This window comes from Maricaulis sp. (assembly GCF_034670125.1).
Classification (GTDB): domain Bacteria; phylum Pseudomonadota; class Alphaproteobacteria; order Caulobacterales; family Maricaulaceae; genus Maricaulis.
This window is the reverse complement of the sequence record NZ_JAXMOC010000002.1, coordinates 1-57,671: the sequence shown is the minus strand read 5'-3', so window position 1 is coordinate 57,671 and position 57,671 is coordinate 1. Positions and strand designations below refer to the sequence as shown.

Below are 57,671 nucleotides of genomic sequence, written 5' to 3'. Positions count from 1 at the left end.
TTTTCCGGGTCCGGAGGCCAAGGCACGCTGGGCCATGATGCTGGAGGGCATGGGCGAAGGCGACGCGGCCAGCGCGCAATGGCGCGAAATCGTGACTGCCGCCAAACACGCACCGAAACATGTCAGACGCACCCATCGCCGCTGGCTCGACATGGCCCGCGCCAAGGCCTGAGCGGCAACCGCCTGCAATCCATCCCGCAATCGCGGCAACTGCCACTTGAAGCCCTGCGGGTGTGCCATTAAACCGGTCGGTGGAGAGGTGGCCGAGTGGTCGAAGGCGCTCCCCTGCTAAGGGAGTGTGCGCCAAAAGCGTACCGTGGGTTCGAATCCCATCCTCTCCGCCACACTCCATCCTTTTGAAATGGCAGCTCTTTTCGTGACGCCGAGCGTGGTGGGCGGTTGTGCGCCCCAATGACCCGACGTGCCGTCCGGGTCAACAGACGCGCTGGCCGGACACCGGCCTTCCGGCAGCCGTGCACTATCAGTATGGCGCCATCGCCCACACGGTGGGCGGATCAACGACCAACTACACGCTGAGCTATGACGTTTCTGGATTGAATAGTGCCTGGCACCATTTGTTTCGCCGCCCCAGGCTGGGCACGGAGTAAATGGTACGTGTCCCCGGTTTTTCGGGCGGCCACTCAAGGAAGCGACAGAATGAACGGGAAAAATGTGTCTGTCCCAGTTTCTCTGTTTATTCTATCTATTCTACGGTCTGTGTTAGAATTCGCCCAAATACCCAAAAAATGAAAAAGCCCATCACCATCGCCAATAAAATGCCAACCCAGAACAGGTAGTCCCCAGAGAACCACACGGCAAGAAGTGTTATTGCGGCAAAAATGACGCTTGCCCACATAAAGAAGTCTCTAATTGTATCTATGATCACTCTTAATGCAGAGGTCAAAGTACTCTCCATTTTTTAATTCGAACAAACGGATTCGATTGCACATCCAGAAGTAACTTTAATTTGGTTCTCAGATCCCCAGTTGCGAGAAATCGGGACAGACACATTTTCCGCGCCCCATTTTCTCGTTTAGGTTGCGCTTTAGATCCGCATCCGAATAACTGCAGCCATGCCCCGTGCCGCACGCTTCGTTCTTCCTGGCTATCCCCATCATGTCACCCAGAGGGGAAACCGGCGGCAGCAGACTTTCTTCAACGACGAGGACTATGCGCTCTATCTCGACCTGCTGCAAAGCGCTTGCATGCAGTTCGATGTGGCCTGCTGGGCTTATTGTTTGATGCCCAACCATGTCCATCTGATCCTGGAGCCGCATGATCAAACCGGCCTTGGCGCAGCACTCAAGCGCACGCACCAATCCTATACGCGGCACGTCAATGCTCGCGAGGGCTGGAGCGGCTGTTTATGGCAGGGACGGTTTGGTTCGAGCGCCATGGACGAGTCCCATGCACTGATCGCCGTACGCTATGTCGAGCTGAATCCGGTGAAGGCAAAGCTATGTCAGCAGGCCCGGGACTGGCCTTGGTCGAGTGCCCGCGCCCACCTCACCGGCGAGCCCGAGCCGCTCTTGTCGGCGGTGCCCTTCCTGGAGCGCATTCCCGACTGGAATGCCTATCTGCACCAAGGCCTGGACCCGGCCATCGAAGCCCGGATCGGATACTTTACCGGGACCGGCTATCCGATGGGAGCGGATGATTGGATCTCAGCACTGGAAACCAGATCAGGCCGTGACCTGCGGCCCAAACCACGCGGCCGGCCACTCAAGGAAGCGACAGAATGAACGGGAAAAATGTGTCTGTCCCAATTTCTTTGTCCCAATTTCTTCTCCATCATTTTCATCTGACAGTGCCCCTATTTACTCATCCCGCATCAACGAATCTGTAAATGGCCATAAGTTTAACTTAGTACCAATGAAGGCGTAAACTAGGAAAACGAGAAAAGTTCCTATTGCGTATATGACGTATACCGGTCCAAAATTTTGAAACCATAACATCACTGGAATGTTAAATATAGCCCAAAAAACAATTGGCGTTCCTATGTAGTCTTTAAATGCAATTTTCCGATTGTTCCGATTTCTTCTATTCATCATCTGAACTCATCTGCTCATAAATGCTCAGCACGGCCCCAGTTAACCCTAAATCTAGTGGCTCAAGTGCGGAAAGTGCACCGCTAGCAATATCTCCCCCGGTCGTTGACGCACCGTTCTCGATCGTAGCGGAGCTCATCCCAAATCCGGCCGCCAGCGGCGCTTTGGCGGCTGCATCCAAGTAGAAAGACCCTGAAGCGGGTATGACCCCAAGGGTGACACCAGCCACAAACCCGACCGCGCCAACCCGCGCCGAAGCACTATAATCGTGCTGCCCGGAAACAAACCAAGTCTGTTGATCGTGCAGAAAGAACGAGCTGACACCAGTTTGCAAGCCAGAATGCAACGCACGAGAAGCGATCGTATGTCTTGTTAGAGCCTCAATTCCCTTTAGAGTAAACTTACTCACCGTTCCATATCCAGAGAAAAACAGAAACGTTTCAACCGTAGTCACAACCGCTCGTTCCGCTAAGACGGCTGTGGGGTCGACAGTCGCGGGATTATTTAGATCGCCGCCTCGTCGGCCTATACCACCACGCCGTGACCGGCGAGCCCGCTCTTGCCCTTCAGGCGTGGTCCATTCAATGGTTATCGGGTCGGGCCGAGTACTTCCGCGGCCCCGCGATCCGAACGGCCGACTTTGCTCTCCACTCGGATCCGTCGCATTCAACGGATTATTCCCCACATACGCATACAGATTCATCTGATCCGCATAACCAATCGGGTCAGTCTGCAAAAACCGCCCGATCTCCGGCCAGTAATAGCGGGCGCGATAGTAGTAGAGCCCGCTTTCCGGGTCGTAGCGGCGGCCGGTATAGCGGAAGGGGTTGCCGGAGGTGTTGAGCGGCGCCTCGACACCATAGGGCGTGTAGACATAGCGGTCACTCAGGGCACCGCTGGCATCGGCCAGGGCGATGACCGAGCCGAGTCGGTTGGCGTGGTAGTAATGCCGCGCCGTGGCGGCCCCAGTCGACGGATTGACGGTGATCATCGCCTCGCGCTGATCGATGCCCGGACCGGGGATGTAGCGTTGGAGATACTGGCCAGCATCATTGAGCTCGCCGGTTTCCATGCCACCGGCATGACTGAAACGGGTCCAGCTGGCACCATTGTTCAATGACACGCCGGTGCGCCGTCCGATCACGTCATAGCGATACTGGATGGTCTGACCGGATTGAACCAGGCCGGTGAGCCGGTTGCGGGTGTCGTGCAGGGCATTAATTGGGACAGACACAATTATCAGGTAGGCAGGGACAAATTAAATGTGTCTGTCCCAATTGTTTCGGACGGGTCTCGGAAGACCGAGACCCACGGTATCTCAGGCGGCGAGTTGGCGCCATTCGGCCAAAGCGGCGGATCGGTTTTGCTTGAATGCCTCTCTGCGGGTTAGGTGACGTTCATGGCTGAAGTGGTTGTGGACGGATGACTGGGCCGAGACGAATTTCTGGAGCGTCTCGAAGCTGCGAAACTTGCCCATCGCTCGCTCCCTTCGCCGGAAGGGCAGATGAGAGTTTTCGGCGCGGTTGTTGAGCCAGCGCCCGGTCTCCTGGCGGCCGGCATTGCCGATCACCTTCATCGCGGCTTTGTAGGACCCGAGCCGATCGGTCACGACGACATCCGGATTGCCATAGCGCTTCATGGCCCTGCGCAAAAACCGTAGTGCAGCATGGCGATCACGGCGCCTAGTGACATAGGCCTCCAACACCTCGCCCTCGTGATCAACGGCTCGCCAGAGGTAGTGAAGCTCGCCATTGATTTTGACGAAAACCTCATCGAGATGCCACGCCCAGTTCGAAAATCTCTGACTGGCCAGCCGCTGCTTGCGGATTTGTGCCGAGAACATCGGGCCGAACCGATTCCACCAAAAGCGCACCGTCTCATGCGTGATGTCGATGACGCGCTCGTGCAGCAGATCTTCGACGTTGCGCAGAGATAGCGGGAAGCGGACATACATCATCACCGCCACGCGGATGATCTCGGGTGAAGTTTTGAAATATCGGAACAGATTGCGCATGGGAAAACGCTACGAAATCACGCCACCCCGCTCAAGCCGCGTTTAATCTGACAATGCCCGACATACGCATAGCGGGATTTTGGCGCAGGAGTGTACACGGCCTGCGAAACAGGCCGGCGGTTAGGTCGTCATAGCTATCGAGCAGGGGCGTAAATGCTTGGATCGTTCCTGACGGCAACCATCGCAACGCCTATAAATTCCTTCCACTGCGGACCAAGAGTAGTAACACGGCCAAATCTATCAAGCCGATCACGCCCCAGAAGTACTCCGCCCCAGACTGATCATCCGGACGAAAGAACACTTGATTTAGCACGAGCGCCACGCACGCCAAAAAGAGGAGCAACAGGATGAACAACCAGTTTTGTCGGTTTTGATGGCTCATTCTTCCTCACGACCTCCAACTATTTCCGTGTTCGTATGGAAACCTCCCATTTGGAATCCCCAGCCCCAATCTACGCCAAGCGAGGTTCCAGGAGCCCCGAACCCTCCTTGGTCGGGGATCCCCATGGAACCACCCGGCAACACCGCGTCGATCTCCATCATCAAGGCACCTCCCGTTTGCTGTTCGATGGTTCCGAGACCGATTTCCAACCCGGTAAAATCCAAATCGGCGCCGACGGCGCTGAGTTCTTCCGTTGGATCGAACGGATTGCCATTTCTCGAACTCTCATTGAGAAACTCCCTCCCCGTGATGAATACGAATGGAGCGGTCTTAGACAGAGTGATTTCTGTTGCATCGCCTATTGATTCACTTATCCCGACATTCCCTGATGCAGCGGAAGAACTCGAACTCATCGTAACCGTAAAAGTGAAACCGAGATCATCTTCACCCGGTCGCCACATGGCCTCTTTAAGCTGTTCGCCAGCCGCCTCTCCCGCGGCTCTGCCGTGCATGTCTTGGACAGTTCTTATTTGCTCAGGGTTTAGCCCATCTCGCTGGAGCGAAGCGGTACACGTTTCACATTGCCGCATCCCCGTCGGATCAGTCGCGTTGAGCGGATTATTCGCCACACACGCATACAGATTCATCTGATCCGCATACCCAATCGGATCGGTCTCCAGGAAGCGCCCGATCTCCGGCCAGTAATAGCGGGCCCGATAGTAGTAGAGCTCGCTTTCCGGGTCGTAGCGGCGGCCGGTATAGCGGAAGGGGTTGCCGGATGTGTTGAGCGGCGCCTCGACTCCATAGGGCGTGTAGACATAGCGGTCACTCAGGGCACCACTGGCATCGGCCAGGGCGATGACCGAGCCGAGCCGGTTGGCGTGGTAGTAATGGCGCGCCGTGGCGACCCCGGTCGACGGATTGACCGTGATCATCGCCTCGCGCTGATCGATGCCCGGACCGGGGATGTAGCGCTGGAGATACTGGCCGGCATCATTGAGCTCGCCGGTTTCCATGCCACCGGCATGACTGTAACGGGTCCAGCTGGCGCCATTGTTCAACGACACGCCGGTGCGCCGGCCGATCACGTCATAGCGATACTGGATGGTCTGACCGGATTGAACCAGGCCGGTGAGCCGATTGCGGGTGTCGTGCAGGAAGGAGCGCGTGCCGTCGCCGGACAGATTGTCCGAGAAATCATAGCTCAGCGTGTAGTTGGTCGTCGTGCTGCCTTCGACATGCACCACCGCGCCATACTGGTTTTGCACATTGGTCGGCTCTCCCGCCCGCACCGAATCGGTGCTGGAGAAGTCACGGCTTTGCGTCTGCCCGCCTGCTGACCACAGCCAGCCGGGCGCATTGGCATGCTCGGCTTCCAGATATCCGGCGCCGTCATAGGCATAGGTGAAGGTGACCGACTGGTCGGAGAAGAGGTGATGCATCTGCACGACCTCGCCATCCGCCTCATAGGTATAGGCGATTCCCGAGGCGGCATTGCCGCCAGGCCCGGCCTGGGCACCGTGCGGGTCCTGCCCGCCGACATGACGCTCGATCAACCGGCCCATGCGGTCATAGACATACTCGCTCAGCGTCCGCTCGGACGTGCCATTGCCGTCATCGTCTTCCTCGACGCGGATCAGCTGACCGGCATCGTTATAGACATAACGGGCGGTGAAATTGTCATGCCAGATGATGGCCGTGCGGCGACCTGCCCGAACAAATGGCGACACACACCTTTGTTTTGACGTTGAAAAACCGCGACAGGCACCAAGGCGCCGCAAATCGTCTGCGTCACCGGCGACAATCCCAACATAACTCGCTCGCTCGAGACCGCCCTCTGCGACAGCCTGTCTCAGCCATTTTGACGCAGCGAAATGGCGCCCTGCCCGCCTAAGTTCTTTGCCATGGTCGGACGCATCCTCCCTGTTACGCGTCCGACAGCTGATAGGAGCAACAACATGAAAAAACTCATTCTCTCGGCGGCGCTTGGCGCCATGGTGATGGCCCCGGCGGCCTTCGCCGAGGAGCATGTGATCGAGATGCGCAATATGGGTTCCGATCGCCAGTCCATGGTGTTCGAGCCGGCCTATCTCGAAGTCGAGCCCGGCGACACCGTCACCTTTGTCAACGCCATGGGCGTGCATAACGCCCAGACGATTGACGGCATGCTGCCCGAAGGGGTTGAGGGCTTTGTCGGCGACATGAATAGCGATGTCTCCTTCACCGCTTCCGAGGAAGGCCTGTACGGCATCAAATGCATGCCGCACTACGGCATGGGCATGGTCGCCCTGATCAAGGTGGGCGATGGCGAAGCGCCAAATCTGGAAGCGGCCGCCTCCGTGCGTCATCCGGGCCGGGCGCGCATGCGCATGGCCGATCTGCTGGAGCAGGCCGAGGCCGACCAGGACCTCGGCTCATAAACCCTAGGGGGCTTCACCCCCGAGCAGTTTCAGGCCCGGCCGGGCGGTCTTTCGGGGCCGCCCGGTCGCTTCTTTTGACTTGGGGGCAGCGCTTGAAACAGATGGGAACAGCGCCGCAATCGCGGCTGGCATCAATCGTGCCCGTCACCCTTGATGCCCGGTTCGGGTCTGCCTGACTGCACAGCCAGTGTGAAGCCTATTTCCTGTCCGCAATACCGGCCCGCCCTGCCCGCCGCTTCTTGCGTTGCCAGCGTTTGAGATAGGGCTCCAGGAACAGCCACATCCCGGTGGCCCAGAGCACCAGCAGGACCACGCCGACCGGCAGGAAGACGAAAGTCTTGATCCAGTCGGCGAAGAATGAGCCGTCATGGATCTGTTCGAACAGGTCGGAGCGGCGATATTCCAGCGACAAAACGTCCAGGGTGACCAGGTCGATCTGCGCTTCCCAGCGATTGGGGGCGATGAATTTGGCGATGCCGCGGTCCGAGCGGACATCGATCCGGTCGAACTGGTCCCAGCTCGTGATCTCCAGCTCCTCAATGGCCGCCGCGGCCGCGTAAAGCTCTGCCAGGGAGGTGTTGGGCACCTGCGCCGAGGCCATCTCGCTTCGCTGCGTGGCCGGCTGGATCCACGCGATGTCCTTCTTGAGCATCAAGAACAGTCCGGCGACGATCATGATGCCGAGCGGGAGCATGACAATGGGCGAGGCCCAATGATGGATGTCGCGGAGAAGCTTGCCTATTTTCATGCGTCGCATCCTTGCCATGGGTGGGCGCCGGTCAAGTCATGATGCCGGCGGACCAGAAAACACCTGCGGCGCGTCCGGGAATCGCTTCTCTTTTGGCCCGGGGTTGCTAAGGTCGGGAAAATTCAATTCCCGGGGGAAATTTCATGCGTAGCCTCATCTGTGCCGTCCTGCTCCTTGCGCTGCCACAAACCGCTTGCGCGCAATCGGAGACCGAGACTGATACGGGTCCGCTGACCTCCGAAAACTTCGCCGGCTTCGAGTTCCGCAGTATCGGGCCCGCCTTCATGTCGGGGCGCATCGGCGACATTGAAATCATGCCCGACGATCCGTCGACCTGGATCGTCGGCGTTGGTTCGGGAGGTGTCTGGCGTACCGAAAATGCCGGCACGACCTGGGCGCCACTGTTCGACGATGAGGGCGTCTATTCCATCGGAACAGTCACGGTCGACCCGTCCAATCCCCACACCATCTGGGTCGGCACAGGCGAGAATCACGGCGGCCGGCACCTCGGATACGGAAACGGCGTCTATCGCTCCCGCGACGGCGGCGACAGCTGGGACCATCTGGGGCTTGAGACCTCCGAGCACATCTCGGAGATCCTGGTCCATCCGGGCGATCCCGATACGGTCTGGGTCGCCTCGCAGGGACCGCTTTGGTCGTCAGGCGGCGAGCGCGGGCTCTTCAAGTCAACCGATGGTGGCGAGACCTGGACGCTGGTGCTGTCGGCAGGCGAATGGACCGGTGTGACCGATATCGTCATGGATCCCCGCAATCCCGATCGCCTGGTCGCGGCGACCTGGCAGCGCCACCGGACGGTGGCAGCCTATATGGGCGCCGGGCCGGAGAGCGGGCTGCACGTGTCCGACGATGGCGGCGACACCTGGCGCGAAGTTACGGCCGGTCTGCCGGACGGCAATATGGGCAAGATCGGCCTGGCCATCTCGCCGCAAAATCCTGACGTGCTCTATGCGGCGATCGAACAGGACCGCCGGACGGGCGGGGTCTACCGGTCGAGCAATCGCGGCGAGAGCTGGACGCGCATGTCCGACACGGTCTCCGGCGGTACGGGCCCTCACTATTATCAGGAGCTCTATGCCCACCCGCATCATTTCGATCGCATCATCCTGGTCTCCAACACCACCCAGATCTCCGAGGATGGCGGCGCGACCTTTCGCGGGCTGAACAATGAAACCAAGCATGTGGACGATCACGCGATCGCCTTTCATCCGACCGATCCGGACTATCTGCTGGTTGGCTCGGACGGCGGTCTTTACGAGAGCTGGGACGGCGACGCGACCTGGCGCTTCATCTCCAACCTGCCGATCACGCAGTTCTACGACATTGCCCTGGACGACGCCGAGCCCTTCTACAATGTCTATGGCGGCACCCAGGACAACAATACCCAGATGGGACCGTCGCGGACGGACAGCCGGCACGGCATCCGCAATTCCGATTGGGTCGTGACCCTGTTCGGCGATGGTCATGAGCCCGATGTCGAGCCGGGCAATCCGGACATTGCCTATTCCAGCTGGCAGCAGGGCAACCTGGTCCGCTTCGACCGGACGACGGGTGAGCTGGTCTATGTGCGCGCCCAGCCCCAGCCGGGCGAGCCGGCCGAGCGCTTCAACTGGGATGCGCCCCTGGTGGTGTCCTCGCATCAGCCGACCCGCCTCTATCACGCCTCGCAACGAGTCTGGCGCTCGAATGACCGTGGCGATACCTGGACGCCCATTTCCGCTGACCTGACCCGTGACCAGGACCGCATGTTGTTGCCGATCATGGGGCGGCAATGGTCCTGGGATGCCGGCTGGGATATCTATGCGATGTCGGTCTACAACACGATCAGCGCGCTGGCGGAGTCGCCCGTCGACGAGAATGTGATATACGCCGGCACCGATGACGGCCTGGTCCAGATCACCGTCGATGGCGGTGAGACCTGGCGGCAGACCGAAGCCGGCAACCTGCCGGGCGTTCCCGACCTTGCCTATATCAATGATTTCGAGCCGTCCCGGTTTGACGCCAATCGGGTCTACATGGCGCTCGACAATCACAAATACGGTGATTTCACCCCCTATCTCCTGCGTTCGGACAATCAGGGCCGCAGCTGGCGCATGATCACCGAAGGGCTGCCGGAGAACGGCCATGTCTGGCGCATCGTTCAGGATCACGAGAATCCGGACCTGCTGTTCATCGGTACGGAGTTCGGTGTCTATTTCACTATCGATGGCGGCGACAGCTGGACCCAGCTGACCGCCGGCATGCCACCCATCCCGGCGCGCGACCTACTGATCCACGAGCGCGAGGACGATCTTGTTGTCGGCACGTTCGGACGCTCGATCTATGTCCTCGACGACATTGCGCCCCTGCGCGACATCACGGTCGACACGCTCGAGACCGACACGCGGCTTTTCCCGGTGCGTCGGGCCTGGTGGTACCAGGAACAGCACGAGCTTGGTTTCGGCTTCAGGGCGTCTCAGGGCGACGGCTATTTCCAGGCCGAGAACCCGGCCTTCGGAGCGCTCATCACCTATTATGTCGGCGAAGGCCTGCAAACGTCCGAGGAGGCCCGTCAGGCCGCTGAGGTCGAGTTGGTGGACGCGGGAGAGGATACGCCCTTCCCTGGTTTCGATGTGATCGAATCGGAACGGCGCGAAGCACCGCCCCGCTTCTGGCTGGTCATTCGCGACAGCGCCGGCGACGTGGTTCGCCGACTGCCCGGCCCCGTTTCCGCGGGCTTCCACCGGGTTTCCTGGGATCTCACCTACCCAAGCGCCGACGCGGTGACCTCCCCTGACACGGACGACTCCGACACATCGGGTTATCTCGTCGCGCCGGGCCGCTACTCTGTCGAGCTGGTGCGGCAGAGCAATGGCGAGACCGTCGTCGTGGGCGAGGCCCAGACGATCGAGGTTGAGCGGCTCACCGAAGGCGCCTTGCCCGGCTCTCCGGATGACGAAGTGGTCGCCTTCTGGGAGCGGCTGTCATCGATGCAGCGCCAGCTTTCTGCCGCATCGGCGTCAATCGAGTTGACCCATGCCCGCATGGAGCGACTGCAGTCGGCGCTCTATCGGACGCGGACCGCACCGGGTCCGCTCGACTCCCGATACGAATCCCTGCGGCAGGAGCTGTTCGCCATTGAAGAAGCTCTGGGCGGCAATCAGACCATGGCAGGCCGCCACGGTGCGGAACCGTCGACCGTGGAGTCCCGACTGTCCTTCGCGCAACTGGGAACCGGTAATTCGACCTACGGGCCGTCGCCGGCCCATGAGGCGCAATTGCGGATGGCAGAAGAGGAAATGAGCGGCCTTCTTGACCGTCTGGCCGCCCTGACCGAGGAGGCCATACCCGCGTTCGAGTCCGACCTCGCTGAAGCCAATGCTCCCTGGACGCCGGGCGTACCGCTGCCACCCAGGTAGGGCACGGGACACATGAGGCGCAATCAGCGGCTGGAACAAGTCGTGACTGGAAATAGTGGGGGGACAGGAAACACGTGGTGACACAGTAACGAAAACAAGTGGTGACAGGCACTGTGCATCACCCCACTCAGATATGAACGCCCGGACAGTCGTGCGGGGCCACCGGCACACAGCGTCCGTTTATCAAATCTGCCATGTTCCGGTTATCTGAACGCCCTGTCGTCGTCTATCGTCAGCCTCGCCGGTCGGCCGCCCTTCCCGATTGCGGGTCTGGTCAGGAGAAGGAAGCGTGATGTCCGATATGATCGCGAGTGATACAAGCCGTGCCGAGGCCCTCATCGCCGAGCTCAGCGCACCGCCGGTCCGGATGGGCGAGATCAAGAAACGCGCCAAGACGATCAAGACCGATCATGAGCTGGCGCAGCAACTCTGGGCCTCCGGCGTCTTTCCCGCCCGCATGCTGGCGGTGCTGATCCTGGACAGGAAGCGCCTCGACCAGGCCGCCATCGATGCGCTGATCTCCGACATGTCCGACCATGTCGAAAAGGAGCGCTCCCATCTCTCCGAATGGCTGCTGGCCAATCAATTGCTCAAGGACAAACGCCTCGTCGCCCTCATCGACACGTGGGAACACCATGCGTCACCAGTCCAGCGCCGCCTCTTCTGGTACCGCCAGGCCCGCCTGCGCTGGACCGGCCAGACGCCGCCGGACAATACCGCCTATCTGATGGATGCGCTGGAAGCGCGCCTGATTGACGAAGATCCCAAAGTGCAATGGACGATGAGTTTTCGCGCCGGCTGGATCGGCGTTCACGATCCGCAATACCGGGACCGCTGCATCGCCCTCGGCAAAAAAGCCGGCCTCTACAAGGACGAAATCGTGCCCAGCAACTGCACCCCGAACTATCTGCCGGACTTCATCCGGGTCGAGGCCGCGAAGCTGAAGCGGTAGGCCATTGATCGTGCTTGAATGAGTGGTGGAAGCCACCATTGTCGCGTCCGCAAAAAATTCTTGAGCAATGACTGTCTGACCTTGCTGGCAATCGTCAGGTTTGCGGGCCGTGTCCGGGTGTTGGAGACAAGCGCGGCCATCGCCGGGACCGACACAGCTCAGGACATGCCGGGATCCAATCGCAGGCAGAGGCTTCGGGACGAGCTGTGTCTGCCTCGCTTCTTTCGGGAACATGCCATCATGATGGCCTGATGTTCCTGTTGTTGTTGAAAATGTTATCGGGATCCCAGCGTGACTTAATACGGCTTAGTCTTGCATAGTTCGCGCCATAGGTTGCCTGCACGGATGCCTGATCTTCCAAATCGAGATAGTTCACATAGGTTGGGCTGCGTGATTGCGCGGCGAGCGCCGCCCTTGCCTGATCAACCCAGGCGATCCGCTCGGCCGATTGCGCGGCATATCTCCAGGACGCCGAGCAGTAGGCACATATACTGCCCCGGTACCGAGGCATGGCTGTCTCCATGTCGGTGACCTCGAGCGCGGCCCCCTTGATGAAATGGCCGAGGCCAATTGATGCACCTGGAGGGGCAGACCTCATCGCGTCCACAAGGCTATTGGCGGCGGCTTGATTGATCTCGAGCAGATTGCAGCCCCGCCAATGGTTAAAGCTGTCAGCCTCACCGGACCCGGGCACAGCCTCGTCCCGGGGAGCCGGGAATGCGGCGAGCATCTGTGCGGACGGGTTGCCCACGGAGCGGTAATCGCGGACGCCAATATCGTCCGCGACAGGGTTTCCGGTGGCCCGGAAGGGCGCCAATGCCGCCTCGGCCTCGTCTTCCGGGCCACTGAAGCAAGTCATCGCGACCAGGACGGGGCCGCGTGCGGTGTTGATACTGGCCAGTTCGACCATCAACTCTCGCGGCGCCTGTGCCATCAAGCTTGGATAGGCCAGCAGGAAGTCGGTCGCGGTATCGATCGAATAGACCAGATAACCACCGACGACTCGGCCTAGCTCGGCTGTCCGGAATGTCATCCCGGCAACAATACCAAAATTCCCACCCCCACCATTCAACCCCCAAAACAGGTCCGGATTGTTCTCCCGCGAGGTCTCGATGATGTCCCCGTTCGCCGAAACCAGCGTCGCCGACTCCATATTGTCACTCGCTGTGCCATGCTTGCCGAGGAGCCAGCCCAGACCTCCACCAAGCGTCAATCCGCCAACACCGACCATGGGGTCGCAGCCCAGCGGCACGGCGAGACCATGAGATGCCAGGTCCGAATTGACGAGCCCGGCGGTCGCACCGGCGCCGATCATGGCTCTGCTTTTCGCAAGGTTCATCGTGACGTCGTTGAGGACCGACAGGTCGATGACCACACCTCGGTCACAGCTCGATCGGCCCAGGATATCGCACCCGCCGCTCCGGGCCGCGAGCGGCAATCCCTGGGTCCGGGCAAACTCGATACCGCGAGCGATATCGGCAAGGCTTTCACAATAGATGATGATCGCCGGGCGGAAATCTGTGAGGGGATTAAAGCTCGCCGTCCTGCGGGCGACTTCGAAAGAGGGGTCGCTCGGCAGGACAATTTGCCCGTCGAGTTGTGCGCGCAGCGCGACAATGACGTCCTGCGTCAGCCCGTACCTGTTGGCAGCCTCGGAAAGGCCGAACCGTTCCCAAGTTAAGGAGGCTGCCGCCGCGCCGCCAGCGATCAGCATTCGACGTGTCGGCTGTACCCAACGGTTACGTTTCATCACCCACCACCCGGTTTGCTACAAGATACAAAAATGCCCTCGAGCCAGTTTGCAAGCCGCACCTGGCGATTTGCCCCGCCCCAATGAGCGGGTGCGTTACAGCTATGGCCTTGCGCCGGCCCCGGTCATGCCGGAAGTGTCAACCGGAGGATGGATGTGACGAGCGGGAAAACTTGGTTATGGATCTGGCTTGCACCGATCCTTGCTCTTTTGCGGGAAGGTGCTGAAACATGCCTCAGACCATGAGCGATTCACCAACAGCAACGATTGAAGTCAGAGCCAGATGGAAAGCAGCGACGCTTTTCTTCGGGCTCTCCCTCGCATTCTGGATTGTGAGCGCCCTTTCACGCGGCACTGAGAATACCCGGGCCGGGATTGAGACGGCTTGGCATGCCCCCTGGGTATTGGAGGGGTCCAGTCTGCTGGTAAGTGCGGCGTTGTTCTTCTTCGTCTGGCATTTGGAATCACGGTGGCCGATTGCTCCAGGCCCGGTTTTGAAGAAGGTCGCAATCCACATCCTGGGGTCCATCGCATTCTCAGCGCTGCATATTTTCCTCATGGTGATGATCCGCGAGGGCTACTGGATCATCGTTTTCGATACGGAATACAACTACCTGCGCAACCCGCTTGAGGATGTTCTCTATGATTATCGAAAGGATGTGGTCACCTACGCGACCATTCTGATGATCATATACCTGTCCAAAAACCTGGAAATCGCACATGCCGAACAGGCGGAGGCCAGGACCACGGCTTCCGTCAAACACCGGCTGGTTCTGAAATGCGGGGGAAAAACCGTCCTCCTGGCGGCGCACGATGTCGAAGCCGTGCAGGCCGATGGCAATTATGTCTTTGTGCACACAGGCAGCAAGAGCCACCACGCGCGATTGTCACTCAGTGATGCCTTGAACCTCCTCAAGAGAGCAGGACGCGATGTTCGTCGGGTTCACAAATCCTGGCTGCTCGATTTTTCAAAGGTCGAGGAGTTCAAAAGAACCCAAAAGGGTGATGTCGACTATCGGTTGATATCCGGGCGGGAAATCCGGGGCAGCCGCAGATATCACCGCGACGACGACGCTGAAATATCGAGCCATCCCTGAAACCGGACGCCATGCCGTCGAAGCCGCGCGTCGACACGCCAAGAACCGCCCCGATGACAACAATTCCAAGGGGCCGATTCAGACTTGGCATTTGCAGCCGGATGGTTTCTGTCGGATGGTCCGCCCTCACCGCTCCGGAGCCCTGCCATGACCGCCATCAATCCTGACGCCCCGATCCTGGTGACTGGCGGGACCGGCTATCTGGCCGGGGTTATCATTGCCCAATTGCTTGCGGCGGGTCATGTCGTGCACGCCACGGTCCGCGATCCAAACAGGCAGGATCGGCTGGCAGCGCTGGAGGCGCTGGCGGAGGCCTCGCCCGGCTCGATCCGCTACTTTCGCGCCGACCTGCAAGATCCGGACGCCTTCGCCCCGGCAATGGCGGGATGCCAGCTGGTAATCCACACGGCGTCGCCCTTCATCGCCCATGTTGCCGACCCACAGCGCGACCTGGTCGACCCGGCGGTCGAGGGCACCCGCAATGTCCTGACCGCCGCGAACACAACAGCGAGCGTGAAACGCGTGGTGCTGACCTCCAGCTGCGCGGCGATCTACGGTGACAATGCGGATATCGCGTCGATGCCCGGTGGAAAGCTGACCGAAGCCGTCTGGAATACCAGTTCAACGCTTCGCCACCAGGCCTATTCCCTGTCCAAGACACTGGCCGAGAACGTTGCCTGGGACCTTGCCGGCGATCAATCACGCTGGGACCTGGTGACCATCAATCCATCTCTCATTCTCGGCCCCGGCATCGACCCGATGACCGCCGGTGAGAGCTATGCGCTGCTGACACAGATCGGCGATGGCACCATGGCGTCGGGCATCCCCGACTTTCGCATCGGCACGGTCGATGTGCGGGACGTGGCGGCCGCCCACATCACCGCAGGCTTCACCCCGCAAGCCGCCGGGCGGCACATCCTGTCCGGGCACAATACGGGCTTCGTCGAAATGAGCGCGATCCTGCGCGACCATTTTGGCGACAGCTATCGCTTCGGCCGAACCATCCTGCCAAAATTCCTGGTCTGGCTGGCCGGACCGATGATCAATCCGGCGCTCACCCGCAAGATGGTCAGCCGAAATGTCGGCATCGCCTTCATCGCCGACAACGCCAAAAGCCGCAGCGCGCTGGGCGTGGACTACCGCCCGCTGGCAACGACCTTGACCGAGCATTTCCGGCAATTGATCGAGGCCGGGCGAATCAAACCGAGGCGTTAGCCGGTCAGGTCAGGTCAGGTCAGGTCAGGTCAGATCAGGTCAGGGTGCCAGGAAGGCGCCTCGGACGTCCGGCCGCCCCCAATATTGCAATGTGTCGGCGTCATGACCCAGGACAGGCCGTGAATAGCCGCCGCAATCAATCGTCCTCAAGATGTCGTTGATGACCGTCAATCGCGCCACGCGCTTGTTGTCAGCGCGGACCACCCGCCATGGCAGGGGCTGGCAGGTCTCCATCAGCATGCGGTTGCGGGCCCGGGAATAGTCGTCCCATTTTTCGACCGCGACGGCATCGATCGGGCTGATCTTCCACGTCTTCAACGGGTTCTGGCGGCGATCTTCCAGGCGCCTCGCCTGTTCGCCTTTCGAGATGTCGAGATAGTATTTGAGCAGGATCAGGCCGTCATCGGTCAGGATCTTCTCGAACGCCCCGACATCCGCAAGAAAGCTCTCATACTGCGCGTCGGAGCAGAACCCCATCACCGGCTCGACCCCGGCCCGATTGTACCAGGACCGGTTGAACAGCGCGGTTTCGCCCTGGGCCGGCAGATAGGAGGTCCAGCGCTGGAAATACCAGGACGAGCGGTCGCGCTCACTGGGCTTGCCAAGGGCGACCACCCGGGTTTCGCGCGGGCTCTGGTGCTCCGCGATACGCTTGATGACGCCATCCTTGCCGGAGCTGTCGCGTCCTTCAAAGAGAACCAGCAGGCGCAGTTCCTTGGCGATGACGTGACGCTGCAGGTCGACCAGGTTGATCTGGGCGTCGAGCAATCGCTGGCGGTAGAGTTTCTTGTCCATCGTCTCCAGTCCCCTGACCTGGCCTGTCCCGTCGCTTGATTTCCGGGCTCGTCTCTGACCTGCCAGCTTGGGCCAGCCGCACCACAAAAGGTAGGGTCAACGACATTTCCACAAGACCATGCCACTACGATCAGCGGGTGCCAGCCCGACGGTAGCTGAGGCGGAGCGTCGCAGGCCGTTTCGTCGCATCGCCGAGCCCGAGGCATCGCCCTACGGTGAGGAAGGAACAAGGAGGCTTCCATGAATCACAAACATCGCAAGATCTTGCACAGCCTGTTCGCCCACCCTGAACCCGCGAATCTGGCCCCGGCCGATGTCGAGCACGTCTTGTCTGACCTGGGAGCGGAGCTGCACGAGCGCAGTGGTGCCAAATTCTCCGCGACTCTCAACGGGCACACGGCGAGTTTCCACCATGCCCAGCACAGCCTGCCCAAGGACGAAGTCCGCGCTGTTCGCAAGTTCCTCGAAACAGCGGGTATTGACGCGGGGCGAGACTATCCACTCTGATCAAGTCCCGACCGCGCTTTGCCTCACGCCTCCGCCAGCAGAGCCTCGCTGACGTCCCACAGGCGCTCGGCCGACTCGTCGCTGCAGGCGTGTGGGTCGACACCGACATAACGGGTCATCGGACTGGACGTGTCTGTCGGGGCGGCGATGTCGCAATTCTCGCAATAAACGCCTGGCATCCCGGCCAGACCGGGAGCTGTCGCTGCCCAAAGCGTGGTGGAACAGCCCTGCTCAGGCGTCTTGAATCCCTGGCGCGCCAGTTCGGATGGCTCGCCATCTTCGCCGAGCCAGCCCAGCGCGATCATTTCCTCCGTGGGCAGGTGGCGTTGCAGTGGTGTGAAAATGCCTCCCGGATGGACCGCAAAGGCTGCGCCATCGCTCGCCTTGAGGCGACGTGACAGGGCGTTGGCAAACAGCGCATTGGCCGTCTTGGCCTGACCATAGGCCTGCCACTTGTCATAGGGTGTATCGCGGTAGTGGATGTCGTCCCAGCGGATGTCCGACAATTTGTGGGCGGTGGAGGAAAGCGCGATCACGCGCGCCCCACCGGACTTCTGAAGCAGGGGCATCAGCGCCCGGGTCAGCGCGAAATGGCCCATGTGGTTGATACCGAATTGCGACTCCCAACCCGGCCCGACCCGGGTCTCGGGACATGCCATTATGCCGGCATTATTGATCAACATGTCCAGCCGTTCGAGCGCGTTGGTCAGGTTTTCGGCAAACCCGCGCACCGAGGCCAGGTCGGCCAGGTCCAAGGGCGCGGACGTGACGTCACCCGCGACGCCGGCCAGCGCTTGCGCAGCCCTTTCCGGCGAACGAACCGGCACAATGACCGAGGCGCCCCTGGCAGCGAGGCTCCGCACCGTTTCGAGGCCGATACCACTATAGCCGCCGGTCACGATGGCCGTCTTGCCGGCCAGATCGATGCCCGCGAGGACATCCGCTCCCTCGCTCTTCGCATGAAAGCCGGAGCCGGTGGGACTTTGATCGGAAACAGCCATGTCGGCCTCCTGGGTACGGGTCGCCTGGTGCGGATCGGGTCGCCGGTATCCGCTGCAGCAGTGACTACGGTGTCCCCGTTCGACCGGGCTGACAACCGGACGCCAGATGCCCTCGAGGCCGGTCCGGTCCAAACGCCTGCCCGTCCCGGGCCGATTCTGACTTGCCAAGATTGGGCACACCGCCCTAGCCTGAAAAAATACGAACACCGTTCACCTGATCGCAGGAAGGCCCGGCCCCATGCAACTTGTCAGCGATGTCATTCTGGAAGACAGCCCGCAGACCGAGCCCCGTTTTGGTGCCGCCTATCCCGCCTTTGACGACTTCAAACTGTGGGATCCGGCCGCCTGGACATCAGGCCATCCGCATGAATTCTTCCAGCGGATGCGCGAACAGGCCCCGGTGATGTGGCAGGCCGCCGACACGTCAAAGGCCGGGTATTGGTCGGTGACACGCTATGACGACATCAAGACCGTCGAGCTGGCACCGGAGATTTATTCCTCCGAACGCGGCAGCATCAACATGTTTGTAATGCCGCGGAAGGAATGGAAGCCCAAGAAGCTCATTCCTGCCGCCTTCAACTCGATCATCAATCTGGATCAACCCCATCACATGCAGATGCGGATCCAGCAGAAGGACTTCTTCATTCCGCGCTTCGTGGCTGAACTTCAAGAGCGCGTGGATGCAAAGATCGACGACCTGCTCGACGAGATGGAGCGTCGCGGTCCGGTGGTGGATTTCGTGAAACTGTTCTCGCAGGAACTGCCACTGTTCACCCTGTGCGAGATGCTCGGCGTGGACGAGGCGGATCGCCCGAAAATCATCAAGTGGATGCATTACCTGGAATTGGCCAACCAGTATTTCGTCAACCCGTGGTCGCTGCTCTCGCGCCGCCCCTGGTTCCCGATCAAATTCTACCAGCACGTCAACGAGATGTTCGCCTATGGTGAGCGGATCATGGCCGAGCGCCGGGCCAATCCGCGCCGCGATCTGATGACCGCGATCGCCAATACCGAAATGGCCGGAAAACCCCTGCCCCAGGAATATCTCGACGGGTCCTGGCTGCTCATCATTTTCGCCGGAAATGATACGTCGCGGAACTCTCTGTCCGGCACCATTCGCCTGATGACCCAGTTCGAGGACCAGCGCGACATGATCCTGTCGGACCGGTCATTGATACCGGCCATGACCCATGAAGCCCTGCGCATGATTTCGCCGGTGCAGCACATGCGCCGCACGGCGATGGAGGACACCGAGCTGAATGGCCAACGCATCGCCCGGGACGAAAAGGTCGTGATGTGGTACCCGGCCGCCAATCGCGACCCCTCGGTCTTCCCGGACCCGGACCGGTTCGACATGACCCGGGACAATGGCGACAAACACCTGGCCTTCGGTCATGGCGCCCACAAATGCCTGGGCAGCCGGATCGCGCAGATGCAATTGCACTCGGCCTACCGGAAAATTTTCGATCGCTTCCCGAAGATCGCCTGGACCGGCCGCCAGACCATCGCGCCGAACACGCTTGTCCATGCCATCTCCTCGTTGGAGGTCAATCTGTATGGTCGCGATGGCGAACGGCCAAACATGGTACCGGTCAGGCGCTCCAGCTAGCGCCCTGTGGCCGCATAAAATCGCCGCGCGGGTCGGCCAGGACGGGCCAGGCCGGGCCACTGATTGAGGAGGTTGGCATGCGAAATTTCGTGCTGGTCATCGCGGGCCTGGTGCTCGCGGTCAGTTTCGCGGCCTATGGTCCGGGCTCACTTGACGCCACGCGGTTGGACGTCACGCCCGCCGATCCGCGCCTTGAAGCCCTTTTTGAACCTGCCGCAAGTGTGGCCCGGACGGAGCGGCCCGACTTTCACGGTGCCGAGGATCTCGAGCCCGGTCCGGATGGTCGGCTTTATGCCTCGCTGGCGGATGGCCGTATCATGGCGCGGGACACGGGCGGCGAGTGGACCGAGATCGCCGACACGGGTGGACGCCCCCTGGGTCTCAGTTTCGGGCCGGATGGAAGCTTGTTTGTCGCTGACGCACTGCGGGGGTTGATGCGCCTGACGGCCGACGGCTGGGAGACGTGGATCGCCTCGGCGCAGGATGGCGGCGAGCTGGTCTTTGCCGACGACCTCACCGTGCTGGCCGATGGCCGCATCATCCTCACCGACGCGTCCGGGCGTCACGGCTATGGTGACCACCTCACATCATTCCTTGAAGGCGATCAGACCGGACGAATCCTGATGGTCACCGCCCCGGGCGAGATGAGCCAGCTGGTTGGCGGGCTGGGATTCATCAACGGGGTCGATCACGACCCGATGACCGGGCTGGTGTATGTCAATGAAACCTGGACCGGGCGAGTCTGGCAGCTGAACCCAGACACCAGCGATCTGGACCTGTTGATCGACGGTCTGCCCGGCTATCCCGACAATCTGGAATTCGACACCGGGACCGGTCTGATCTGGGTCGCCATGCCGTCTCCGCGGGCCACCGACCTGGAGGCCTTGCACGGCCGCCCGCTGGTCAAACGCCTCGCCTGGCGCTGGCTGCAGCTGGCCGGCCTCCCGCCCCTGCCCGACACACCCGCCATGGCGATCGGCATTGATACCGACGGTCACGCGGTCATCGGCCTGCGCGGGCCGGTCGACGGGGCGGAGGGGATCACGACCGCTACGCTCTGGCAGGGCGAACTGTGGACATCCGGCCTGGCGCGTGACGGCATCACCGTCTTCGCCGCACCAGAGATCGCCGGAAATAATGCCGCGCCCAGGCCCGCGAACTAGTCGACGATGCCCCAGACGACCGCCGTTCCGGCGCCGCCTTTCTGGGTCTTCACCTCGCGCCGCATGCGCGGATCGAAGCTGATATGATTGATGCGGCGCGAAGCCTCGTAGATCAGCTGGTCAAAAGCCAGATCTGACGCGTCGAGCGCCTTCGCCACATCGATCGGCTCCATCCCCTTGACCGTAAAGTCGGCGGCATAGCCCAGCGCATGGGCCGAATTGCTGACCCCGCCGACCGCCTTGTTGACGGCCGGATTGCGATATCCGGAGGTGATGGTGATAGCCCGGTCTCCCAGGATGCGACGCACCTGTTCCATGCCGCAGGCAAGTCCGTGCAGGGCCCGCAAGTGGGCTTCGTCCGGCGTGTTAGGGTCGCCGAGCTTGTCGGCCGTGTCAGAACGCGTGAACTCAGCCAGCTTGAAATTTCGGCTCAACATGGGGTCTCCAGTCCGGTCGGGTTGCGCACACAGTGTAGCTCATTGCCCTGCGCGCAGAAGCTGTATTTTTCCGCACCGCGCAACGACACACTCGACCGGGGCCGAATGGACGGTATGCGCGCGCGTCTGCAATCCGTGCTCGTGCCGGATGGCCCCACACATTAGCGTCATGGGCGCAGCGATCAGGGACGCGTCACAATGAGCCGAGATGAGATCGGGCCGGCCCCGCAACGTTTCCGGCATGAGCTCGCGGACGGGCACCTGTCCGGCCTTGCGTGGCCCGGGCCACGCAAACCAAGACTGGTCTTCATCCACGCCAATGGATTTTGTGCCAGTGCCTATCGCGCTGTGCTGTCGCGACTGGCGACCAATTTCGACATCCTCGCCCCTGACCTGCGCGGTCACGGCACATCCCGCTTGCCGGTCCACCCCGACCGGCATCACAGCTGGGACATCTACGCGCGCGATGTCTGCGCCTGGCTGACAGCCCTGGATCATCCTGCCGATGCCCTTGCGGGCCATTCCATGGGGGCGATTGTGGCGCTGTTGAGCGCGGCGCGACAGGACCGTCCGACACCGCTGGCACTGATCGAACCGGTGGTCATGCCGTCACCGCTCTATCTCATGGCCCGCAGCCCGCTTCGCGGCCTCATCCGTGGCCGGATCGGTATCGCCAATGCGGCCCGCAGGCGATTCAACGGCTGGCCCGAACGCGCTCTGGCCGCCAAGCGATATGCGCGTCACAAAACCTTCCGGAACTGGGCCGACGGCGTACTCGATGATTACCTTGAAGACGGGCTGATGCCAGATGGCGACGGCGGTGTGTGCCTCGCCTGTGATCCGCTGTGGGAAGCCGCAAACTATGAGGCCCAAGGTCATGATATCGGAAGGGCGCTCGGCCGGGTGTCAGCACCTGTCCACGTCCTGAAGGCCGAACACGCATCCACCATTATCAATCGCCGCGCGTTGACCGGTCGCGGTATCGGCATAGACCTGCTCGCCGGCTCGGGCCATCTCGCACCGATGGAAGCACCCGGCCCGGTCGCCGACTGGCTCGCCGCGCGGCTGGCCCGGACCGATGCCGATTGATGCCGGTATCGCTCCACGCGGATACCGGACACCCAGGGAGACAAACATGACGGACAACACCCGATTTGCAGACCGCGTTTCGGTGACGGTCAGAGACCGGGTCGCGCACGTTGAACTCGACCGGGCCGCCAAGCTCAATGCCATCGATCCCGCCATGTTTGACGGGCTGCTGGAGGCAGCGGATCACCTTGCCGGACGCAAGGACGTTCGCGCTGTCGTTCTGAGCGGTCGTGGACGGATGTTCTGCGCCGGGCTCGATTTCGGGAGCTTCGCCGCCATGGCCGGCGACACGGCCGCACTTGAGCCGCTGGAAAAACGAACCCACGGCCTGGCCAACAAACCGCAACAGGCCTGCCTGCAATGGCGCGACCTGGCGGTACCGGTGATTGCCGCGATCCAGGGCGGTGCGCTGGGCGGCGGTCTCCAAATCGCCCTTGGCGCGGACATTCGTCTGGTGACCCCGGACGCCCGTTTGTCGATCGCCGAAATCCGTTGGGGGCTTGTACCGGACATGGGAGGATGTGTGGTCCTGCCGGGCCTGATGCGGGACGACCAGATCCGGGAGCTGACCTATAGCGGCCGCGATGTCAGCGGATCGGAGGCAGTCGCCCTTGGACTGGCGACCCGGATCACCGATGACCCGGTTGCCGAGGCGCTTGCGATGGCGACCGCAATCGCCGGCAAAAGCCCGCCCGCCATACGGGGCGCAAAGCGATTGCTCAATCTGGCTGCCAGTGCTGATCCGGCGACAGTCCTCTTGGCAGAATCCCGTGAGCAATCCGCTCTCATGGGCGGGACTGACCAGGTCGAGGCGGTCAGGGCGCAAATGGAGAAACGCGACCCTGTATTCGACTGACCACCCCGGCCTCAGTCTTCCGCCCACTGCCTCAACAGATTGGCTTTGGTCTTGAGAACAAGGTCAAGCTCACGCGTCTTTCCATCGCGTTCGAACAGGCGGGTGGAAACCTGGTCAAGGTCAAACAGAATCTCGCGCTGGTCTGCTCGTCGGACCAAGCTGCGGACCCACCCGACAACCGCCATACGTTCACCCTGCGTGACCGGCGCGACTTGATGGATCGCCGACGTCGCATAGACAACAGCGTCGCCGGCGGCGAGCTTGATTCCGATCTCACCCTCCGGCCCGTCCATGACCAGTTCACCGCCGTCATAGCTACCCGGGTCGCTGAGAAAGAGCGTGAAGGACAGATCGGCCCGGCGCCCGCCCATGAGGGCATCATCGATGTGCGGGCCGTAGGCCATCCCGGCCCGGTAGCGCGACACCAGAATGCGGGACAGGGTCTTGGGCCGGGCAAAGCTTACGAAGCCGGCGTGCGCCATCAGGGCCTTGCGAACCTCGTTCCGGACCGTATCGACGCGCGCGCCCGTCTCCAGCTGCTCATTGGATTTCACGGCCCGCGCCACCCGGCCGGCTGTCGCACCGCCATCAACGAATTCACCCTGCCCGATCAGCGCTCGCAATTGCTGGACCTGTTCGGGCGGGCAGACGTCTTGCAGATGAATGAGCATGGGTTATCCTGCGACTGATTGTCATGTGCTCGAAAAGCCGATACCCGTTTATGCCATTGAACCGGCTGAATGCCATCCGTGAAGGGACGCAGAATGGGTATCACAAGGCGCACACGCATCTGGACCTCGGTCGGCACAGCAGCCCTGCTGGGTGGCCTGTCGGGATGCAGCGAACCGATGGCGACGCCCACCGGGGCCGAAACACAGCAGGAAACACCGAGCACCTTCGCCGCCGCACCTGCTTTCACCGAAGGTGAAGGCGAAGGGTCCGGCTCGGGCGGTGAGTTTGGTATTGATCCGGCCGAGGCCGGGCGTGACCCGGTCGTCTACCTGATCGCCCTGGAGGTGATGCGCGCGCACTACCTGGCCGGCATCGACGCCTTCGAGGCAGGGGACCGCACGGCTGGTGCCGAGATGTTTGCGCACCCGATTTCCGAGATTTACATCGACTTCGAGCCCGTCCTCGAGGCACGCGGGGCTCCCTTGTTCGGCGACACCATGACCGACGCCTCGGTAGCTCCCTACAATGGCGAAAGCGATGCGGCGATCGCAGCGCATGTCGCCGATGTGGTGGCAGCGATCGATGCCGCGTCCGCCCATGCGCCGGACGGCGAGATCTCGCCGGCGGGACTTCATGCGCGTGTCCTCACCGACCTCATCGAACGGGCAGCCCTGCAATACGAAGTGCTGGCGACCAACCCGTCCGCGCACGAACCCTATCTCGACGGATACGGATTCCACCGGGCGGCCCACCGCTATGCCGGCAATCACCTCGAACAGGTCGCCGACGACAATCCCGACCTGGCGCTCCAGCTGGGCCAGGCGATCACGGCCCTGGGCCGCGCCTTTCCGACCGCGACACGGCCCGAGCACCTGGCCGGCGACAGTTCCAGCTTGTTGACCATGGCCGCAGCACTGCGGCAGAGCGCCGACGCGCTGAACTGACGCCTGCGTGACGGCCGACACAGACAGGCCCGTCACCGATTGACAAGCTTGAGGTTTGCACCGTCTCATGGTGGTGTGAAGCGACCTTTTTGGGGGTGCCCTCGATACGACCAGCGCCCGCCGCGCCGGTGTCGGACCGGACGGAATAAGTTTAGGCGGCGGGTATGGTCCGAATCGACGAACGGTTCCGGTCGGGAGCCAGGATGGATCGGAGCTGGCGTCCAGCGGCACTAAAGGAGCGATGACGATGGGCTATTTCGACATCAACAACTTCATGCCGCACGGCATGTGTTTCCTGTGGCGTCCGGAACTGGTCGGCATGCATGTCATTGCAGACCTTGCCATCGCTCTCGCCTATTTCTCGATACCGGTCACCATCTTGATCTTCCTGCGCCGGATCGACCGGCCGCTGCCCTTCCGCTGGGCGTTTGTCATGTTTGGCATCTTCATTTTGTTCTGCGGCATCAATCACGTCATGAACATCGTCGTGCTCTGGTATCCGCTCTACTATGTGGAGGCTGTGCTCAAACTGTTCACAGCGGCGGCTTCGGTCGCGACGGCCGTGCTGATGTTGCCGCTTGTACCGGTCCTGCTGGAACGGTTTACCCGCCTTGCCGCCGCGGAAGGACAAGACTGAGCTTGCCTCACAGCCCCCTCCCAGGCCCGCCCGACCGCGTTCAGCAAGCTGAATACGAGACGCTGACCGGTTTGCTGCATGCCTACAGATCGCCCGTGGTGATCATCCTGTTTGGCATCCTGGTGTCGCTCGTCCTGTTTTTCGCGACCCTGGTCGGGCAGTCACGGGACAAGGCTCGCGATTTTCGGGGATATGCGCTCGCCCGCATCGTTGAGCTGGACGGAGCCATTGCGAGGTTGGATGTCGAGCTGAACCAGCTCGTCCAGGCCGCCCATATTGGCCTGGCGCCGACTGCCGCGCTCGACATCTTCCGCTCCGATGAAACCCGACGCGAGACCGAGGTCATCCGGGATATGGGCATCGTTGAGGCCGGACGACTTACCGCATCGCTGAATTCCGGGATCGGAATGCTGGCGCTTCCCGACATCAACACCATGCTGGCCAGGCGGCAGACCGGCACCGACACAATTGTCCTGCCGCTTCTTGACGATTCCGGGCGCCATACCCGGTTCGCGTTGGTGCGGCGCCTCGACGGCCATACCGATGCCTGGGCCTATGTCGTGTCGGAATTTGACGTCATGCTGGCCAGCCCGGTGGGCCCGGTCGATCCGCTCTGGGTGGTCGTGCGGATTGCCGACCGCGCGCCGGCTTCTGTCTTGGCGGACGCGAGCGAGTTCAGGCGAATCTCGCCTGGCGATGTCGACATGGGCTCGGCGCTTCAAAGTGCGCCCTTCATGGTACGTTGGGCGGCGGCCGATCCGTTTTCGGACATCGCGGCCACGCTCCTGCCCCGCCGGAGCTTCTTGATGCGGACCGGCCCGCTGCCCTGGGTGGTCCTCGCCTCGGCCTTGTTCGCCACCATCACAATCGGGGCAATTTCGTTGAAAGATGCCCGACGGGCCGACGAAGTGCGCCGCGAGGTCGCGCGCAAGACGGAAGCCCTCCGCCGTTCCAATGCCATCATCGCCGCGAAGAATGCCGAGCTGGACCGCTTTGCCTCGCATGCCTCGCACGACCTGCAGGCTCCCCTGCGCGCCATGAAGGGGATTTCCTCCCTGCTGGTCGAGCGCAAGCTCGATCTGGACGAGCGGTCGCGCGACATGCTGGAACGCATCAATCGCGGTGCCGACCGCGCCCAAAGACTGGTCCAGGATCTGCTGTCCTACACACGCGCCGACCGCCAGGAAGCCCGGATCGAGCTCATCGACCCGGATGCGCTGGTTTCCGAAATCGAGGAATTGCTGGCCGCGGTGATCACCGAGTCGGAGGCCAAGCTGGAATGGTCGCTCGACACCCCGATCCATGCCGATCCCTTCCTGCTCGGACGGATGCTGCAGAACCTGATTTCCAACGCCATCAAGTATCGTCGCGACGAGCCTCCCCGGGTCCGGATCGACGCCCGGCTGATCGCCAATCATGTCCGCCTGCGTGTCACCGACAACGGGATCGGTATTGAGGCGGAACATTTCCAACGGATCTTCCAGGTGTTCGAGCGCCTTCACGGTCGCGACACCTATGAGGGAACGGGTATTGGATTGGCCCTGTGCCAGCGGGCAGTCGAGCTGCACGGCGGCGACATCAGCGTCACGTCGACACCGGGCGAAGGCTCGTGTTTCACCGTTCGATTGCCGTCCAGTCTCGCCAACCGGGCCGTCAGCGCGCAAGGCGGAGACGAAATGGACCAGGCCGTTTCCAACGACCGGTGATCCTTCCAATGGCGCCGGTATACTGCAGCCGCGCGACCTGACAGCCGACCGCAATGGCTGCTATAGCCGTGACCTTTGATCGCCGACGGATATCCATGCCCCGCTTTCTGGTTGCCGCCCTCTACAAATTCGCCCCGCTCACAGCCGATGCCGACCTCCAGGCCGAGCTCAAGGCAAGCTGCGATCACCACGGTGTATCGGGCACCATTTTGCTGGCCCCGGAAGGGATCAACGGAACCATCGCCGGGCCCCGGGCCGGCGTTCATGCGATCCTGGCGAGGCTGCGCGCCCTGCCTGGTTTTGCCTCGCTCGAGCACAAGGAAAGCCATGCCGAGGCGCAACCCTTTCTGCGCATGAAGGTCCGACTGAAGCGGGAGATCGTCACCATGGGTGTAACCGGCATTGATCCGGTCGGTGATGTGGGAACCTATGTCGAACCCGAGGACTGGAACGACCTGATCACGGCGCCGGACGTGGTCACCATCGACACGCGCAATGATTATGAAGTCCGCATCGGACAGTTCGAGGGCGCGATCAATCCGAACACTGTGTCCTTCCGGGAGTTTCCCGACTGGTTCCGGCAATTCCGCGAAACCCGGCCCAATGCCCGGATCGCCATGTATTGTACCGGCGGCATCCGCTGCGAAAAGGCGACGGCATTTGCGCGCATGGAAGGTGTCGACGACGTCTTCCACCTCAAGGGTGGCATCCTGAAGTATCTCGAGAATGTTCCTGAGACCGAGAGCCGCTGGCGAGGCGAGTGTTTTGTCTTTGATCGACGGGTCGCTGTGAAACACGGGCTCGAGCCGGGCTCCCACACCTTGTGCCACGCCTGCCGCGAACCCCTGGGTCCGGAAGACCTGAAATCGCCGGATCATGTTGTCGGTGTCTCCTGCCCGCATTGCGTGGAGATCCGCACTCCCGAGCAACGGGTCCGATACGCGGAGCGTCATCGGCAGGAAGAAATCGCCCGGGCGCGGGGCGAATACCATTTGGGCCAGCCGGGGGCGCCCCGGGAGACTGACGGGTGAACACGGTACGGCCCATCCTTTACTCGTTCCGGCGCTGCCCTTATGCGATGCGCGCCCGCCTTGCCCTGGATGTCAGCGGCATCCAGCTCGAGCACCGGGAAATCCTGCTGCGCGACAAGCCCCAAGCCATGCTGGACGCCTCGCCCAAGGGCACGGTTCCGGTATTGGTCCTGGACGATGGCCGGGTTATCGACGAAAGCCTCGACGTCATGAGGTGGGCCCTGGACGCCCATGATCCCGAGACCTGGCTGGCAGGGCTGGACGCGTCGCTCGACCTCATCGCCACCTGCGATGGCGAGTTCAAGCCCCATCTCGACCGCTACAAGTATGCTACGCGATATGACGATGCCGACCCGTTGGAACACCGGGCCGCCGCCAGCGTGTTCCTGACCCGGCTGGACGCCCGACTGACCCGGCATAGAGGCCTCACCGAGGCAACAGACCGGCTCGCGGATTTCGCGATCTACCCGTTCGTCCGCCAATTTGCCAACACCGACCGGGACTGGTTCGACCGCCAGGACTGGCCGGCCCTGAAGGCGTGGCTCGCACGGCACCTGGAATCAGCCCGCTTCGTCCGGGTGATGGAAAAGCACCCGCTCTGGTGCGGTTCAGGAGAATGCCCGTCCGAGCGCGATCGCCCTTGGTGATGCGATAAATCCACACAGGCGGAGCATTTATTGCTGCGCCGCAGCATTCAACTGTCCCGACACTGAAATATCGGGTATCGGAGCGGTCATCCTTGCTGCACCGGAGCGGTCGACCCGCCCATCACCCCGGCGCGGCCACTTTTGATTGGCTCGAAAGACACCCTCATGATCAAGACTCTCTCCACCCGCAAGCGTTTCCAGCTCGCAGGCGCCAGCGCGATTGCGCTGTCGGCTGCCGGCCTTGTCCCGACAACCGCGATGGCCCAGAATCAGGCGCCAACCAGCGCCACAGTCGAAACCATCATCGTGACAACGACCCGCCGGGAAGAGAATATCCAGGACATTGCCAACTCGGTGACCGCCGCGTCCGGCGAAGCCCTCGCGCCCTTCACCGAAGGCGGTGCCGACATTCTCAGCCTTGGCGCCCGGATCCCGTCGGTCTATGCCGAAAGCTCAAACGGACGTGTCGCGCCGCGTTTCTACATCCGCGGCCTCGGCAATACCGATTTCGACCTTGCGGCCTCCCAGCCCGTGTCCGTGATCATGGACAATGTGGTGATGGAAAATGTCATCCTGAAATCCTTCCCGCTGTTTGACGTCGCCCAGGTCGAGATTGCCCGCGGCCCGCAAGGCACCCTGTTCGGTCGCAACACGACCGCCGGCACGATCAAGTTCGACAGCGTCCGTCCGACCCAGGAAACCGATGGCTATGTCAGCGTCACGGCCGGTTCCTACGGCACCATGAACCTGGAAGCCGCCATGGGCGGCGCCGTCATCGAAGACGTGCTCAGCGCCCGTTTGTCGCTGCTGTCGCAGCACCGCGATGACTGGATCGACAATGGCTTTACCGGCGAGGACGACGCGCTCGGTGGGCACGACGAGATGGCCGGCCGCGCCCAGCTGTTCTTTACCCCGAATGACAGCTTTGACGCCCTGCTGAATGTGCATGCCCGTTCGCTCACCGGCACGTCTGCCGTGTTCCGCGCCAACATCCTGACGCCGGGCAGCAATGCCCTCAACGGCAATTTCGTGCGCGACGAAGTCTACTACGACAGCACGTTCAACAACCCGCAGGCCTATGACAACTGGGGCACGTCGGCGACGATGAATGTCTACACCGACTCCGGCCTCACCCTGACCTCGATCACCGCCTACGAATCCGCGGAGGGTTACAGCCTGGGCGATATCGACGGCGGCAACCTGGTCACCGGTCCGGGCTTCATCCCCTTCCCGTCCGAGACCCAGGACGGCATCGACTCGCTCGAGCAATACACCCAGGAGTTCCGCCTGGCTTCGGACGACCGGCAGGCCACGACCTGGCAGATCGGCGCCTATTTCTTCGAGAGCGAATTTGACATCACGACGGTTGGACCGAATGGCGGTTTCCCGCCGTCGACGACAGTCCGGCATGGCAACTCGCTGTGGTCGGCGTTCGGCCAGGTCAGCCATCAGCTGTCCGATGACCTGGAACTGTCCGGTGGTATTCGCTTCACCCATGATGCCAAGGACCTTGTCGGTGTCGTGACGTCGATTCCGGTCGCGCCGGTGTCGGCGTCGGACGAGCAACTGAGCTGGGACCTGTCAGCCTATTACGACCTGGACGACCGCCAGGCCGTGTTTGCCCGTCTCGCGCGCGGTTTCCGGGGGCCGTCGATCCAGGCGCGTGATGTCGCCTTCTTCAGCCAGCCGTCGGTCGCCGACAGCGAGACGTCGACCTCCTTCGAAGTCGGCTACAAGTCCGAGCCCCTGGATGGTCGCGCCCGGTTCAATGCCACCGCCTTCTACTATCAGGTGGACGACCTGCAGCTGTCCGCCGTTGGCGGTGCCGGCAATCTCGTCCAGTTGATCAATGCAGACCGAGGCGTCGGCTATGGTTTCGAGATCGACAGCGAAATCTTCGTCACCGACAATCTCTTCGTCACCGCCGGCTTCTCCTGGAACGAAACCGAATTGCAGGACAATGACCTGGAAGTCGGCGTCTGCGCCCAATGTACGGTGCTGGATCCGGATGCCGACATCGACGGTTTCCACGAAGTTGACGGCAATCCATTCCCCCAGGCTCCCGACTACATCCTGTCCTTCACGGCCCGCTATTCCATCCCGGCCGGCAATGGCGGTGAGTGGTTCGCCTTCACAGACTGGTACTATCAGGGCCGCACCAACCTCTTCCTCTACGAGTCGGAAGAGTTCTACTCGGACGGCAATTTCGAAGGCGGCCTGCGCGTGGGTTATGCCGGAGAGCTGGCGGGTGGCCAGGACTATGAAATCGCCCTGTTCGCCCGTAACATCACGGACGAGGAAAACCTCGTCGGCGGCATCGACTTCAACAACAATACCGGCTTCGTCAACGAGCCGCGCATTGTGGGCGCCTCTTTCCGTGCCAGCCTGAACTAGGCCAACGCGACAAAAGTTAACATTTGAAAAGCCCCGGGCATTGGTCCGGGGCTTTTTTTATTCACTGCATTTGCCGGCGCGTTCGGGCATCAAGGTGGCAACTGATCCCCCCGAAAGACTGAGGGCGCCCCGACGGGGCGCCCTCTTTTTCTTGCACGGCATACCGCCTGCCCGCGATCCTCCGCGCCCTTGGACCATCTCCTCCCGAGCAACTGACCTTGCCATCCAGATCGCTCAATGGGACGACTGGCGGTTCGGGCACAATGACATCCGCGCGCGCCAGGACAGTGCCTCCCCGAGGCAGACGCAAGGTCGGAAAGAGCGAAGTATGAGCACACGCATATTCCATCTGGTCCTCGAGCTTCGCGAGCGGCTCTGGGCCAAACCTTTGCTGTATTGCTTCCTGGCTGTCATCGCCTCCTTTGTCGCGCGAGGCGCGGATGCCGGGCCTGTCGGCGCGCTGATGCCGGAAATTTCACCGGATACGATCCAGACCCTTCTCACGATCATATCCTCGTCAATGCTGGCGGTTGCGACCTTCGCCGTGGCCTCGATGCTGTCCAGCTATGCATCCGCCAGCACCAGCGCGACACCCCGCGCGTTCAAGCTGATCCTGGCCGACGATGTGTCCCAGACCGCCCTGTCCAGTTTCATCGGCGCCTTCATCTTCAGCATTATCTCGATCGTGGCCCTGAAGACCGGGTTTTATGAGCGCGGCGGCCTGTTCGCCCTGTTCATCCTGACGCTGTCGATATTCGCCTGGGTGGTGCTGACCTTTGTTCGTTGGGTCGACAATATTGCGCGACTTGGGCGGCTGGGGACGACAATCGATACCGTTGAAGACGCGGCGCTCGAGAGTCTCCGCGACCGACGGGCGTGCCCTTGCCTCGGCGGCATCGAAAAGACAGACAACAACGCGCTGGACGGAGACAAGGTCCATGACGACCGGATCGGCTATGTCCAGCACGTCGACATGCATGCCTTGCAGCGGCTTGCCGAACAAAATGACCTGCGGATGATGCTCGATTCTCCGCCCGGCTGCTTTCTTGCACCCGGACGGACTCTCGTCACGCTTGATCAGTCGGACCCGGTCGACGAGGAAATCCGCGCCTGCATCGCCAAGGCATTCGTGATCGCAGACAACCGGACCTTCAAGGACGACCCGCGCTTCGGCCTGATCGTGCTGTCGGAAATCGCTGCGCGGGCGCTGTCGCCTTCGGTCAATGACCCCGGCACCGCGATCGTGATCATCGGCCGTTTTGTTCGCCTGTTCGCAGCCTGGTCCGAACCGCTGGACGATGACGCGAAACCTGAAATCCAGCACGACCGGATCATCGTCGCCCCGCTCGATCTTGCCGAGATGTTCGATGATGCCTTCACCGCCATCGCCCGCGACGGGGCGGGCATGGTCGAGGTGGGGATCCGGTTGCAAAAATGCTTTGTGGCGCTCGCGTCACGCCCGGCGCCCGGCTTTCGTGACCAGGCCCGGCGACACTCCGCGCTGGCCTTGCAGCGCGCCCGGACATGCCTGGATCTGGCCGACGACATCGACAGCCTCGAGCGTATCCGCAAAACACTGCCGCCAGCGGCCCCCTGACGCGCCCCCAACCATGAGCCAGCCCGCATGAAAAAAGGCGCCCGAAACCGGGCGCCTTTTCCGTTTACATCAGGCCATGCACGCCTATTCCCAGAAGTAGGGCGCTCGCTGGCGATCACCGGTGACCGTCTCGTCCATCGTCGCGGCATCGTAGAGACGACCGTTCAGCATCACGTATTCGATCTCGTCGGTATTGCCGATATCATCAAGCGGGTTGGCCGTCATGACGACCAGATCGGCCAGCTTGCCGACTTCCAGCGAACCAAGGTCACTGTCGAAGCCGAGATGACGGGCCGGCGCAATGGTCGCCGTCTCCAGCGCCTGAAGCGGCGTAAAGCCACCGCGCACGAAGGACCACATTTCCCAATGGGCGGCGAGGCCTTCCTGCTGGCCATGGGCACCGATCGACACCTCAACGCCGCGATTGCGCAGCTGCAGGGCCGTGCGGGCATTGTCATCATCGACGAAGTCTTCTTCAGGAGCCGTGGTCCGGCGGACGGAACCCGCCTGCAGGATGCGCGGCGGCACGTGTTGCGACAGGATCGGGTGCAGCCAGACATCGGTCGCCTGACGCCAATACGGGTCACCGGCCAAACCGCCATAGGTCACAACAATGGTCGGCGTATAGGCGACCTCGGTCTGCTCATACATCTGGAGGACGTCTTCATAGATGGCAGAAAGCGGCAGATTGTGCTCGATCGAGGTGTTCCCGTCGGCCACCATGGCCATGTCCATGTGGTAGTTGGAACCGCCCTCGGCGACCACTTCGACACCGGCCTCAATGGCCGCGGCAACCACCTGTTGGCGCTGTTCGCGCCGCGGCTGGTTGTAGTTCTTGATCGAGTGGGCACCCTGCGAGGCCAGGCGGAAGACGTGCTCCTGCGCATCCTCGTAATTGTCGATCTGGGCATAGACCGATGCGGCGCGAGCGCCATAGACAATCTCACCGGTCGAGTAGATGCGCGGCGCCAGAAGATGGCCGGCCCTCTGATACTCGGAGGCCGGGAAGATCATGCTGGCGCGGCTCGACGGGTCATGGATGGTGGTCACACCGAGCGCCAGGTGGGCGATGACCGACCAGTTCTGTTCGGGGATGATATCGCCCGTCCCCTGTGGTCCGTGCGCATGGGCATCGATGAAGCCCGGCGTGATGGTGCGGCCGGACATGTCCACCGTACGGGCACCTTCCGGCACCGCCACGTCCGCACCGATGGCGGCAATGCGATTGCCGTCAATGACAATCGTGCCGCTTTCGATCACGCCGCCATCCTCGCCGGCCATGGTGATGATGCGGGCATTGGTCAGCGCGACAACGCCACTCGGGCGATCCGCGGTTGCCGTCATCGACAGGTCGACACCCGTCGTCGGCGGCGTGTACTCGCGCTCACCGCTCGGGTCGGGTCGGAACTCATCGACCGTCGCGGTGAAGAAGGTCGGCCCCATCGACCAGTGAACCGCGTCACCGGCGCCGCTCCAATGGAAATAGTTCGCGCCATTGCCGGAGATTTCCACCGTCGGCAGCGCCGAGCTGCCACGCCCGCCGGACACTGATTGCGGTCCGGGCAGGAGCGGTTGGACGAAGACGTCATAGTTCTGGCGGAAGGCCACATGGGAACCGTCCGGCGAGACCTGGTATCCGGTCACCAGCTCGCCCGTCACATGGGTGCGCTCCTGATTGCCGTCCAGATCCATCGAGACAAGGCTGGCTCCACCCCCATTGCGGGTCACGAAGATGCGGTCATTGGACGCCCCGAAATGCGGATCAGACCCGCTGTCGGTGATGCGCACCATGTCTCCGCCATCAGCTGAAACACGGTAGACGCCTTCATTCTCAGACCATTCCGGCGCTGTCAGATATCCGCCCGAGCCCTTTTCGAACACGATCATGTCACCATCCGGCGAGAAGCGCGGATTGCGGTAATGGCCAGGTTGACTGGTCAGCACGCGTTCGCGGCCGCCGCGGGCAGAGATGGACCGGATCGAACCCAGCGCATCATCATCCCAGGTCGCGAAGGCAATCGTTCGGCCGTCAGCCGACCAGGTCGGCATCATTTCGCGGCGCGTGCCATCATCGCGGGTCAGCCGGCGCGGTTCGCCGCCATCGGCCGCCCTCACCCACAACTGGCCAAGCGTCTCGTAGACGATCTGGCTGCCATCCGGGGACGCCGTCGCGAAACGCGGCATGCGGGTCTGGAAACTGTCCGGTGCGACCTCGACCGACGGGCGAGGCGGATCAATGACGTCACGCGTGTCCGCAACGCTGAACGGAATATTGGTGATCTCACCGGTTTCGATGTCGACACGCTGGATCCCGCCGTCGGCCCAATAGACCAGCGAGCCGCCGTCCGGCATCCAGTCCATGTTCGGATACATGCCGGTCACGCCCCAGGTCTCCTGCATGTCCTGATCGACCGTCTCGACCAGGCGACGCTCTTCACCGGTCTCGAGGTCCTTGATCCACAGGCCGGAGCGGATGCGGTCGCGTCGGACAAAGGCCATGTAGCGGCCATCGGGTGACGGCGCCGGGCGCACCGCACCGCCCGCTCCGGAGACCGCCGTGTCGGTCTCGCCCGTTTCCATGTCGTAGCGACGGATGTCGAACAGGTTGGTGTTGGAATCCTGGGCGTAGATGAAGGTGTTTCCGGAGGTCACATTCATCGTGTAGTAGAGATAACGGCCATCCGGGGAAAACACCGGCTCGCCCAGCTCTTTCTGGAAGTTCTCATTGGGTCGTTCGACCAGCTGCACACCGCCGCCGCCCAGCACATGGTAGAGCCAGATTTCACCGGTGCCGGCCGAACGCGTGGTCGTGAAATGCTTGCGGGCCGCAATATAGCGTCCGGACGGATGCCAGGCGGCATTGTTGAGCAGTCGGAAGCTTTCCTCGGTCAACTGGCGGGCATTGCTGCCATCCACATCCATGACCCAGATATTGTCGCCACCGGCGCGGTCCGACGTGAAGGCGATCTGGCTGCCATCAGGAGAAAAGCGCGGCTGGATTTCCCACGGCAGGCCGGATGAAACATTGGTCGCCTCGCCGCCGGTGACCGGGATTGTGTAGATATCCCCCAGAAGGTCGAAGGCGATCGTCTGGCCGTCCGGACTGACGTCCAGCGACATCCAGGTCCCCTCGGTAACGTTGATCTCGATCGGGCGCGTCTCGAGCGGCGGATTGGCAACGTCCCACGCTTCCGATTCCGCCTCCTGGGCGGCAAAGGACGGCGCTCCGGCGAGCATGGTGGTGGCAGCCAGTACAGCGACAAATCTGGTCATGTGTTTCCCCAATTTGGATTCTCGGGGCAGACACTAGGGCGCAAACCGCCCCTTCACAAACTGACCAGTCTGTAACAATTGCGAGACCGGTGAGGTCCCGCGCTTCCCGGCTAGTGTGCGCCGCCCATGCGACCCAGCTTCACCTGATAATCCACGGCGATCTCGTAGGCCGGGTCGTCATCACTATCGACCATCAGCTGGCCCGCCCGTGTCAGCAATTTGTGGCACTCACGGCTGAGGTGGCGCAGCTCGACCTGTTTGCCAGCCTGGTCATATTTCAGGGCCAGGTCCTCGATCGCCTGCAGGGCCGACTGGTCGACCACCCGACTGTCGGCAAAATCGATCACCACACGGTCACGGTCCTTCTCGATGTCGAACAGTTCGCTGAAACTTGCGGTCGAGCCAAAGAAGAGCGGTCCCTCCAGCTTGTAGATGTGCTCCCCGTTTTCCCCGATGCTCTCGCGCGCATGGATGCGCGATGCTGCGTTCCATGCGTAGACCAGAGCCGACACGATCACGCCGACAATGACCGCAACAGCGAGATCGGAGTACACCGTCACACCGGTCACCAGAATGATCACGAACGCGTCGGACTTCGGGATGCGGGTCAGGATGCGCAGGCTCTGCCAGGCGAAGGTCCCGATCACGACCATGAACATGACGCCGACCAGCGCGGCCAGCGGGATCTGCTCGATCACCGACGAGCCGACCAGGATAAAGGCAAGCAGGAACAGCGCTGCCGCGATACCGGCGAGGCGCAGGCGTCCACCCGATTTCACATTGATCATCGACTGGCCGATCATGGCGCAACCGCCCATGCCACCGAAGAAGCCGGTAACGAGATTGGCCAGGCCCTGGGCCACACATTCCTGCGAGGCACCGCCCCGTCGACCGGTGATTTCCCCGACCAGGTTGAGGGTCAGCAGGCTCTCGATCAGGCCGATGGCAGCGAGGATGAAGGCGTAGGGGAGGATGATTTCGACCGTCTGCAGGTTCAGCGGTACCATCGGGATGTGGAAGGCTGGCAGACCGCCCTCGATGGACGCCAGGTCACCGACTCGCGGGACCGGCAGGCCAAAGCCGATTACCAGTGCGGCAACAACGCCGATCGCCACCAAGGGCGCGGGAATGGCCTTCGTGACCTTTGGCACGGCCCAGATCAGCACCATGGTGAGAGCCACCAGGCCCAGGGTCAAAAGCAGCGGCCATCCCGTCATCCAGACATGTTCACCCGCCTCATTGACGGTCTTGAACTGCTCCATCTGGGCAAGAAAAATGACGATCGCCAGACCGTTCACAAACCCCAGCATGACCGGATGCGGCACCATGCGGATGAATTTGCCGAGCCGGAATACCCCGGCAGAAATCTGGATCAGCCCCATCAGCACGACCGTCGCGAACAGGTATTCGATGCCATGCTCGGCGACCAGGTGGACCATCACAACAGCAAGGGCTCCGGTCGCCCCGGAGATCATGCCGCGACGCCCGCCGAGGACCGCGGTCACCAGACCGACAATGAAAGCCGCATAAAGTCCCGCAAGCGGGGGCACGCCCGCCACAAAGGCAAAGGCCACAGCTTCGGGTACCAGTGCCAGTGCCACAGTCAGTCCGGCCAGCACCTCGATCCGGATCCGGCTGGCGTTGAGCGGCGGCAGTTCTCCGCGATCACCAATGGTAGCGGAGAGGCGTTCGGTAAACGCTGCGAGAGAGGCTTTGATCATGGTAATTCCACCGATTGGCTTTGCAGTTCCCGAACACGCGAACACGCGCGTGCCCAGCGGCGCCGGGTCGTATCGGGCCGTGATATGTTGCGCCGCACAAGAATGCACCCGTTTTCTTCACGAACGGTAATGGTCCGACGGCAAACGGTAACGCTTCACTAACCACGCTTCTCAACGAATTATTTCGTTCGGCCTGTTTAGATGTCCCCGAGACCGATGGGGACCGCCGTGGATTATTCCAACCTGCCGAGCCAGAGCGAGCAACAGTCCCGCAAGGCGTCGGGTCCGGCCAATGATATGTCAGATGCCCTGCGCCCGTCCAACCCGGACACGGCGAGCCTGACGCGTGCCCATCTCAAGGCTGACGCACGGACGCCCCGAAACCGTATCAATCGCAAGGCCCTCGGCCATATCTGGCAAAGCATCGACATTTTCGTGGTGCTATTACTGACGGTGACCGGTGCCCTTGCCCTGTCCGGCGGGGCGATCACATCAGTCGCCGCCGGCGAACTCCTGCCCCTGCTGGCATTTGCTGCCCTGTGCCCGGCGCTGACCCTTATGATGGGACTCTACCGGATCGACCCGCGTGAAAGCGCGGTATTGCGCATGTTGCGCGCCGTCATTGCCACCGCCCTGACCGGTAGCGCGATCACCGCGCTGTCCTGGCTGACCGCCCCCGATCTTGCCCATCAAGTTGCGACCTTCGCCATCACCGGCGTTGGCGCGCTCACGCTTTTGCATGTGATCTATGCGGCCTTCATCCAGCATTGGGGCAAGTCCGGCCGGCTGGCCCGCAATGTTGTATTGGTCGGCGCAACGGCCAATGCCAGCAAGTTGATCAAGGCCAATGCCGGATCCGGGACGGTCAATGTCGTCGGCATTTTTGACGACCGCACTGCCCGCAGCCCGCAAGCACTCGCCGGCGCGCCTTATCTGGGCACCACGGACGACCTGGTTGGCTGGTCGCTTTTGCACGAGGTCGACCGCATCATCCTGACGGTCTCCCCCAAGGCGGAAGACCGCGTCCGGCTGCTGCTCGGCAAGCTGCGTGCCCTTCCTCACACGGTCTGTCTTCTGCTTGATTTTGACAGCCTCGGCCCGTCGCAAACCACGCTCGATGATATTGTCGGGGTGCAGGCCGCCCGCATGAGCGGGCTCGAGGAACGCTTCGGGCACAACCTGGCCAAGCGCACGCAGGACCTCATCCTGGGTGTGGGCCTGTTTGTCGCCGCCCTGCCCGTCATGGCATTGATCGCCGTCGCTGTCCGTCTGGGCAGCCCGGGTCCGATCCTTTTTCGACAGACCCGGGAAGGCTTCAACGGGCGCCCGATCAAAGTATTGAAATTCCGGACCATGCGCCATGACCCAGCCTCGGCAGCGAAACCCATGCGGCAGGTCGAGCTCGATGACCCCCGGGTCACGCGTATCGGTGGCTTCCTGCGCAAGACCAGCCTCGATGAGTTGCCGCAATTGTGGAATGTCCTGACCGGCGAAATGTCGCTGGTCGGCCCGCGGCCACACGCGCCGGGCATGCGAACCGGTGGCACCGAGACTGCCAAGCTGGTGGCCGAATATGCGCACCGTCACCGGGTCAAGCCGGGGATCACCGGCTGGGCCCAGATCAACGGCTCTCGTGGCCCTCTGCACACTCCCGAGGCGGCTCGCGAACGGATCGCGCTCGACGTCGCTTATATCGCCAAGGCGAACGTCTGGTTTGATCTGTGGATCATGATACGCACCCTGCCGGCGCTGCTCGGCGACAAGGCCAATATCCGCTGAGCCGATCTGCTAGCGCCGGAGCAAGGGTGCCGGGCGCAGCATATTGGACGACCAGGCCTGTGAAAGCCGGTCGAGCAGGATCGAATTGGCATCGGGGTGCCGGGCCCCCGGGTCACCGCCATAAAGCGGGTTGAACCGGTTTTCCGCATTCTCGTACACGCGCCAACCACTGTCCCAGCGAAAGACCGACCAGGCCGCCCCTGCTGCCTCGGCGGCCGCGATCCGGCTGGCAAGGAAGCGGTCAGCGTCGGGAGCCCATCGGGACACACCGAACTCCCCCAACATCCAGGGACCGGACACAGGTTGTTCAAAGTCCGCCAGCTCCGGATCGAAGCCGATCCCTGCGCCCGCGTCCTGATGCGTATAGGCACGCGGCGCATAATCATGCACCGCGAGAACCAGTCCGGCAGCGGCCTCCATGTCGAGCAGGCCCGCAAAGCGTGTCGCGGCATACCCATCCGGGCTGACCAGTATCGGGGTATCGGGATCTTCTGCCCGCACCGCCCGTGCAAGGCGTGAGGCCAGGGCCGGCCAGTCGGCCGGCGTTCCGGCCACCTCGGTGGCCAGGCGTTCCGCCTGCCAGATATCCAGATCACCGCCGTCCGGGCCTGGCGCGGCGAGATTGGCGTTGGGTTCAACCATCAGGAGATAACCGGCAAGATTGGGATAGTGGCGAAACCGGCTGGCCGTGCGTCGCCACATGGCGTCCCAGCCATCCTGGGCTTCTCGCGAATGCCAGACGCTTTCATCAACGAAGCTGGCCGGAAACCAGGTCCCGGCCTGGTCTCGATGAAAGCTGAATTCGCTACGCCCCGGCCCGCTGCGAAAGCCGATGACCACAAACAATCCGTGGCGTCCGCATCGCCGGACCAGGGTGTGCAAATGTTGCTCGATCGCAGGGTCAACCGCGAACGGCGGGGCTTCGTCAGCCGGCCCCGGAACGGACAGAACGACGAGATTGGCCCCAAGGGCGGACAGGCGAGCCAGTGAGGCTTCGGTCACTGGCGCACCGACCGGACCGGGGCCAAGAAAATCCGGCCCGTCGATCTGCGGATAAACCCGTCGCTGGGCGATCACTGCGCCTCGCAGGCGCGCACCTGTCGTGTTGTCCCACAAGTCCCGGCGCGCCGGTTGGGCCTGTGCCGATCGCGCACCCAGCAGGCCGGCGCCCGCTGCGACCAATCCCTGGCGTCGGGTGAGACCGGTCATACCGCCATGAAGCCGGTCACCCGGCCCAGCTTGCGCAATCCCTTGGCCGGCCAATGACGGGCCGGGCCGATCGGTGCCTCGGTGCAGGCGCTGGACAGGCGTTGGGCCCCGCGGACAAGGCCGCCCCGAATGCTGTCTGTCGTGAACCGCCCGCTCACCAGCCCGGTCTGGCTGGTCGCCAGATCTTTCTTGAAACCGTAATCCCCGGTGCCCAGCTCTACGCCGAGATGGCCGAGCGCACAGGCCGTACGCGCCATCTCCACCAGCAGCAGGACGCCCGGACTGAGGCGACTGTGATCGGGTTCATAGGCCGGGAACCAGTAATGACACATCCGGTCACTCGCCATGCCGACATGGACAGCCACGATCTCGCCGCCCACCGACAGGCTGGAGGACACGCCGGAGAACTGATCGCTCTGGCGTCGCAGGATCGCCTTGAGCAATCGACCCGTCCAGCCGACCGAGAATACATCGAACACGCCGGTGCGCCGGTACTGGTCGCGCTTGAGACGAACCATGGTCTCGAAGACTTCGGGCCGATAGTCGGCCATCGTGAAGGAATAGCCGCCATCGACCTCATTCAGGCGCCGCGATCGGGTCGCGATGTTGCGCATGGCCTTGGGGTTGATCGACTTTCGGGCTGCCTGCCAGGCCTCGAAACCATCCTCGACATCGATGATCCATGACCCGTCCGGCACGCCGCCGGCCCGGGCGAAACCCGACTGGCTGGCCAGGGCGTTGCGATATTCGAAGACCGGTACCCGTGCCAGCGCCAGCCAGCGTGCCGGGTCGGCTGATGTCGACCGCGGCGCAATTACACCGTGAACATCGCCCAGCGGACCGGCCAATGGGCGAGCAAAGCCAAACTTGCCCGCCTGGAAGGGCAGAAAACCGGTAACAACGCCGGCCTCACGCACCACCAGCACCCGGGTATCGTCCCGCGCCTCCTCGCAACATTCCGCGAACTCAAGCGCAAAGTACGGGCTGGCTAGCGTCGGCTCGGCCGCCAGGAACGCTCTCCAGGCACCACGCTCGATGTCGGTCAGTTCACTCGGTTTGCGTAGATCGACCTGCATCGCCCGGACCGTTTCCCCGTCAGAATTCCAAGATTAGACCCAACGCCTTAGCAGGCCGTTTACGAAAACCTCCTCGCCCACGAAGCGGCACCACTCTTGCAAGCTTCCCCTGTCAGGCGAACGGAGCGTTTCATGCTTGGACGACACCTCTTGGGCTATCTGCCCGTACAACTGGCACAGGTCCTGGTCGGATTTGGCGGTGTCGCCGTCTTCACCCGCATCATGCCGGCCGACGAGTATGGCCGGTATGCCATTGCCATCGCTACGCTTTCCCTGATCCATATTGTGACATTCACCTGGCTGGAGGCCGCGGTCGCGCGTTTCCACGCCCGGGCCGAACAGCGTGGCCGACTGCGTGACCACCTGGCGACTGCCTATGGCCTGTATCTGGTCATCGCAGCCGGGGCCGGCGCCTTGCTTGTGCTGGGTGTGCACATATTGCCACTCGACGCCAAGCTGCAAGCCGCGCTCAGCTTCGCGGTGATTTCCTTGCTGCTGCGGGCGCTGCTCCAGATCGGCATGGAGACCCACCGGGCCGGCGGCGATGTCGGACGGTATTCCGCGCTGGAAGCCAGCTACCTCATGATCGGCTTCATGGTTGGCATCGGCGTTATCCTGACAACAGACCTCGGCGCCGCCGGCGTGTTCATGGGGACCGCCGTCGCCGCCCTCGTGATGCTGGCCTTTGACCTGCCGGTGATGCTGCGCCGGGCCGCCAACGGGCGGCGCCAAAAGGCGCGGGCCGCCAGCTTTGCCCGCTATGGCGCCCCGGTGTCCATGTCGCTGATATTCGAGCACCTGCTCTCGGTCGGCGACCGCTTTCTAATCGCGGCCCTGATCAGCCAGGGCGCGGTCGGCATGTATGCTGCCGGCTATGGGCTGGCCGACCGGTTACTGGACGTCATCTTCATCTGGTTCGGAGCCGCGGTCTGGCCCCTGACCATCAAGGCTTTCGAGAAAGACGGGGTCGCTGCGGCGCAGGCCATGGCTGGCAGAGCCGCTGCACTGATGGGCCTGATCGCCTTTCCCGCTGCTGCCGGACTGGCATTGGTCGCGGGGCCCCTGACAACCCTGATCATCGGCGAGTCGGTCCGCGCGGAAGCGGCTGCCATCCTGCCCTGGATCGCCCTGTCGGGCCTGATGAAGGGCATGATGACCTACTATTTCCACGAGGCGTTCACGCTGATGCGGCGAACCGGTGTGATGGCCATGGTGATGGCCGCGTCGGCCGCTCTCAATCTCGGCCTGAACCTGCCGCTCATCCCGGCCTTCGGCATCGCCGGCGCCGCCATGGCGACCGTGATTGCCTATGCCCTGGCACTGACCGCCTGCGCCTTGCTCGGCCGACGCTACTTCATCCTGCCCTTGCCCTGGAGCGACTGGATCAAGGCCGGCGCCGCAACCGCGATCATGGCCGCCGCCGTCTTCGCCCTGCCGGCCAGCGGCACAAGCTGGCTCGACCTTATCCTGCAAGCCGGAAGCGGCGGACTTGTTTACGTGATTTCAGCCTATTGCCTGGATATTGCTGGGTGCCGGAGCTGGTTGCGCGATGCCCGCCTCCTGTTCAGACCGGCGGGGGCGTAACGATGAACGCGATGACCGAGATCCCGATCCGCGAGCATGCGAATGCGGCCGCGAAGGCAAGTGCCAAGGCGGTCGCGCTGTCTATCCTTGTTCCGTTCTACCGGGACGACGCGACGCCCTTGATCAAGGCCCTTGCACCCTTGATGCGCCCCTGTGCTGACGTGGAGCTGGTCCTCTATGATGACGGCGAGCCTGATGCCGAGCTGAACCGTCAGATCTGCGCGATTATCGACGCCAGCGACGTGCCGGTCCGATTGCTCACCAGTGCCCGCAATCGCGGCCGGGCCGCCGGGCGAAACCTTTTGGCAGAACAAGCCCATGGCAGCTGGGTGCTGTATCTGGACGCCGACATGACCCCGCCCGACGCGCACTTCCTGTCGCGCTACCGGGAGGTGATGGCCGCCGATACATGCGACGCTGTGTTCGGAGGCTACGAGACCGATTGGCCGACCGACCCGGACCTCAGCCTGCACGCGGTTTTGTCACGTGCCAGCGATCAGCACGACGCCGCCACCCGCAACGAGACCGGTCCGACGGCATTCTGCTCGTCAAACCTGCTGGTCCGTGCTGCTGTCATGCAAGCCTGCCCTTATGACGACCAGTTCACCGGCTGGGGATGGGAGGATGTCGACTGGGCGGTCAGCGCCGCCGGCGACTTCAACTTGCTCCATATCGACAACCCGGCCCGCCATGGCGGATTGCAGACGGCTGATGTCCTGCTCGAGAAATTCCGGGCCGGCGCTGCCAACTACAAACGTTTGCTCGCCCGTCATCCAGAATTGGCTGACCTGCCCGGGGCCCGCGCCGCGCGCCTGCTCAAGGCTCTGCCGGGTCAGCACCGCTTGCGGGGCTTGTGGTCGCTGGCGTCGACCCATTCAGCGCTGCCGCTGCGTGTGCGTGCGCTGGCCCTCAAGCTCTGGCGTGCCAGCTGGGCATCGGAGGTGATTTGATGAATGCACCCTACATTCCCGCTTCCGGCCTGATCGCCGGACTCAACCGACGCTGGGCACGGTTCGCGGCCCGTCAGCCGCTGAACCTTCCGTCCGACCGCGCGATCGTGTCGATCACCTTTGACGACTTCCCCAAGTCGGCCGCCGGCATCGGCGCCCGGATCCTCGAGCGTCACGGCTGGCGTGGCACCTATTACGCCTCGGCCGGTTATGCGGGCGGGACAACGCATCACGGTGCGATGTTCGATTGCGGCGACCTGCAACGCCTGACCGCTGCCGGCCATGAAATCGCCTGCCATACCTATAACCACCTCGATGCCAGCCAGGTCCGCACAGCCGATTTCCTGGCTGATATCGAACGCAATGAACGTGCCCTGCGGGCGATGGGTCTGGAGGCCGGGATCGACAGTTTCGCCTTCCCCTATGGCGAGGCCACGCCGGCCACCAAACGGGCGCTGTCGGAACGCTTTACCAACCTGCGCGGGGTCCATGCCGACATCAATCGGGGCGGCGCCGACCGCAACCTTCTGCGCTCTGTTCCGATTGACGGCGGGGACGCCGGCATTGAGCGGGCCATCGAGGCCGCGGCCACCCTGTCCCGGCACACGGGCTGGCTGACCTTTTATGCCCATGACGTCCAGGAAAACCCCACCCAATGGGGATGTACACCCGGCCAGCTGGAACGGGTCTGCCAGGCTGTTGCCGACAGCGGTGCTGAAGTCCTCACAATGCGCGAGGCTGTGCGTCAGATGGAGGAGGCCCAATGAGCGTTTCCGTCATCCTGCCGACCTACCGCCGACCAGACGGATTGCGGGCCGCGCTCGCCAGTCTGATGGCCCAGAGCCGCCAACCGGATGAAATCATCGTGGTCGACAATGATCCAGCCGGATCAGCCCGCAACGGCGTTGCCAATGCCGAGGCTGTGGCCCGGTGCCCGGTTGTCTACGTTCACGCCGAACGGCCGGGCGTTGCCAATGCCCGCAATGCGGGATGGGCCGCTGCATCAGGCCGCTTCATTGCCTTCCTCGACGATGACGAGATCGCGTCGGCCGGTTGGCTCGAGGCGCTCCTGCACAGTGCCGAAACGCTGTCCGCGACTGTGGTATTCGGCCCCCTGCGCGGCGAGGCGCTTGACGCGGCAAAGGGCCTGCGCGGAGCCCTCGCCCACCGGCTTTACTCACGCCCCGGAAGCGCGGAAGACGAACGGCTCGACGACCCGTTCGGCTGTGGCAACTCGCTGGTCGACCGACAGGCATTCACCCTGCCGGAATCGCCCTTTGACCCGCGCATGAATGTGAGCGGCGGCGAGGATGACCTGTTCTTTGCCGAACTCGCGCGTCAGGGCGCGGTCTTTGGCTGGTCCGCCCGGGCCCACGCCGTCGAGACGGTCGATGCCGGCCGCACCCGCTGGCGCTATCTGCTCGCCCGCAGCTTCGCCTTCGGACAGGGCGCAACCCAGGCCGCCGCCCATGCAAGACCCCGCCGCACGGCAATGGTCGCCTTCTGGATGGCGATTGGTCTCGGTCAGATGATCGCGTTTGGCGCCGCGGCTGCCGTAACCGCCCTGGCCGGCTCAGGCTCGGCGGCCGGATGGCTCGACCGGGCGGTTCAAGGTGCCGGCAAACTGTTCTGGATCGAGGCTTTCGAACCGCATTTCTACGGTGAGGCTGCACCGGCCGACTAAGTCGGGCCCGGCGCCCGGATCGAACGATTCGTCGGCCCTGACGACCGTCATTCCAGGTCTCATTCGGCCCGGCGATCCGCCAGCTTGGCCGCGGTTGCGACCAGCAGGACCCAACTGATCGAATTTTGTTGCAGGAAGTTGGATTCAGAAACACTGACCAGGCCCAGCATGGCGAGGAAGGTCAGTGTCCAATAGGTTTCCGGCCCCCGGAACAGGCGTCCGATGGACCGCACCATGGCCCGCCCGAAGACCAGCATCATCAGCACAACACCCGGCAGTCCGATGGCCAGCGCTGTTTCTATCCAGCCATTGTGCGCGGTCGGGACCGGCCAGTCGGTGCCTTGACGGACCCAGTAAACGGGGCCGGTCTCATCCGCCCAGAACGCCATATAGCCGTAGCCGGTCCACGGAACTTCCGCGGCCTGGCGGGCCAGGATGGCCCAGATATCGGTCCGGCCGGTCAGGGTGGCATCGCGGCCCAGGAGTTCGAGGAATTCGACCGGGGCAATCAACAGGACCAAGGCACCGCCCGCCGCTCCGGTCAGACCGAGGAACAGCATCAGGCTGGCAAACCCGAAGCCGCGCCGGCACAGCGCGATTCCGATTGCCCCACCGGTCCCCAGCAGGAGTGCGAGCAGTGCGGTCTTGGACGTCGACAACAGGACCAGGGCGCAGCACAGAATGGCACCGCCCATCCAGATCCAGCGCCGTCGAGGATCGACGTGCAGCGCCGCAAAGCATGCAACCGCACCCCAGGCCATCATGGCGCCCAGCGTGTTTTTCTCCCACCACACGCCCTTCCAGGCACCGGCGTGAACTTCGTGGTCAACACCCAGGGACGGCAGGCCCAGCGCCATCAGCGTCGACAGGACGCCCAGGCCGACAAACGTCGTTGCGGTCAGCAGGATCAACGCCCGCCAGGACCAGCGGGCCGCCATCCAGAAGCCGAACAGCGTCGTCATGATCAGGGCGAAGGAGCGGCGAAGGGTCGTGTCCGGTGCGATCGACCAGATGACAGAGACAGCGGTCAGCAGGACAAGCGCCATCATCAACCAATTGCCGGTCAGCGTCCGCATCATCGCGCCCGGACGCGTCACGGCCAGCACCAGCGTGACAGCGTAAACCGGCAGCCAGACAAGCCGAAGGACGATCGAGCTGTCCGGGTCAGCCGGGTCGGCGAAGAGCGGGCCGATCAGGCCTTGCGAGAACAGGAACAGGCAGAGCAGCGTCAGCCCGCCCTCGATCGATCCGGTAAAAGGAAGTGCCGGTGCGCGGCGCCAGGCGGCGAGCAAGGCGGGATCATGATGCGCAGCGAGGCTCATGCCGCGCTCCGGCTGTCGCTCCGCATCCGGTTCAGGATCAGGCCGGCGACCACGCCGCCGCGGGCCTCTATGGCCGCGCGCCTGGCCTGGATGCCATCGACGCGGCTCAGTCGGGAATCGGCGACCAGGATCACCCCGTCAGCGTCGGCCGCCAAAGACAGCGGTGCCCGCGAATTTCCGGGTGCATCGATTATGGCGAGATCGATCGCGCCGCGAACCGCGGACCAATAGTCCGGGGCGGCGCGCAGTCCGGCCTGGCGGACCGCCCCGGCCCGGGCCTGCAATTGCGTGACATAAAGATTGGGCACCACCGACTGGCGGGCGATGATTCGAGCCTTCGCACCGTCCTGCGTGGTCAGCGACCAGAACGGGTCCCGACCGAATCCGGCATCGAAGGCCTGCCCCTGCACCCGCGCCGCCTCGGCCTGGGCATTGGTGTTGAAGTCGAGGTCGAACAGCCAGACCCCGCGGGTCGAACGGCGGGCGGCCAGACGGGCCAGCTCCCGGGCCACGGTCGACGCGCCAGCGCCGCGGCTGGCGCCCATGACCATCAACACACGTCCCTGACCGCCCGGACGGGCAATCGGTTCGAGTTCGTCGATCAGCTGGGAAAGGTCAGCAGTAAGGTTCATGGGACAGGGTCGGCCACAACGATTCGGTTCAGCCCTGAAGATGCAAGAAACGAGGTTAACGCCGCGCTTACATTGACCGGTCCGTGACATGGGCCAGGATCGGCAAACCACCGAATGGGTCGTTGGCGGCGACCGGTTGGTTCGGACCCCGAACCGGCTCGGCGGGAGCGACCGCATTGACCGGAGCCATCGGTCGCGGCCGTGGCAGGGCAACAGCCCGGACATAGGTCAGCCAATAGCCGCGCATCAGGCCGAGGAAGAGCGCAATGCCTGCCGCCGCGACAAACGAGCCGATCAGCCCCAGCTTCTTCATCGAACTGCCTTCCATCGGCGGCGCTGCCCGGTCGATCAGGCGTACCGCGTCGGCGGCGCCCAAGCTCGGCGAGCGGCGGGCCGAGGCGGTCGCTTCCAGGGCGGCGACAGCGCCAGCGGCCTCTTCAGCAGCGGTGATATTCTGGGCCAGCCGGGTGTATTCGGGTTCCAGCTGACGCAGGCGGGACACCAGCGTGCGGTTGCTGCGCGCCTGGCCTTCCAGCGCGATCGCAAGCGAGGCCTGCGCCTCGGCATTCGCCTCCCGGGTTGCCAGCTCTGATTCCAGGGCCTGCCGGACCGGATTGGCACCGGTGCGGCGCTGCCCCTCGCCTTCGGTCGCGCCCGACTGGATGAATTGCTCAATGGCTTCGATCTCGCGCTCGACAGCCTGCACGGCCGGTGCTGCGGGCTGATACCGCGACAACAGGCTGGCCCTCTCGGCGCGGCGATCCAGCAACACGCCGGAAACACCATTCTCGACATAGAGCTCGATACTTTCAGGGATCTGCAACAAGCGCTCACGCAGCGCGGCCGCTCCGGCCATCGCCGAATCGCGCTCGGCCCGGGCCTGAGCCACACGTTCGGACAGATTACCGACCAGGTTGTCCGCAGTCAGTTGCTCGGCCTCGAAATTGGCAAGGTCGTTCGCCCGCAGAAAAGCGTCCAACTCGGCCCGGGCCGCCGCGACAGCCTCGTTGGCCTGGGCCCGTCGAACCTCCAGCCCGGTGATGCCGGTCTCGAACAGGACCTGTTCGCGATAGGCCAGATAGGCGTCGACAATGGTGTTCAGGATCAAGGCAGAGCGCTCTGCCGACGGCGATTTGAAGCTGGCATTGATGGCTGAGGAATTGGGCTCCCGCGACAGGTTGAAATTCGACCGGAGCTCCCGCAGCGCCAACCCGTCGGCATTGAGACCGGCCTGCTCGCCCAGCACGACATCGGCGCCAAGCGTCTCAAGCGCCAGGCGTCGCACCGCCTCGGAGCTGAGCAGCTCGCTCTCCGACTGCATCACCTGATCGAGCATGAAGGCATCACCGACCCCGGCCGCAGTTGGCGTGGGATTCGAATCGAGCAGCACCAGTAGACGCGTGTCGGATGTGTAACTCGGCTTCAGCAAGGTCAGCGACGCGCCCACGCCCGCGGCGAAAATAAGCGCAAAAATCAAGGCGATGAAGCCTTTCTGGGACCACGCCAGTGCGATCACGTCGAACAGGTCCAGCTCCCCTCGCGGGGTGCCAGCCTGTCGGGCGGCCGCCGGGTCAACGGGGCCTGCTTCATGATATGCGCGCGTCATCCGCCAATAAGACCCCGCCCGCGCTTAAAAATTTGTTATCCATGCGGCGTGGAGAATGGCGCCAAGCAGTCGACCGGAAAGATATTTCATGCGCGCGATCCGACACGGGCTTTGCACCGCCGCCCTCGCCCTGGCCCCCCTTGCCGTGGGCGCCTGTGCCAGCACGGCTCCCGCCCCGGCTTCGGCGGATTGGGGGCAGCCGCGCTTTGCCGCCTGGCAGGACAGCGATCCGGCTTACCGCTTTTACCCGGGCGACAGCATCGAAGTGACCGTGCATTCGGCGCCTGAACTGTCGCGAACAGCCCTGATCGGCCCGGATGGGCGCGTCTCCCTGCCCCTTCTGGGCAATGTGATGGTCGCCGCAAAAACGGACTTCGAGATCGCCAACACCGTCGCCGATGCCTATGCCCGCGATGTGCTGGTTTCGCCGATCGTCGAGGTCAGGCGCTCGGCGCTGGGACCGCAAAACATTATCGTCGGCGGCGAAGTCAACGGGCCGGGCCTGGTTGAGCTGACGGGCCCGGTTGGCGCCCTGGAAGCTGTGATGATGGCCGGCGGCTTCCGCAATACCGCCGCTCGCGGTGATGTCGTCGTTCTGCGTCGCCAGCCCGGCGGCGGCCTGATGATGCGGACCGTCAACCTGCACGACGCCCTGCGCGGGCGTTCCGGTGCCGACAGTGTCCAGATCCGCCGCCACGACATCATCTTCGTGCCCCGTTCCACGGTCGCCGAGCTGAGCGTCTTCGTGGAGCAATATGTCTCCGGCATCCTGCCACTGGACCAGGCCTTCTCCTACGCCATCGCCGATGCCATCACGAACTGACCCAAGCACCGATAGCGCCACGGCGTCACCGCCTGGCGTTTGGGGTAGAGAGGGTGTGCGGGATACCGGCCGGAGCCGATAAAGCGCTGATTTAATAACGGTAGCCACGACAAGCATCCCGCACGCGGAGTTTTCCCGGGTTGCCTTCCAGCCCCCGAATCGAAGCCGACGGGATCAGGGCGGTCAATCGTTTTGCCGCGAGTCCCATCGGCGGCCGCACCGGGTCTGATGGTGGTCAGCCCCACCAAACCGGATGCGCTCCGCTATCCCCAAACCCCCGGATAACCGGTCCGGGCCTCAAGATGGCCTGGGAACGGAAGCGATTATGCGATGGGCGAAAAGGGGGAGGACAAGTTTTTTGGTTCAAGCCACTTTCCCTCTCCCTTGGGAGAGGGTCAGGGTGAGGGGTAAATCCCGATGAACGCAGAACGAATCCCCCTCATCCGCGCTACGCGCACCTTCTCCCATGGGAGAAGGAAAGGGGTGCAGAGCGGGGATAGGCGGTGATCTTTCTTGCCTTCGCCGCAGGAAGGAAAGCCAATGAGTGACATGAAAAGGGGGCGCCGATGCGCCCCCAATTGCACGCCCTTGCAGGCCGCACCACCAGATTGGTCATTGTTCGTGTCAGTCGCAATCAGCGGAAATATCCGAGGACGGCTGACGGCGCCGAGTTGGCGATCGACAGCGCCTGGATACCCAATTGCTGCTTGACCTGGAGCGATTGCAGATTGGCGCTTTCCTTGGCCAGGTCCGCATCGACGAGATTGCCGATCCCCTTCTCCAGGGCATTTCCCAATTTGCCGACGAATTCCTTGTGGACACCAAGCGTCTTCGAGCCGGTGCCCAGCCGGGCCAGCGAAGCATTGAGATTATCCAGCGATGACTCGATAGTTGCGACAAGCGTGCTGGCATCCCCGGCCGAGGCGAAAGAGGCCGTCGCCGACAGCGTCACCACGGTACCACCCAGGGACAGGTCCTCCGACGCGATAGTGATCGAGGACGACCCGCTGGCGCTTGCCAGCGCCGCGATCTGTGACTTTGAACCGTCAATCAGATTGGTACCGTTGAATTCCGCGGTCTCGACGATCTTGCCGACCTGGTCGCGCAAGGCCTTGAAATCTTCGTTCAGGGCATCCCGGGAGGCCTGGTCGAGCGAGCTGTCAGACGCTGCCAGCGCCTTTTGCTTCATCTCGACAAGCGTATCAGAAATCGCCTCGCCGCCGGCCAGCGCGACATCGACTGTCGAGGCCGACAGGTCCAGCGATTGGGTGACGGCAGCATAGCTCCGGACGTCGGCGCGCATCGATTGGGCAATCGCGTAAACACCGCCATTGTCCTTGGCCGAGCCGACCGACAGGCCTGTGTTGATCCGGGCCTGCACGGTCTCCAGATCGCGATTGGTCTTGTTCAGACTTTGCAAGGCGACCATGGCGCCCGCATTGGTGTTGATAGTCGCCATTTCTTGGCTCCCCACACTTCTTATTCCACCACCGGATCCGGCCTGGCCAACCTGTTTTCGGTCGGTCTCGAATGCCGTTCGGTTCGATGACACTAGCCGGAACTCATAAAATATTCGCTAACGGGTCATCCGGGGACACCTTGCAGGCAAGGAGAAAGCGGGTTCCTCAGCCCGAATTCAGCGCCTTGCATATCCGAATTCCATGGCCTGCCAGACGCCCGCGCCGCGCGCCTGAGACCCGTATCTTTGTGCGTCCACATGCTCCGTGGGGGGCATCCGACGGAGCGACCTCCCGGATGTAAGTGACTATTCACTTGCAAGGCCAAATTTCGCCTGCTATACGACATGTAAATGATCATTCACTTACAGCCCTGAAGGGGATCAACAATGACCGGAATGCTTCGTGAAGGCCTGTTCGACGGCTCCAATCCGAATGTCGGCGTCACGGCCCGGACCGGGACCACCAAGGCGCGGATCGAGCGGGCGGCGCTGCAGCTGTTCGCCAGCCACGGCATGGACGGGGTGTCGATCAAGCAGATCGCGGAGGCCTGCACCATTTCCGATGGCGCCATGTATCGACACTTCAAGTCCAAGGACGCCCTCGCCCGCCTGATGTTCGAAGCGATCCACAAGAAGCTGCTGGACATGGTAGCCGGCCATCTGACCCCGGATGCCTCGCTGGAGGACATCAGCCGCGCGCTTGTCACCGCCTATTGCAATCTGGCCGATGAAGACCCGGCGCAGTTCACCTACCACCTGACCCACCGCAACTACTTCATCGCCGCGTCGGGTGATGGCGGCGCCGATCCGTCCGATCTGATGACCGATTGCATCGCAAAGGCGATGGAACGTGGCGAGATCCCCAAGGGCGATCCGGAACTGCGCTCGGCGATGGCGCTGGGTGTGGTCATGCAGGCGGCAGAATACAGCCTTTATGGCCGGATCGACCGCCCGCTCTCGCAGCATATCGACCAGTTCACCCGCGGCATCATGGCCGTTTTGCGCTCCTAGGCGCCCCCAAGGTTTTACGGAGAGACCCTCATGCGCTCTTTCATCTTCAACATCGCTTATTGGACCATTTCCGGCGTCTACGCCGTCATCTGCGCGATCCTGGCCCTGTTCCCCGGCCGGACCGTGCTGATGCACGGGCTACGCTCCTATTCGCGCCTCACCGTGCATCTGATGCGCTGGATCTGCGGCATCAAGGTCGAGGTTCGCGGCACCCCGCCCAAGGACCAGCCGGTGGTGATCGGCGCCAAGCACCAGTCCTGGGGCGATGGCATTGTGATGATGGCCAAGTGCGGCGATGTGAACTTCGTCTGCGGCGACCACATGCTGAAATTCCCGCTGATCGGCTGGGTGCTGAAACGCTGCGGCGCCATCGTCCTGTCCAACCAGGGCGGCCCGGCCGCTCGCGACAGCCTGATGGACGGGATCGTCCGCTCGCAGGGCGAAGGTCGTCCGCGCCCGGTCCTAATCTATCCGGAAGGCCATCTGACCGAGGTTGGCTCCGGCATGCGCTTTCGCTCCGGCGTCTGGCACATGGCGCGTGCCCTGGAGCGTCCGATCGTTCCCGTTGCCACCAATCTGGGCCAATGCTGGCCGCAACAGAAATGGTCGAAATTCAAGGGCACGGCGGTGATCGAATTCCTCGATCCGATCCAGCCGAGCACCAACCGCGATGCCGACCTGGCCAAGCTGCAGGATTGCGTTGAGACCCGCTCACGTGCCCTGGAGGCCGAGTTTGCGCCGGCCGGCATTCCGTCGCACGTTCAAACCGGACAGGCGGCGATCTGCGCTTAAGACGCAGACCCGCCCGTCGATCCGGGGAGGATCCGATGCGCGCTTTCATCTTCAACATCATCTTCTGGCCGACCCTGCTGGTCTTCGCACTCATGGCCTGGGGAATCAGCCTGACCGGTTGGCAGTCTGGCGTTCGCGGGCTGATGCGCGCTGCCTGCCGGACCGTCCGCGGCCAGATGCAATTCATCCTCGGCGCTCCGGTCGAAGTGCGCGGCACCCCGCCGCATGACCGGCCGGTCATCATCGCCGCCAAACACCAGTCCTGGGCCGATGGCTTCTTGATGATGGCCATCATGGGCGACATCAATTTCGTGATCGGAAGCGAAACCGGGAAATTCCCCCTGATCGGCCGGATCATCCGCGTTGCCGGCGCCACCATGGTCAACTCGCCCGGCCTGACCGGCGCCCAGGGCGCGCTGGAAGAAGCCATCAAGCGTGCCGTCGACGACCCCAGACCCCTGCTGATCTATCCGGAAGGCCGCCTTCCCCCGGTCGGCGAAAGCTTCCGTTACCGCAAGGGCGTCCACGTCATGTACGAGACGCTCAACCGTCCGGTGATCCCGGTCGCCACCAATACCGGGCTGCGCTGGCCCCAGAACCGCTGGACCAAGCACCCCGGCCCGGCCGTCATCGAGTTTCTCGAGCCGATCCCGCCCGGCCTGCCCCGCGATGACTTCCTGCCGCGCCTGAAACTGACCATAGAAACCCGCACCCGCGCCCTCGAAGCCGAGGGCCAGGCCGCCAAGGAGGCCCGCTCATGAGTGCCAAGATCGCTGCCCAGCTGGTCACCCAGCGCCGCTTCCTGCCGCTTCTGCTCACCCAGTCGCTCGGCGCCTTCAACGACAATTTCTTCCGCTATTCCCTGGTCACATTGGTGACCCTGGGCGGGTTGACCCTGTTCGACATTGAACGCGACATGATGGTGCCCATCGCGGCGTCCCTGTTCACGATCCCGATCTTCCTGTTCTCGGCCATCGCCGGTCGCATGGCGGACAAGTTTGACCGCACGCGGATCATGCGCTTCGCCAAGTTCGCAGAGATCTGGTTGATGCTGATCGTTGCCCTCGGTTTTCTTCTGGAACAACCGCTTTTGTTGATGGTCGCCCTCTTCCTCATGGGCACGCAATCGGCCCTGTTCACGCCGGCCAAGAATTCGGCGCTGCCGACCCTGTTGAAGCCTGAAGAACTGGTCCCGGCCAACGCCATGATGTCCGGCCTCCTCAACGTCTCGGTCCTGGTCGGGATCGGGCTGGGGACCTGGTTGGTGATGCGGCCCTTCGGCCCTGAACTTGTCGGTGTGGGCCTGGTGATCATGGCCACCCTTGGCTGGCTGGCCAGCCGGCAATTGCCGGAAGCCAAGGCATCCCATCCTGAAATGCCGCTCACCTTCAATTTCATTGGCGAGACCGTACGTGTCCTCAACTATGCCTTCAAGGCACCGCAGGTGCTGCGCCCGCTACTTGGAGCCGCCTGGTTCTGGATGCTGGCGGCGTCGATCATCACGCTGATGCCGGTCTTCACCGCCTCGGTCCTTGGCGCGGATGAGAGCGTGATCCTCTTGTTCAGCGCCCTGTTCACCATCGGCGCCGCGATCGGTGCGCTCTTGTGTGGCGCCCTGTCGGGCAAGGGGGATGCCCTGTTGTTCTCGATAGTCGGCGCGATCGGCCTGGTGGTCTTCACCACCGATGTGGCCCTGACGACCTGGTCCAATCCGCTCGTTGCCGAGGGCGCTCCCCTGATCGGCGCCGATGCCTTCCTGGCCGACCCGTCCAATTGGCGCATCCTGATCGATCTCGGCCTCGCGGCGGTCTCGGCCGGCCTGTTCGTGGTGCCGCTGCAAGCCATGGCCCAGCGCCGGGCTCCCGCAGAACTGCGCGGGCGCCTGCTGGCGGCCGGCGGGATCATGAATGCGGCGACGGCGACGCTGGGCCAGTTCACCCTGGCCGGTATCGCCCTGATGCAGCTGCCGATCCAGATGGCCTTCCTGATGATCGCCTTCATCTCCGGCCTCGCCGTCCTGTTCATCCTGTGGCGTCTCAACCTGCGCCGTGGCGCCAAGGCATAGCTCGGACGTGCTTCGGCCAGCCGGGAAATCACGCCCCGGCTGGCCGAATCGATAGCCAAAGGCGGCGGTCCGCGCTAAAGGGCCGTTTCATGACAATGATTACGACGACGAAGGCCCTCGAAGCGGCCTGTGACGCCCTCCTGCAGCACCCCTATGTGGCTGTGGATACCGAATTCATGCGGGAGACGGTCTACTGGCCCCAGCTGTGCCTGATCCAGGCCGCCGCCGGTGACACCGAGGTCATCATCGACCCGCTCGCCGAGGGCATCGACCTGGAGCCCTTCTGGGAGCTGATGGCGGACGAACGCATCATCAAGGTCTTCCACGCCGCCCGCCAGGATCTGGAAATCTTCTTCCACAAGGGCGGTGACGCGCTGATCCCGCATCCGATGTTCGACAGCCAGGTCGCCGCCATGGCGCTCGGCCTGGGCGACTCGATCGCCTATGACGCGCTGGTCCGGACAATGCTCAACAGGCCGATCGATAAAGGCCCGCGCTTCACCGACTGGTCGCGCCGCCCGCTGTCCGACGCCCAGACCAAATACGCCATCGCCGACGTTACCCATCTGCGCGACCTCTACCCGATGATGGTCGAGCGGCTGGAAAAGAAGGGCCGCACCGAGTGGCTGGCCGGCGAGATGAAGACCCTGACCAGCCCGTCCACCTATCGCCTCGACCCCGAGGAGAGCTGGCGCCGGATGAAGCTGCGCAAGACGACCACCAAATGGGTCGCCGCCCTGCGCGCCGCCGCCGCCTGGCGCGAGACCGAGGCCCAGACCCGCGACATGCCGCGCCAGCGCGTGATGAAGGATGACGCGATCTACGAGGTCGCCAATGTCGCCCCGACCGCGCCGGAACAGCTGACCGGCCTGCGCGCCGTACCCAAGGGCTTTGAACGCTCCAGCGCTGCCAAACGCCTGTTCGACAAGATGAGCGAAGCCCTCGCCGATGCCGAGGCCTATGCCCCCAAGGTCGAAAAGCCCGCCCCGCCGCCGCAGGGCGTCGGTCCGACGGTCGAACTCCTGAAGGTCTTCCTCAAGCTGGTCGCCGACGAAAAAGACGTCGCCCCGCGCCTCATTGCCAATGCCGCCGACCTGGAAAAGATCGCCGCCGACGACAAGGCCGACGTCCAGGCCCTCAGCGGCTGGCGCCGCGAGGTCTTCGGAGAACCCGCCCTCAAGCTCAAGCGCGGCGAGATGGCGCTGGCGCTGAAGGACGGCAAGGTCGTGGTTGTGGATACCAAGGGCTGAGGGTCGGCGTGGTCGGGCACTAGATTGTTTGCCTGCCGATACTCATCCTTTTTGTCATCCCCGCTGGATGTCCGGCGCAGGCCGGACGCAAGGCGGGGACCTGACACTCTGCAATCACATAGGTCCCTGACCTGCGCCCCACCTCCGCGGGGCGGGAACCTGCGCCCGCGAAGGCGGGTGGCAGGGATTGTCTGTTTGAGATGGTGTTAGAGTGTGTGCGCCGGATGGGGGGCCTTGGCAGCAACCTTGGCCCCCCTGCCGCTGTCGCGACCGCACAGGGATGGGGCTCTCGCCCGTTGTCATCGAGG

At 62.9% G+C, this 57,671-nt stretch carries 47 protein-coding genes and 1 tRNA gene (1 of these 48 running past the window's edge); 31 read left to right on the top strand and 17 right to left on the bottom strand.

Annotation, left to right across the window (positions count from 1 at the left end; all coding sequences use genetic code 11):
- From VOI18_RS03590 to VOI18_RS03580, 3 genes are all read left to right on the top strand, one after another.
- Positions 1-172, top strand: the end of a protein-coding gene (locus VOI18_RS03590) for a tetratricopeptide repeat protein (protein WP_323761043.1). 563 nt of this gene lie to the left of the window's left edge; only the last 172 of its 735 coding nucleotides appear in the window; the start codon falls outside the window, past its left edge; the stop codon is at positions 170-172.
- Between the two features lie 81 nt (positions 173-253).
- A tRNA-Ser gene (locus VOI18_RS03585) sits at positions 254-344 on the top strand.
- A gap of 729 nt (positions 345-1,073) precedes the next feature.
- The gene (locus tag VOI18_RS03580; RefSeq protein ID WP_323761042.1) at positions 1,074-1,742 is read left to right on the top strand and encodes a transposase; all 669 of its coding nucleotides are present in this window, start codon (positions 1,074-1,076) and stop codon (positions 1,740-1,742) included.
- 298 nt (positions 1,743-2,040) lie between these two features.
- On the opposite strand, the gene VOI18_RS03575 is transcribed toward VOI18_RS03580, so the two are convergent.
- From VOI18_RS03575 to VOI18_RS03565, 3 genes are all read right to left on the bottom strand, one after another.
- Positions 2,041-3,282, bottom strand: coding sequence for an RHS repeat-associated core domain-containing protein (locus VOI18_RS03575; RefSeq protein WP_323761041.1), 1,242 nt, complete (start codon positions 3,280-3,282; stop codon positions 2,041-2,043).
- A gap of 84 nt (positions 3,283-3,366) precedes the next feature.
- The gene (locus VOI18_RS03570; protein ID WP_323761040.1) at positions 3,367-4,062 is read right to left on the bottom strand and encodes an IS6 family transposase; all 696 of its coding nucleotides are present in this window, start codon (positions 4,060-4,062) and stop codon (positions 3,367-3,369) included.
- 378 nt (positions 4,063-4,440) lie between these two features.
- Positions 4,441-6,174, bottom strand: coding sequence for an RHS repeat-associated core domain-containing protein (locus VOI18_RS03565; protein ID WP_323761039.1), 1,734 nt, complete (start codon positions 6,172-6,174; stop codon positions 4,441-4,443).
- Positions 6,175-6,402: 228 nt separating this feature from the next.
- On the opposite strand from VOI18_RS03565, the gene VOI18_RS03560 reads away from it, so the two are divergent.
- Positions 6,403-6,864: a pseudoazurin gene (locus VOI18_RS03560; RefSeq protein ID WP_323761038.1), complete on the top strand. Its 462-nt coding sequence runs from the start codon at positions 6,403-6,405 to the stop codon at positions 6,862-6,864.
- Positions 6,865-7,060: 196 nt separating this feature from the next.
- On the opposite strand, the gene VOI18_RS03555 is transcribed toward VOI18_RS03560, so the two are convergent.
- On the bottom strand, positions 7,061-7,612 hold the full coding sequence (locus VOI18_RS03555; protein WP_323761037.1) for a PepSY domain-containing protein: 552 nt from the start codon (positions 7,610-7,612) through the stop codon (positions 7,061-7,063).
- Between the two features lie 143 nt (positions 7,613-7,755).
- On the opposite strand from VOI18_RS03555, the gene VOI18_RS03550 reads away from it, so the two are divergent.
- A complete protein-coding gene (locus VOI18_RS03550; RefSeq protein WP_323761036.1) occupies positions 7,756-11,028 on the top strand; it encodes a VPS10 domain-containing protein in 3,273 nt (1,090 codons plus the stop codon).
- Between the two features lie 292 nt (positions 11,029-11,320).
- Positions 11,321-11,980: a DNA alkylation repair protein gene (locus tag VOI18_RS03545; protein WP_323761035.1), complete on the top strand. Its 660-nt coding sequence runs from the start codon at positions 11,321-11,323 to the stop codon at positions 11,978-11,980.
- Between the two features lie 238 nt (positions 11,981-12,218).
- Here the strand turns inward: VOI18_RS03545 and VOI18_RS03540 are convergent, their stop codons facing one another.
- Positions 12,219-13,694, bottom strand: coding sequence for an FAD-binding oxidoreductase (locus VOI18_RS03540; protein ID WP_323761511.1), 1,476 nt, complete (start codon positions 13,692-13,694; stop codon positions 12,219-12,221).
- Between the two features lie 266 nt (positions 13,695-13,960).
- Here VOI18_RS03540 and VOI18_RS03535 point away from each other — a divergent pair, with 266 nt between their 5' ends.
- Positions 13,961-14,827, top strand: a complete 867-nt coding sequence (locus VOI18_RS03535; protein WP_323761034.1) for a LytTR family DNA-binding domain-containing protein — start codon at positions 13,961-13,963, stop codon at positions 14,825-14,827.
- A gap of 147 nt (positions 14,828-14,974) precedes the next feature.
- Positions 14,975-16,042, top strand: coding sequence for an NAD-dependent epimerase/dehydratase family protein (locus VOI18_RS03530; RefSeq protein ID WP_323761033.1), 1,068 nt, complete (start codon positions 14,975-14,977; stop codon positions 16,040-16,042).
- 39 nt (positions 16,043-16,081) lie between these two features.
- On the opposite strand, the gene ppk2 is transcribed toward VOI18_RS03530, so the two are convergent.
- The gene (gene ppk2 / locus VOI18_RS03525) at positions 16,082-16,837 is read right to left on the bottom strand and encodes a polyphosphate kinase 2 (protein ID WP_323761032.1); all 756 of its coding nucleotides are present in this window, start codon (positions 16,835-16,837) and stop codon (positions 16,082-16,084) included.
- A gap of 240 nt (positions 16,838-17,077) precedes the next feature.
- Here ppk2 and VOI18_RS03520 point away from each other — a divergent pair, with 240 nt between their 5' ends.
- A complete protein-coding gene (locus VOI18_RS03520; protein ID WP_323761031.1) occupies positions 17,078-17,344 on the top strand; it encodes a hypothetical protein in 267 nt (88 codons plus the stop codon).
- Between the two features lie 23 nt (positions 17,345-17,367).
- Here VOI18_RS03520 and VOI18_RS03515 read toward each other — a convergent pair whose 3' ends face one another.
- The gene (locus VOI18_RS03515; RefSeq protein WP_323761030.1) at positions 17,368-18,345 is read right to left on the bottom strand and encodes an oxidoreductase; all 978 of its coding nucleotides are present in this window, start codon (positions 18,343-18,345) and stop codon (positions 17,368-17,370) included.
- Between the two features lie 238 nt (positions 18,346-18,583).
- Here VOI18_RS03515 and VOI18_RS03510 point away from each other — a divergent pair, with 238 nt between their 5' ends.
- Positions 18,584-19,954 carry a cytochrome P450 gene (locus VOI18_RS03510; protein WP_323761029.1) on the top strand — a complete coding sequence of 457 codons (1,371 nt, stop codon included), beginning with the start codon at positions 18,584-18,586 and terminating at the stop codon, positions 19,952-19,954.
- Between the two features lie 77 nt (positions 19,955-20,031).
- Complete coding sequence (locus VOI18_RS03505) at positions 20,032-21,117, top strand: SMP-30/gluconolactonase/LRE family protein (RefSeq protein WP_323761028.1); 1,086 nt, start codon at positions 20,032-20,034, stop codon at positions 21,115-21,117.
- On the opposite strand, the gene VOI18_RS03500 is transcribed toward VOI18_RS03505, so the two are convergent.
- A complete protein-coding gene (locus VOI18_RS03500; RefSeq protein WP_323761027.1) occupies positions 21,114-21,554 on the bottom strand; it encodes a D-Ala-D-Ala carboxypeptidase family metallohydrolase in 441 nt (146 codons plus the stop codon). The two genes, VOI18_RS03505 and VOI18_RS03500, sit on opposite strands and share 4 nt — an antisense overlap.
- Positions 21,555-21,752: 198 nt before the next feature.
- Here VOI18_RS03500 and VOI18_RS03495 point away from each other — a divergent pair, with 198 nt between their 5' ends.
- Positions 21,753-22,643: an alpha/beta hydrolase gene (locus VOI18_RS03495; protein WP_323761026.1), complete on the top strand. Its 891-nt coding sequence runs from the start codon at positions 21,753-21,755 to the stop codon at positions 22,641-22,643.
- A 46-nt stretch (positions 22,644-22,689) separates the two neighbouring features.
- Positions 22,690-23,499 carry a crotonase/enoyl-CoA hydratase family protein gene (locus tag VOI18_RS03490; protein ID WP_323761025.1) on the top strand — a complete coding sequence of 270 codons (810 nt, stop codon included), beginning with the start codon at positions 22,690-22,692 and terminating at the stop codon, positions 23,497-23,499.
- Between the two features lie 11 nt (positions 23,500-23,510).
- On the opposite strand, the gene VOI18_RS03485 is transcribed toward VOI18_RS03490, so the two are convergent.
- Positions 23,511-24,170, bottom strand: coding sequence for a Fe2+-dependent dioxygenase (locus VOI18_RS03485; RefSeq protein WP_323761024.1), 660 nt, complete (start codon positions 24,168-24,170; stop codon positions 23,511-23,513).
- A gap of 93 nt (positions 24,171-24,263) precedes the next feature.
- Between VOI18_RS03485 and VOI18_RS03480 the strand changes: the two genes are divergently transcribed.
- The 7 genes from VOI18_RS03480 to VOI18_RS03450 all read left to right on the top strand — a co-directional run bounded on the left by VOI18_RS03480 (position 24,264) and on the right by VOI18_RS03450 (position 33,127).
- Entirely contained in the window at positions 24,264-25,115 is an 852-nt protein-coding gene (locus tag VOI18_RS03480) for a hypothetical protein (protein WP_323761023.1), read from the top strand.
- A gap of 247 nt (positions 25,116-25,362) precedes the next feature.
- Entirely contained in the window at positions 25,363-25,752 is a 390-nt protein-coding gene (locus VOI18_RS03475) for a hypothetical protein (protein ID WP_323761022.1), read from the top strand.
- Between the two features lie 2 nt (positions 25,753-25,754).
- Positions 25,755-27,458, top strand: a complete 1,704-nt coding sequence (locus tag VOI18_RS03470; protein ID WP_323761021.1) for a sensor histidine kinase — start codon at positions 25,755-25,757, stop codon at positions 27,456-27,458.
- Between the two features lie 53 nt (positions 27,459-27,511).
- Complete coding sequence (locus VOI18_RS03465) at positions 27,512-28,489, top strand: rhodanese-related sulfurtransferase (protein ID WP_323761020.1); 978 nt, start codon at positions 27,512-27,514, stop codon at positions 28,487-28,489.
- On the top strand, positions 28,486-29,136 hold the full coding sequence (locus tag VOI18_RS03460; RefSeq protein ID WP_323761019.1) for a glutathione S-transferase: 651 nt from the start codon (positions 28,486-28,488) through the stop codon (positions 29,134-29,136). The genes VOI18_RS03465 and VOI18_RS03460 overlap by 4 nt, the downstream gene beginning before the upstream one ends.
- A gap of 165 nt (positions 29,137-29,301) precedes the next feature.
- Positions 29,302-31,530 (top strand): TonB-dependent receptor, encoded by a 2,229-nt coding sequence (locus tag VOI18_RS03455; RefSeq protein WP_323761018.1) that lies wholly within the window; start codon positions 29,302-29,304, stop codon positions 31,528-31,530.
- Between the two features lie 328 nt (positions 31,531-31,858).
- Positions 31,859-33,127, top strand: coding sequence for a DUF2254 domain-containing protein (locus VOI18_RS03450; RefSeq protein ID WP_323761017.1), 1,269 nt, complete (start codon positions 31,859-31,861; stop codon positions 33,125-33,127).
- Between the two features lie 84 nt (positions 33,128-33,211).
- Here the strand turns inward: VOI18_RS03450 and VOI18_RS03445 are convergent, their stop codons facing one another.
- Positions 33,212-36,400, bottom strand: coding sequence for an amidohydrolase family protein (locus tag VOI18_RS03445; RefSeq protein WP_323761016.1), 3,189 nt, complete (start codon positions 36,398-36,400; stop codon positions 33,212-33,214).
- A 110-nt stretch (positions 36,401-36,510) separates the two neighbouring features.
- Positions 36,511-38,121 (bottom strand): SulP family inorganic anion transporter, encoded by a 1,611-nt coding sequence (locus VOI18_RS03440; RefSeq protein ID WP_323761015.1) that lies wholly within the window; start codon positions 38,119-38,121, stop codon positions 36,511-36,513.
- 228 nt (positions 38,122-38,349) lie between these two features.
- Between VOI18_RS03440 and VOI18_RS03435 the strand changes: the two genes are divergently transcribed.
- Complete coding sequence (locus VOI18_RS03435) at positions 38,350-39,900, top strand: exopolysaccharide biosynthesis polyprenyl glycosylphosphotransferase (protein WP_323761014.1); 1,551 nt, start codon at positions 38,350-38,352, stop codon at positions 39,898-39,900.
- Positions 39,901-39,909: 9 nt separating this feature from the next.
- On the opposite strand, the gene VOI18_RS03430 is transcribed toward VOI18_RS03435, so the two are convergent.
- Both VOI18_RS03430 and VOI18_RS03425 read right to left on the bottom strand, forming a co-directional pair.
- Complete coding sequence (locus VOI18_RS03430; RefSeq protein ID WP_323761013.1) at positions 39,910-41,109, bottom strand: glycoside hydrolase family 5 protein; 1,200 nt, start codon at positions 41,107-41,109, stop codon at positions 39,910-39,912.
- A complete protein-coding gene (locus tag VOI18_RS03425; protein WP_323761012.1) occupies positions 41,106-42,185 on the bottom strand; it encodes a GNAT family N-acetyltransferase in 1,080 nt (359 codons plus the stop codon). Before VOI18_RS03425 ends, VOI18_RS03430 begins: the two co-directional genes overlap by 4 nt.
- 132 nt (positions 42,186-42,317) lie before the next feature.
- Here VOI18_RS03425 and VOI18_RS03420 point away from each other — a divergent pair, with 132 nt between their 5' ends.
- From VOI18_RS03420 to VOI18_RS03405, 4 genes are read left to right on the top strand one after another with little or no spacing between them, the layout of a single operon-like run.
- Positions 42,318-43,769, top strand: a complete 1,452-nt coding sequence (locus VOI18_RS03420; protein WP_323761011.1) for a lipopolysaccharide biosynthesis protein — start codon at positions 42,318-42,320, stop codon at positions 43,767-43,769.
- Between the two features lie 2 nt (positions 43,770-43,771).
- Positions 43,772-44,719, top strand: a complete 948-nt coding sequence (locus VOI18_RS03415) for a glycosyltransferase family 2 protein (protein WP_323761010.1) — start codon at positions 43,772-43,774, stop codon at positions 44,717-44,719.
- Positions 44,719-45,486 (top strand): polysaccharide deacetylase family protein, encoded by a 768-nt coding sequence (locus VOI18_RS03410; protein ID WP_323761009.1) that lies wholly within the window; start codon positions 44,719-44,721, stop codon positions 45,484-45,486. Before VOI18_RS03415 ends, VOI18_RS03410 begins: the two co-directional genes overlap by 1 nt.
- Complete coding sequence (locus VOI18_RS03405; RefSeq protein WP_323761008.1) at positions 45,483-46,403, top strand: glycosyltransferase; 921 nt, start codon at positions 45,483-45,485, stop codon at positions 46,401-46,403. Before VOI18_RS03410 ends, VOI18_RS03405 begins: the two co-directional genes overlap by 4 nt.
- Positions 46,404-46,462: 59 nt before the next feature.
- Here the strand turns inward: VOI18_RS03405 and VOI18_RS03400 are convergent, their stop codons facing one another.
- The 3 genes from VOI18_RS03400 to VOI18_RS03390 all read right to left on the bottom strand — a co-directional run bounded on the left by VOI18_RS03400 (position 46,463) and on the right by VOI18_RS03390 (position 49,963).
- Complete coding sequence (locus VOI18_RS03400; RefSeq protein ID WP_323761007.1) at positions 46,463-47,725, bottom strand: O-antigen ligase family protein; 1,263 nt, start codon at positions 47,723-47,725, stop codon at positions 46,463-46,465.
- A complete protein-coding gene (locus tag VOI18_RS03395) occupies positions 47,722-48,357 on the bottom strand; it encodes a hypothetical protein (protein ID WP_323761006.1) in 636 nt (211 codons plus the stop codon). The genes VOI18_RS03400 and VOI18_RS03395 overlap by 4 nt, the downstream gene beginning before the upstream one ends.
- A gap of 67 nt (positions 48,358-48,424) precedes the next feature.
- Entirely contained in the window at positions 48,425-49,963 is a 1,539-nt protein-coding gene (locus VOI18_RS03390; RefSeq protein WP_323761005.1) for a GumC family protein, read from the bottom strand.
- Between the two features lie 88 nt (positions 49,964-50,051).
- Here VOI18_RS03390 and VOI18_RS03385 point away from each other — a divergent pair, with 88 nt between their 5' ends.
- Positions 50,052-50,786 carry a polysaccharide biosynthesis/export family protein gene (locus VOI18_RS03385; protein WP_323761004.1) on the top strand — a complete coding sequence of 245 codons (735 nt, stop codon included), beginning with the start codon at positions 50,052-50,054 and terminating at the stop codon, positions 50,784-50,786.
- Between the two features lie 634 nt (positions 50,787-51,420).
- Here the strand turns inward: VOI18_RS03385 and VOI18_RS03380 are convergent.
- Entirely contained in the window at positions 51,421-52,245 is an 825-nt protein-coding gene (locus VOI18_RS03380; RefSeq protein ID WP_323761003.1) for a flagellin, read from the bottom strand.
- A 387-nt stretch (positions 52,246-52,632) separates the two neighbouring features.
- Here VOI18_RS03380 and VOI18_RS03375 point away from each other — a divergent pair, with 387 nt between their 5' ends.
- The 5 genes from VOI18_RS03375 to rnd all read left to right on the top strand — a co-directional run bounded on the left by VOI18_RS03375 (position 52,633) and on the right by rnd (position 57,363).
- Positions 52,633-53,256, top strand: a complete 624-nt coding sequence (locus VOI18_RS03375) for a TetR/AcrR family transcriptional regulator (RefSeq protein ID WP_323761002.1) — start codon at positions 52,633-52,635, stop codon at positions 53,254-53,256.
- A gap of 30 nt (positions 53,257-53,286) precedes the next feature.
- The gene (locus VOI18_RS03370) at positions 53,287-54,048 is read left to right on the top strand and encodes a lysophospholipid acyltransferase family protein (RefSeq protein ID WP_323761001.1); all 762 of its coding nucleotides are present in this window, start codon (positions 53,287-53,289) and stop codon (positions 54,046-54,048) included.
- A gap of 35 nt (positions 54,049-54,083) precedes the next feature.
- Positions 54,084-54,809, top strand: a complete 726-nt coding sequence (locus VOI18_RS03365) for a lysophospholipid acyltransferase family protein (RefSeq protein ID WP_323761000.1) — start codon at positions 54,084-54,086, stop codon at positions 54,807-54,809.
- Entirely contained in the window at positions 54,806-56,113 is a 1,308-nt protein-coding gene (locus tag VOI18_RS03360) for an MFS transporter (protein ID WP_323760999.1), read from the top strand. Before VOI18_RS03365 ends, VOI18_RS03360 begins: the two co-directional genes overlap by 4 nt.
- Positions 56,114-56,202: 89 nt before the next feature.
- Positions 56,203-57,363 (top strand): ribonuclease D, encoded by a 1,161-nt coding sequence (gene rnd / locus VOI18_RS03355; protein ID WP_323760998.1) that lies wholly within the window; start codon positions 56,203-56,205, stop codon positions 57,361-57,363.
- Positions 57,364-57,671 lie beyond the last annotated feature (308 nt).

Bases quoted from the DNA above. Each gene is read 5' to 3' on its own strand.
- VOI18_RS03580 (WP_323761042.1), top strand. From the start codon at position 1,074: ATGCCCCGTGCCGCACGCTTCGTTCTTCCTGGCTATCCCCATCATGTC.
- VOI18_RS03570 (WP_323761040.1), bottom strand. From the start codon at position 4,062: ATGCGCAATCTGTTCCGATATTTCAAAACTTCACCCGAGATCATCCGC.
- VOI18_RS03560 (WP_323761038.1), top strand. From the start codon at position 6,403: ATGAAAAAACTCATTCTCTCGGCGGCGCTTGGCGCCATGGTGATGGCC.
- VOI18_RS03555 (WP_323761037.1), bottom strand. From the start codon at position 7,612: ATGAAAATAGGCAAGCTTCTCCGCGACATCCATCATTGGGCCTCGCCC.
- VOI18_RS03550 (WP_323761036.1), top strand. From the start codon at position 7,756: ATGCGTAGCCTCATCTGTGCCGTCCTGCTCCTTGCGCTGCCACAAACC.
- VOI18_RS03545 (WP_323761035.1), top strand. From the start codon at position 11,321: ATGTCCGATATGATCGCGAGTGATACAAGCCGTGCCGAGGCCCTCATC.
- VOI18_RS03540 (WP_323761511.1), bottom strand. From the start codon at position 13,694: ATGCTGATCGCTGGCGGCGCGGCGGCAGCCTCCTTAACTTGGGAACGG.
- VOI18_RS03535 (WP_323761034.1), top strand. From the start codon at position 13,961: ATGCCTCAGACCATGAGCGATTCACCAACAGCAACGATTGAAGTCAGA.
- VOI18_RS03530 (WP_323761033.1), top strand. From the start codon at position 14,975: ATGACCGCCATCAATCCTGACGCCCCGATCCTGGTGACTGGCGGGACC.
- ppk2 (WP_323761032.1), bottom strand. From the start codon at position 16,837: ATGGACAAGAAACTCTACCGCCAGCGATTGCTCGACGCCCAGATCAAC.
- VOI18_RS03520 (WP_323761031.1), top strand. From the start codon at position 17,078: ATGAATCACAAACATCGCAAGATCTTGCACAGCCTGTTCGCCCACCCT.
- VOI18_RS03515 (WP_323761030.1), bottom strand. From the start codon at position 18,345: ATGGCTGTTTCCGATCAAAGTCCCACCGGCTCCGGCTTTCATGCGAAG.
- VOI18_RS03510 (WP_323761029.1), top strand. From the start codon at position 18,584: ATGCAACTTGTCAGCGATGTCATTCTGGAAGACAGCCCGCAGACCGAG.
- VOI18_RS03505 (WP_323761028.1), top strand. From the start codon at position 20,032: ATGCGAAATTTCGTGCTGGTCATCGCGGGCCTGGTGCTCGCGGTCAGT.
- VOI18_RS03500 (WP_323761027.1), bottom strand. From the start codon at position 21,554: ATGTTGAGCCGAAATTTCAAGCTGGCTGAGTTCACGCGTTCTGACACG.
- VOI18_RS03495 (WP_323761026.1), top strand. From the start codon at position 21,753: ATGAGCCGAGATGAGATCGGGCCGGCCCCGCAACGTTTCCGGCATGAG.
- VOI18_RS03490 (WP_323761025.1), top strand. From the start codon at position 22,690: ATGACGGACAACACCCGATTTGCAGACCGCGTTTCGGTGACGGTCAGA.
- VOI18_RS03485 (WP_323761024.1), bottom strand. From the start codon at position 24,170: ATGCTCATTCATCTGCAAGACGTCTGCCCGCCCGAACAGGTCCAGCAA.
- VOI18_RS03480 (WP_323761023.1), top strand. From the start codon at position 24,264: ATGGGTATCACAAGGCGCACACGCATCTGGACCTCGGTCGGCACAGCA.
- VOI18_RS03475 (WP_323761022.1), top strand. From the start codon at position 25,363: ATGGGCTATTTCGACATCAACAACTTCATGCCGCACGGCATGTGTTTC.
- VOI18_RS03465 (WP_323761020.1), top strand. From the start codon at position 27,512: ATGGCTGCTATAGCCGTGACCTTTGATCGCCGACGGATATCCATGCCC.
- VOI18_RS03455 (WP_323761018.1), top strand. From the start codon at position 29,302: ATGATCAAGACTCTCTCCACCCGCAAGCGTTTCCAGCTCGCAGGCGCC.
- VOI18_RS03450 (WP_323761017.1), top strand. From the start codon at position 31,859: ATGAGCACACGCATATTCCATCTGGTCCTCGAGCTTCGCGAGCGGCTC.
- VOI18_RS03445 (WP_323761016.1), bottom strand. From the start codon at position 36,400: ATGACCAGATTTGTCGCTGTACTGGCTGCCACCACCATGCTCGCCGGA.
- VOI18_RS03440 (WP_323761015.1), bottom strand. From the start codon at position 38,121: ATGATCAAAGCCTCTCTCGCAGCGTTTACCGAACGCCTCTCCGCTACC.
- VOI18_RS03430 (WP_323761013.1), bottom strand. From the start codon at position 41,109: ATGACCGGTCTCACCCGACGCCAGGGATTGGTCGCAGCGGGCGCCGGC.
- VOI18_RS03425 (WP_323761012.1), bottom strand. From the start codon at position 42,185: ATGCAGGTCGATCTACGCAAACCGAGTGAACTGACCGACATCGAGCGT.
- VOI18_RS03420 (WP_323761011.1), top strand. From the start codon at position 42,318: ATGCTTGGACGACACCTCTTGGGCTATCTGCCCGTACAACTGGCACAG.
- VOI18_RS03415 (WP_323761010.1), top strand. From the start codon at position 43,772: ATGAACGCGATGACCGAGATCCCGATCCGCGAGCATGCGAATGCGGCC.
- VOI18_RS03410 (WP_323761009.1), top strand. From the start codon at position 44,719: ATGAATGCACCCTACATTCCCGCTTCCGGCCTGATCGCCGGACTCAAC.
- VOI18_RS03405 (WP_323761008.1), top strand. From the start codon at position 45,483: ATGAGCGTTTCCGTCATCCTGCCGACCTACCGCCGACCAGACGGATTG.
- VOI18_RS03400 (WP_323761007.1), bottom strand. From the start codon at position 47,725: ATGAGCCTCGCTGCGCATCATGATCCCGCCTTGCTCGCCGCCTGGCGC.
- VOI18_RS03395 (WP_323761006.1), bottom strand. From the start codon at position 48,357: ATGAACCTTACTGCTGACCTTTCCCAGCTGATCGACGAACTCGAACCG.
- VOI18_RS03390 (WP_323761005.1), bottom strand. From the start codon at position 49,963: ATGACGCGCGCATATCATGAAGCAGGCCCCGTTGACCCGGCGGCCGCC.
- VOI18_RS03385 (WP_323761004.1), top strand. From the start codon at position 50,052: ATGCGCGCGATCCGACACGGGCTTTGCACCGCCGCCCTCGCCCTGGCC.
- VOI18_RS03380 (WP_323761003.1), bottom strand. From the start codon at position 52,245: ATGGCGACTATCAACACCAATGCGGGCGCCATGGTCGCCTTGCAAAGT.
- VOI18_RS03375 (WP_323761002.1), top strand. From the start codon at position 52,633: ATGACCGGAATGCTTCGTGAAGGCCTGTTCGACGGCTCCAATCCGAAT.
- VOI18_RS03370 (WP_323761001.1), top strand. From the start codon at position 53,287: ATGCGCTCTTTCATCTTCAACATCGCTTATTGGACCATTTCCGGCGTC.
- VOI18_RS03365 (WP_323761000.1), top strand. From the start codon at position 54,084: ATGCGCGCTTTCATCTTCAACATCATCTTCTGGCCGACCCTGCTGGTC.
- VOI18_RS03360 (WP_323760999.1), top strand. From the start codon at position 54,806: ATGAGTGCCAAGATCGCTGCCCAGCTGGTCACCCAGCGCCGCTTCCTG.
- rnd (WP_323760998.1), top strand. From the start codon at position 56,203: ATGACAATGATTACGACGACGAAGGCCCTCGAAGCGGCCTGTGACGCC.